The 51,649-nt window shown below is 68.3% G+C and carries 39 protein-coding genes, 1 pseudogene and 1 riboswitch (1 of these 41 running past the window's edge); of the genes and pseudogenes, 19 read left to right on the forward strand and 21 right to left on the reverse strand.

The features are described from left to right. Positions 1–377, reverse strand: partial view of a glycosyltransferase family 2 protein gene (locus tag B116_RS0114690; protein ID WP_027660515.1) — the beginning only. The gene continues 724 nt to the left of window position 1, outside the view; only the first 377 of its 1,101 coding nucleotides appear in the window; the start codon lies at positions 375–377; its stop codon lies beyond the left edge, outside the window. 620 nt (positions 378–997) lie between these two features. Next, positions 998–1,288, reverse strand: a pseudogene (locus B116_RS25160) (transposase family protein); the annotation flags it as partial. A gap of 589 nt (positions 1,289–1,877) precedes the next feature. Continuing rightward, positions 1,878–2,011: riboswitch (cyclic di-AMP (ydaO/yuaA leader) on the forward strand. Between the two features lie 234 nt (positions 2,012–2,245). On the opposite strand from B116_RS25160, the gene B116_RS0114705 reads away from it, so the two are divergent. Then, positions 2,246–3,094 carry a C39 family peptidase gene (locus tag B116_RS0114705; protein WP_033667636.1) on the forward strand — a complete coding sequence of 283 codons (849 nt, stop codon included), beginning with the start codon at positions 2,246–2,248 and terminating at the stop codon, positions 3,092–3,094. A 648-nt stretch (positions 3,095–3,742) separates the two neighbouring features. Here B116_RS0114705 and B116_RS0114710 read toward each other — a convergent pair. Together B116_RS0114710 and B116_RS0114715 are read right to left on the reverse strand one after the other, a co-directional pair. Continuing rightward, positions 3,743–4,546: an ABC transporter ATP-binding protein gene (locus B116_RS0114710; RefSeq protein WP_018723533.1), complete on the reverse strand. Its 804-nt coding sequence runs from the start codon at positions 4,544–4,546 to the stop codon at positions 3,743–3,745. Further along, complete coding sequence (locus tag B116_RS0114715; RefSeq protein WP_027660518.1) at positions 4,533–5,435, reverse strand: ABC transporter permease; 903 nt, start codon at positions 5,433–5,435, stop codon at positions 4,533–4,535. The genes B116_RS0114710 and B116_RS0114715 overlap by 14 nt, the downstream gene beginning before the upstream one ends. Positions 5,436–5,594: 159 nt before the next feature. On the opposite strand from B116_RS0114715, the gene B116_RS0114720 reads away from it, so the two are divergent. The 3 genes from B116_RS0114720 to B116_RS0114730 all read left to right on the forward strand — a co-directional run bounded on the left by B116_RS0114720 (position 5,595) and on the right by B116_RS0114730 (position 8,421). Next, positions 5,595–6,227 (forward strand): TetR/AcrR family transcriptional regulator, encoded by a 633-nt coding sequence (locus B116_RS0114720; RefSeq protein ID WP_018723535.1) that lies wholly within the window; start codon positions 5,595–5,597, stop codon positions 6,225–6,227. Positions 6,228–6,333: 106 nt separating this feature from the next. After that, positions 6,334–6,990 carry a response regulator transcription factor gene (locus B116_RS0114725; RefSeq protein ID WP_018723536.1) on the forward strand — a complete coding sequence of 219 codons (657 nt, stop codon included), beginning with the start codon at positions 6,334–6,336 and terminating at the stop codon, positions 6,988–6,990. A 6-nt stretch (positions 6,991–6,996) separates the two neighbouring features. After that, entirely contained in the window at positions 6,997–8,421 is a 1,425-nt protein-coding gene (locus B116_RS0114730; protein WP_027660519.1) for a sensor histidine kinase, read from the forward strand. Positions 8,422–8,428: 7 nt separating this feature from the next. Here the strand turns inward: B116_RS0114730 and B116_RS0114735 are convergent, their stop codons facing one another. From B116_RS0114735 to B116_RS0114745, 3 genes are all read right to left on the reverse strand, one after another. Further along, positions 8,429–9,385 (reverse strand): TAXI family TRAP transporter solute-binding subunit, encoded by a 957-nt coding sequence (locus B116_RS0114735; protein WP_027660520.1) that lies wholly within the window; start codon positions 9,383–9,385, stop codon positions 8,429–8,431. Between the two features lie 84 nt (positions 9,386–9,469). Continuing rightward, positions 9,470–10,144, reverse strand: a complete 675-nt coding sequence (locus tag B116_RS0114740) for a hypothetical protein (protein ID WP_027660521.1) — start codon at positions 10,142–10,144, stop codon at positions 9,470–9,472. 112 nt (positions 10,145–10,256) lie between these two features. After that, on the reverse strand, positions 10,257–11,870 hold the full coding sequence (locus B116_RS0114745) for a hypothetical protein (protein WP_027660522.1): 1,614 nt from the start codon (positions 11,868–11,870) through the stop codon (positions 10,257–10,259). A gap of 181 nt (positions 11,871–12,051) precedes the next feature. Between B116_RS0114745 and B116_RS0114750 the strand changes: the two genes are divergently transcribed. Continuing rightward, complete coding sequence (locus tag B116_RS0114750; RefSeq protein WP_188116032.1) at positions 12,052–13,038, forward strand: App1 family protein; 987 nt, start codon at positions 12,052–12,054, stop codon at positions 13,036–13,038. A gap of 65 nt (positions 13,039–13,103) precedes the next feature. After that, positions 13,104–14,759 (forward strand): phosphoglucomutase (alpha-D-glucose-1,6-bisphosphate-dependent), encoded by a 1,656-nt coding sequence (gene pgm / locus B116_RS0114755; protein ID WP_033667637.1) that lies wholly within the window; start codon positions 13,104–13,106, stop codon positions 14,757–14,759. 4 nt (positions 14,760–14,763) lie between these two features. On the opposite strand, the gene B116_RS0114760 is transcribed toward pgm, so the two are convergent. The 3 genes from B116_RS0114760 to B116_RS0114770 all read right to left on the reverse strand — a co-directional run bounded on the left by B116_RS0114760 (position 14,764) and on the right by B116_RS0114770 (position 19,541). Next, positions 14,764–15,696, reverse strand: coding sequence for an NAD(+)/NADH kinase (locus B116_RS0114760; protein WP_018723543.1), 933 nt, complete (start codon positions 15,694–15,696; stop codon positions 14,764–14,766). A 159-nt stretch (positions 15,697–15,855) separates the two neighbouring features. Beyond that, positions 15,856–18,960 carry a M14 family metallopeptidase gene (locus B116_RS0114765; RefSeq protein WP_027660524.1) on the reverse strand — a complete coding sequence of 1,035 codons (3,105 nt, stop codon included), beginning with the start codon at positions 18,958–18,960 and terminating at the stop codon, positions 15,856–15,858. A gap of 155 nt (positions 18,961–19,115) precedes the next feature. Beyond that, complete coding sequence (locus tag B116_RS0114770) at positions 19,116–19,541, reverse strand: hypothetical protein (protein ID WP_026321956.1); 426 nt, start codon at positions 19,539–19,541, stop codon at positions 19,116–19,118. A gap of 150 nt (positions 19,542–19,691) precedes the next feature. Here B116_RS0114770 and B116_RS0114775 point away from each other — a divergent pair, with 150 nt between their 5' ends. Next, a complete protein-coding gene (locus tag B116_RS0114775) occupies positions 19,692–20,249 on the forward strand; it encodes a dihydrofolate reductase family protein (RefSeq protein WP_027660525.1) in 558 nt (185 codons plus the stop codon). Between the two features lie 102 nt (positions 20,250–20,351). On the opposite strand, the gene B116_RS0114780 is transcribed toward B116_RS0114775, so the two are convergent. From B116_RS0114780 to B116_RS0114800, 5 genes are all read right to left on the reverse strand, one after another. After that, positions 20,352–22,784, reverse strand: a complete 2,433-nt coding sequence (locus B116_RS0114780; protein WP_027660526.1) for a Tex family protein — start codon at positions 22,782–22,784, stop codon at positions 20,352–20,354. Between the two features lie 104 nt (positions 22,785–22,888). After that, positions 22,889–24,046, reverse strand: coding sequence for an MBL fold metallo-hydrolase (locus B116_RS0114785; RefSeq protein ID WP_026321957.1), 1,158 nt, complete (start codon positions 24,044–24,046; stop codon positions 22,889–22,891). A 252-nt stretch (positions 24,047–24,298) separates the two neighbouring features. Continuing rightward, positions 24,299–25,054, reverse strand: a complete 756-nt coding sequence (locus B116_RS0114790; RefSeq protein WP_018723550.1) for a succinate dehydrogenase/fumarate reductase iron-sulfur subunit — start codon at positions 25,052–25,054, stop codon at positions 24,299–24,301. Beyond that, positions 25,051–26,982 (reverse strand): fumarate reductase/succinate dehydrogenase flavoprotein subunit, encoded by a 1,932-nt coding sequence (locus B116_RS0114795; protein ID WP_027660527.1) that lies wholly within the window; start codon positions 26,980–26,982, stop codon positions 25,051–25,053. Before B116_RS0114795 ends, B116_RS0114790 begins: the two co-directional genes overlap by 4 nt. A gap of 2 nt (positions 26,983–26,984) precedes the next feature. Then, on the reverse strand, positions 26,985–27,668 hold the full coding sequence (locus tag B116_RS0114800; protein ID WP_082312814.1) for a succinate dehydrogenase cytochrome b subunit: 684 nt from the start codon (positions 27,666–27,668) through the stop codon (positions 26,985–26,987). A gap of 80 nt (positions 27,669–27,748) precedes the next feature. On the opposite strand from B116_RS0114800, the gene B116_RS0114805 reads away from it, so the two are divergent. Then, on the forward strand, positions 27,749–28,684 hold the full coding sequence (locus tag B116_RS0114805; protein ID WP_018723553.1) for a LysR family transcriptional regulator: 936 nt from the start codon (positions 27,749–27,751) through the stop codon (positions 28,682–28,684). Here the strand turns inward: B116_RS0114805 and hrpA are convergent. Next, a complete protein-coding gene (gene hrpA, locus B116_RS0114810; RefSeq protein WP_027660528.1) occupies positions 28,681–32,700 on the reverse strand; it encodes an ATP-dependent RNA helicase HrpA in 4,020 nt (1,339 codons plus the stop codon). The genes B116_RS0114805 and hrpA overlap by 4 nt on opposite strands. 192 nt (positions 32,701–32,892) lie before the next feature. On the opposite strand from hrpA, the gene B116_RS0114815 reads away from it, so the two are divergent. From B116_RS0114815 to B116_RS0114835, 4 genes are all read left to right on the forward strand, one after another. Continuing rightward, a complete protein-coding gene (locus tag B116_RS0114815) occupies positions 32,893–33,588 on the forward strand; it encodes a type 1 glutamine amidotransferase domain-containing protein (RefSeq protein ID WP_018723555.1) in 696 nt (231 codons plus the stop codon). Position 33,589: 1 nt separating this feature from the next. Further along, positions 33,590–34,162: a TetR/AcrR family transcriptional regulator gene (locus tag B116_RS0114820; protein WP_027660529.1), complete on the forward strand. Its 573-nt coding sequence runs from the start codon at positions 33,590–33,592 to the stop codon at positions 34,160–34,162. Positions 34,163–34,590: 428 nt separating this feature from the next. Continuing rightward, positions 34,591–35,133: an RNA polymerase sigma factor gene (locus B116_RS0114830; RefSeq protein WP_027660531.1), complete on the forward strand. Its 543-nt coding sequence runs from the start codon at positions 34,591–34,593 to the stop codon at positions 35,131–35,133. Next, on the forward strand, positions 35,133–36,146 hold the full coding sequence (locus tag B116_RS0114835) for a CU044_5270 family protein (protein ID WP_223874584.1): 1,014 nt from the start codon (positions 35,133–35,135) through the stop codon (positions 36,144–36,146). The genes B116_RS0114830 and B116_RS0114835 overlap by 1 nt, the downstream gene beginning before the upstream one ends. Positions 36,147–36,338: 192 nt before the next feature. On the opposite strand, the gene B116_RS0114840 is transcribed toward B116_RS0114835, so the two are convergent. Beyond that, positions 36,339–37,493 (reverse strand): inosamine-phosphate amidinotransferase, encoded by a 1,155-nt coding sequence (locus B116_RS0114840; protein ID WP_018723559.1) that lies wholly within the window; start codon positions 37,491–37,493, stop codon positions 36,339–36,341. 520 nt (positions 37,494–38,013) lie between these two features. Here B116_RS0114840 and B116_RS0114850 point away from each other — a divergent pair. The 5 genes from B116_RS0114850 to B116_RS0114870 all read left to right on the forward strand — a co-directional run bounded on the left by B116_RS0114850 (position 38,014) and on the right by B116_RS0114870 (position 43,146). Then, a complete protein-coding gene (locus B116_RS0114850; protein ID WP_027660533.1) occupies positions 38,014–39,348 on the forward strand; it encodes a preATP grasp domain-containing protein in 1,335 nt (444 codons plus the stop codon). A 100-nt stretch (positions 39,349–39,448) separates the two neighbouring features. Further along, on the forward strand, positions 39,449–40,471 hold the full coding sequence (locus tag B116_RS0114855) for a quinone oxidoreductase family protein (protein ID WP_027660534.1): 1,023 nt from the start codon (positions 39,449–39,451) through the stop codon (positions 40,469–40,471). Further along, a complete protein-coding gene (locus tag B116_RS0114860) occupies positions 40,471–41,313 on the forward strand; it encodes an HpcH/HpaI aldolase/citrate lyase family protein (protein ID WP_027660535.1) in 843 nt (280 codons plus the stop codon). The genes B116_RS0114855 and B116_RS0114860 overlap by 1 nt, the downstream gene beginning before the upstream one ends. 47 nt (positions 41,314–41,360) lie before the next feature. Further along, complete coding sequence (locus tag B116_RS0114865) at positions 41,361–42,602, forward strand: 8-amino-7-oxononanoate synthase family protein (protein WP_018723564.1); 1,242 nt, start codon at positions 41,361–41,363, stop codon at positions 42,600–42,602. Beyond that, positions 42,592–43,146 (forward strand): MaoC family dehydratase, encoded by a 555-nt coding sequence (locus B116_RS0114870; RefSeq protein ID WP_018723565.1) that lies wholly within the window; start codon positions 42,592–42,594, stop codon positions 43,144–43,146. Before B116_RS0114865 ends, B116_RS0114870 begins: the two co-directional genes overlap by 11 nt. Positions 43,147–43,167: 21 nt before the next feature. Here B116_RS0114870 and B116_RS0114875 read toward each other — a convergent pair whose 3' ends face one another. Then, the gene (locus B116_RS0114875) at positions 43,168–43,815 is read right to left on the reverse strand and encodes a hypothetical protein (RefSeq protein ID WP_027660536.1); all 648 of its coding nucleotides are present in this window, start codon (positions 43,813–43,815) and stop codon (positions 43,168–43,170) included. 258 nt (positions 43,816–44,073) lie between these two features. Then, positions 44,074–45,912, reverse strand: coding sequence for an RCC1 domain-containing protein (locus B116_RS0114880; RefSeq protein ID WP_033667640.1), 1,839 nt, complete (start codon positions 45,910–45,912; stop codon positions 44,074–44,076). A gap of 533 nt (positions 45,913–46,445) precedes the next feature. Here B116_RS0114880 and B116_RS0114885 point away from each other — a divergent pair. After that, entirely contained in the window at positions 46,446–47,048 is a 603-nt protein-coding gene (locus B116_RS0114885) for a hypothetical protein (RefSeq protein WP_018723568.1), read from the forward strand. Positions 47,049–47,299: 251 nt separating this feature from the next. On the opposite strand, the gene B116_RS0114890 is transcribed toward B116_RS0114885, so the two are convergent. Both B116_RS0114890 and B116_RS0114895 read right to left on the reverse strand, forming a co-directional pair. Then, positions 47,300–48,844 carry an aminotransferase class I/II-fold pyridoxal phosphate-dependent enzyme gene (locus B116_RS0114890; RefSeq protein WP_027660538.1) on the reverse strand — a complete coding sequence of 515 codons (1,545 nt, stop codon included), beginning with the start codon at positions 48,842–48,844 and terminating at the stop codon, positions 47,300–47,302. A gap of 25 nt (positions 48,845–48,869) precedes the next feature. Further along, the gene (locus B116_RS0114895; RefSeq protein ID WP_027660539.1) at positions 48,870–50,198 is read right to left on the reverse strand and encodes an NAD(P)/FAD-dependent oxidoreductase; all 1,329 of its coding nucleotides are present in this window, start codon (positions 50,196–50,198) and stop codon (positions 48,870–48,872) included. Positions 50,199–50,491: 293 nt separating this feature from the next. Between B116_RS0114895 and B116_RS0114900 the strand changes: the two genes are divergently transcribed. Continuing rightward, on the forward strand, positions 50,492–51,649 hold a 1,158-nt coding region (locus B116_RS0114900; RefSeq protein ID WP_033667641.1), incomplete at its 3' end, for an RCC1 domain-containing protein.

A 51,649-nucleotide genomic window follows, 5' to 3' on the forward strand; every position in this document is an offset into this window, starting at 1 on the left:
AACAGCAACACATCCGGCCGATCTGCGCGTAGCCGCCCCAACACTGCCGTCACTGAGCCTGTTGGCAGCCAGTCGTCGCTGTCCACGAACCAGACGTGCTGGCCTGTCACCACATCCAGCCCGGCGTTCCGGGCTAGGCCGAGCCCCACGTTGCGGGACAGCGTGAGGGTGCGTACCGCCGGCCGCTGGGCGGCGTACGCCTGTAGTAACTCGCCGCACCGGTCCGGTGAGGCATCGTTGACCGCGACCACTTCCATGTCGGCGGCATTGGCTTCGTTGAGACCATCGAAGAGTGAGTCGAGGCACTGATGCAGCTGTTCCTCTACGCCATACACAGGTACGACCACGCTCAGTAGTGGTTGCGGGTTGGTGACCACCCGGACATGATAAAGGTGCGAAAGGGGCGCTGGGGAACCAGGAGGTGAACGGCCTGGAACCATCTGCTGCGGGAAGTGTGGCCCCCGGTCCAGGTGCCTTCTACCGTAACGGTGATGACTGCGGACAGTGCTGGGATCAAACATGTACTGGGTTCGAGTGCTTTCCGGCAGGCAGTCTTCCAGGGCGTTTCGTGTCGGATAGGCGATGGTGATGGGGTCGTGTGGGCGGCGGTTGGCTTGGTAGGTGGCGCAGGCGTTGCTGGCCTCGCTGCCGTAGCCGATTGAGTCGTTGCGCAGGGGGCGGGACGCCGGGTTCGATGCCGGTGCGGGTTGGGTGGAGCCGGGGACGAAGCCCAGCCAAACCGAAGCGTCACGGAAAGTGATATCCCGGAGGTGTGCGTCGTGAGGGACGCTATTGGCTTCACATGGAGGTGAGGGACTGTCGTTGCAGGTTTCTCAATCCGGAGCCAATTCCGGGGCGCGGCTTACGTACGGCGTGGTCAGGGGATCTGTGGGTCACCGGGAGTGTTCCGGTGTGGTGTCGCACGTCGTTGCGGCGTTGCTGCGTGATCGGGCCGGCCTGACCGCGCAGCTGACGCTGTTCGAGCACTGAGCCGTGTTCATCCTGTGTAGCGGTTGGATTCGACGTGGTGCAGGACGAGGATGGCCTGCACGATCGTGGTCGCTCGCCGTGGGTAGCAGCGCAGCTTGGTCAGGATCCTCCAGGTCTTGAGTGTGGCGATCGCGCATTCGCCGCGGGCGCGGTTCACGGTCTTCTGCCGGCGTGACAGCTTCGGCCGGAAGCGGCGTCGCTTGAACGGCGTGCGCACACTGCCGTGGGCTCCTTGGTAGTCCTTGTCCGCGAAGGTCATCACGTCTGCGCTGGTCAGTGCGTCGCTGATGCTGCCCGGGCGGTTGGTGGCCGTCCCGCGTCGACATGACGCTGTTCAACCCGGCGCGGACGCGGACGACCAGTTGTCGCTGCCGGAGTGCGACAATCACGACACAGCGGGCGAGCGTGACTTGATCGGCGTACTGCGCAACGAGCGTGTGGAGAGCCTGGACGCCTGGACCGCCAGGATGGACGCGTCGCCATTGGCGACTACATCCGCTGGCGAGCCAACGAGCCGCCGAACAACCGGATTCGCGGCTACTCCAAGATCCGCCACTCAGATTACCCGTTCTAGGTTGCGGGACGAGGTGCTAGGCAGGATGCACGTGGCTGATTTTATGAGGCCGATCATAGTTAGGCTGAACCGGTCAAGCGTCTCAGATTGGCCGATTCTCCCAGTAGGTCTGTAAGCGAATGTCAGCAAGCCGTCCTGTTCCTGACCAGGCGTACCGTGACCGCCCGCCGTCCCATTGATTCAGGGCAGGGGGCGCTGTCCGAAAATTCCTTCCATGATCGATGTTTAGGCAGGTCAGATCGGGTTGGCGGTGTTCTGGATGGCCAGTAGTGTCGGCGAGTCCGGTGCGGTCAACGATCGCAAAAGGCGACGCCGTGCCGACCCGCTCAATTGCCGAAAGGTGAACCGGGGGCCCGTTCTACCTGGGGTGAATCCGCAACTTTGCGGTAGGGCGCACTTCCCGTCCGAATCCGTCAGCTAACCCGGTCAGCGGTATTGGAAGGAGTCCGATTTCGTGCAGCGTTATTCCGCCCAGCGGGCGATCCGCCGCCTTCACGGCGCTGCTGTGTCCGTGCCCGTCCGGCCTGCCGCCGGGCGCTGACCCATCCCGCATAGCCCGGCGGTAGGCCGGGTGATCCCCCGTGGCCACCAGCGCGCGGATTTCAGTTCCGTGCGGCCCGCCTCTGCCTGTCCGCCCAACGGCGCGGTGCGCCACAGCCCCAACAGCCTGTGGAGGAACCCGTGAAGAATCGCCTTAAACGACAGCTCCGCCAGCTGACTGCGGAGCGCCCGTACCAGCTGGCCGCTACGTCGGCTGCCGCGCTCGTGCTGGCCATCGGTGCCGGCGCCCTCGCCGTTGGCAGCGACGAGGAGTCCCCGTCGCCGCAGCCCGTCAACGCCACCGCCGCGGCCGGCAGTGATATCGCCGACGCTACTCCCGAGGCGGCCCCGGTCAAGGCCGAGTCGTCGAGCGCCGAGCCGTCGATTGCCGCTCCGTTGAGTGCTGAGCCGTCGGCCGCTGAGCCATCGAGTACGCCTACGGCGGACCCCGACCTGACTGAGCCGGCAGCACCGGAACCAGCTGCCTCCGCGATGCTGGAGTACGACTACCAGGCGCAGATCAACTTCTACTACTGCGGCCCGGCCGCCGTCCGGAACGCCCTCAGCGCCACCGGCATCGAGCGGACGCAGAACGAACTCGCCGGCCCGCTCGGCACCGATCAGTTCGGCACCGACTCTGCCGAGGACACCACGCGGGTACTCAACGCCGAGGTGGAGGGCGCGCCCTACCAGACCCGGACGATCCCTGGTGGCTCGGCCACCCCGGTGCAGATGGACCAGCTCCAGGCCGATGTGGTCAAGGCCATCACCGACGGGCGGAGCGTGGTGGTAAACGTTGCGGGCTCTGCCACTGACACCGCCGGTGGTTGGCACTCGTTCCCGGGCGGCCACTACATCGCCGTGGTCGGGTACGACGACGGTGGGCGTCTGGTGCAGATCGCCGACTCGGCGAACGCCGCAGCTGGCTCGTACTGGATGACCACGATCGCCCTGGCGAACTGGGCCGCGACCCGCGGCTACTCCGCCTGACCGGCCTTGACTGGCGGGCACCGGACCTCATCCTAGATTCGGTGCCCGCCGTCTTGCCGTATCCGGTACGGCCGCCGGCCTGCGTTCCGCGGGTTTCGGTCGATCTAGTCCATGAATCTGGTTTTGAACTGGGTGAACTTGTCAGGCCTGGTGATGTGGCGGGCCACCCCTGCGCCCCGCAGGAGCCTTGAGTGCTCCGTTGAGGCGAAGCCACGATCAGCTACCCCGACGACTCAGTCAGCACCACACCCGCGCCGGGCTACCGGTGCGAGAGCTGGCTACACCCACCACGAACTGCGGCTACCCGTCGTGGGAGTCCTTGCTCGTGCCTACAGCGCGAACCCGGCCTGCTTGACCGTCGGGTCGCGCCTATTCCAAACGGCGGGTACACCGGACGCGCGCGGCTGATCGGGTGCAGGGTTGATCGACCTTGCCGGCAACTGTGCCGGTGGGGGCTAAGCGGCAGCCGGGGACTGAACGTAGGAACTAGTAGTAGGTGACGTTCCAGTGCTCGCTGCCCGCCCGTCGGTGGCCAGGGGTAATGCCGGCCGGTCACCCAGAAAGTTAGCCCGGAGGTGAGATCTCTCCGGGCTCTCCGACTCTGGCCGATGAGCTGATCTGGTTAGCGCAATCCGCCATGGAGTGTGGTTACCTGCCTTCGTATGCCCTGCAAACCTCGTCGGTCGGGCCGTCCATCTTCAGAACGCCGCCCTCCAGCCAGATGGTTCGCTCACAGGTGTCCCTAATTGAGTCGAGTGAATGGCTAACCAGAAAGACCGTGCCCGCACTTGCCCGTAGCTCGCGGACGCGCTGTTCGCTGCGGATACGGAACTTTCGGTCTCCAGTGGCCAACGCCTCATCGATGAGCAGTACGTCGTGCTCCTTCGCAGCGGCAATGGCGAAGCGCAGCCGCGCCCCCATCCCGGAGGAGTAGGTGCGCATCGGCAGGGATGCGAAGTCGCCCCGCTCGTTGATGCCGGAGAATTCGATGATCTCTGGAGTAATGCGCTTGACCTGCTCCGGGGACATTCCCATCGCCAGGCAGCCGAGCGCCACGTTTCGTTCGCCGGAGAGGTCGTTGAGCAGAGCCGCGTTCACGCCGAGCAGTGAGGGCTGTCCCAGCGTGTAGACCGCACCCCGGGCCGGCGGGAGTAGTCCGGCGATGGTCCGCAGCAGGCTCGACTTGCCGGATCCGTTGCTGCCGATCAGACCGATGGCCTCGCCCTGGTGAGCGGTGAAGCTGACTCCCTTGATCGCGTGGACTTCGCGAACGTTCGGGGTGCTGGTGCGGGACACGATGCGTTTGAGAGCGGCGGTGGCGCCGGTGTTGGCCACAGCGCCCTTGTGAATCCGATAGATCACATGGACGTCATCCGCGATGACGGTTGGAACGCGCTGAGAGTCCGCCGCGCTGGTGTTCGTTGAGGTCTGGGTCTGCTCAGCCACGTCCATACTCCTTCTCCCCGCGCCAGAAGTAGACGAATCCGCCAATACCGACGACGAGTGTCCAGGCTATGGCCGTCCCCCAGAGCTGCATGGGTGTGGCGACCAGGTTCTCTCGGTTCGACTCCAGTAGGGCGTACCGGGCCAGCTCGATGTAGATCAGTGCCGGGTTGGCCTCCAGCAGGGTCGCGGCCCAGCCCGGTAGGTGATCGCGGAGCAGCGATACCGGGTAGAGCACACCGGAGGCGTAGAGCCAGGTGCGGAGCACGAACGGCATGATTTGCTTGAGGTCGGCGACCTTGGAGCCGAATCGTGCCATCACCATGGTGAGGCCGATGTTGAAGATTGTCTGCAGGAACAGAATCGGAGCGAGGAGTAGCCAACGGAGGGTGATCGGCTCGCCGGTGAACAGCACGATGGCGGCCAGGACCACCATCGACATGAGTAGTTGCTGGAGCTGCACCAGGGTGACCGTGATGGGTAGGACAGCTCGCGGGAAGTGCAGGGCCCGGATCAGTCCGAGATTGGCGTTGATCGCACTGGTGCCGTTCGCCACCGCGGTTTGGGTGAACATGAAGACGAACACACCGGTGCAGAGGTAGGCGATGAAGTTGTCTATGTCGCGGTCCTGGGACAGGATCACGCCGAAAATCAGGTAGTAGACCGCCGCGTTGGTGATTGGGGTCAGTACCTGCCACAGTTGGCCAAGCCGGGTGTTGCTGAGCGACGAGGTTACCTTCGCGCGGGAATACGCGGTGATGAAGTGCCGGTATGCCCAAACCTGGCGGGTGTACTCGCGCAGGGGCGGTCTGTCGTTCGCGACCTTTAGCCCGTGCTGCTGCGCGAGTTCGGCGGGGGTCAGCCTGGGGTGGAGGTTGGCCACCGCGGTGTTGGCCATGGTCGAGTGCTCCGATCTTCTGTGCCATTGGGGAGCAGGTGGTCCGCAGCACAGCGGCAGGCGGGCGTTGTTGGTCTGGGAGGCGCCGTGCTGCTGCCTGGAAGTTAGTGCACGACGCGTCGCGACGCAACCGTACCGTCGTTACGGTACCTTGTTGACGTGGTGACCGAGAAGAAGCGCTCCCCGGTAGGTGCCGCGGTGCTGCGTGATGACATCACCTTGGCCATCCGTGGTGCGGTCATGGCGGAGCTGGCCGAGGTAGGGTATGGGCGTCTCTCAATCGAAGCGGTAGCCCGCCGGGCTGGGGTGAGCAAGGCCGCTATCTATCGCCGTTGGCGCTCGAAGCTCGATTTGGTGCTGGATTTGGTCTCGGCGACGGCCGGACGCAACCTGCCGCTGCTCGATACCGGTAGCCTTCTGGGTGACCTGGAGATTCTGCTTCATGTAATGGCTCGTGCGCTGCAGCACCGGATGGCCCTGCAGATCATCCCGGACCTGCTCGCCGAGGCGGCGCGCACTCCACAGATCGCCGAGAAGCTCCATCAGACGCTTGAGGACTATCAGCGGACGATAGGTCTCGTCGTGATCGGCCGGGCTGTCGAGCGCGGCGAGCTGTCGGCCGCCACCGACCAGCGTCTCGCGGTGGACCTGATCGTCGGGCCGATCTATTGGCGGCTGGCGATCTCCCGGACCCCGTTGGGAACCGCGGAGGTGCGCCGGGTAGCGGAGATGATCGTGGCAGCCCTGCAGGTGGCAGGCGGGGGGCCCGACGCCCCCGAGGCGGCGGTATGAGGCCGGCATCCCAGCGCGGGCACGTCAACTACGGCTGCGCTCTCCCTTAAACCGTGGCCATCTGCGACCATTCGTGGTCAACGAAGGCGAGAGTTGGGGGCACTGGGTGCGGATCCTGCTTGTCGAGGACGACCGCCGGGTTGCCGCCGCGCTTACTGCGGCCCTGACCCGGCGCGGCTACCAGGTGGAGCACGCGGCGACGGTCGCCGCCGCGCTCTGTGCCGCCCCGTGCGACCTGGCCCTGCTGGATCTCACCCTGCCCGACGGGGACGGCACCGACCTGTGTCGGGAGCTACGGCGGCGCAGCAGCCAACTCGGGATCATCGCGGTGACCGCGCGGGGGGAGGAGCGCGACCGGGTGCTGGGGCTGCGGATCGGCGCGGACGACTACGTGGTCAAGCCGTTCTCGATGGTGGAGCTGCAGGCCCGGATCGAGGCGGTGCTGCGCCGTGCCGCCCACGCCGCGCCTGAGCGCAACGTGATCGAGGTCGGTCCGGTCCAGATCGACGTAGCGGCTCGTACGGTCCGCATCCATGCCCAGGAGGTGGCGCTGACCCGCAAGGAGTTTGACGTACTTCTCTCCCTGGCCCGCCAGCCCGGGTCCGCCGTGCCCCGCGATCGGATTCTGCTCGACGCCTGGGGCACCACCTTCGCCGACCGGCACACCGTCGAGGTGCATGTCGGCTCCCTGCGTGGCAAGCTGGGCGACCCACGCCTGGTGGAGACCGTACGCGGAATCGGCTACCGCCTGCGGAACGGGTGAGGTGCGGTGCGTCGCCGCCTGGTGATCAGTTATCTGCTGCTTATGGTGCTGGTCCTGGTCGCCCTGGAGACCCCGCTCGCGGCCACCCTGGCCAGCCGGGAGACCGAGCGGGTCCGCGCCGACCGGCTCGCCGACGCCACCCGCTTCGCGTCGCTGGCCGATACGGCGCTGCGCGGCGGCAGCACCGGCCCGATCGGCAGTGAGCTGGACCGCTATGACGAGCTGTACGGCATCGGCGCCGCGGTCGTTGACCGGGACCGGCAGACGGTGATCGCGTCGCCGAGCTGGCAACCCGCTTCGGGCACCCGGGGGGCGCTCGACGTGGCCCTCTCCGGGCAGCAGGCCAGCGGGCCCGACTCGGTGCTGCCCTGGGTGGCTGGGCCGATCGTCGTCGCGGTGCCGATCAACGACGGCGGCGAAGTGCTTGGCGCGGTGGTCACCATCACCCCCACCAATCGGATCCGGGAGGCCATCACCACCTGGTGGCTGCTGCTCGCCGGCGCCGGCCTGCTCGCGGTGCTGGCCTGTGTTCTGACCGCGTTCACCCTGGCCGGGTGGGTGCTGCGACCGGTCACCGAGCTGGACGCAGTCACCCACGAGATCGCCGAGGGTGACCGGAACGCCCGCGTGCAGCATCGGCAGGGCCCACCCGAACTGCGCCGCCTGGCGGAGAGCTTCAATCACATGGCCGACGCCGTCTCCGACGTCATGGATCGGCAGCGGGCCTTCGTGGCGCACGCCAGCCACCAACTCCGCAATCCGTTGACGGCGCTGCGGCTGCGGGTCGAGGAACTGGGGCCAAGTCTGGGTGACCCGCAGGGCCAGGCCGAGCATCAGCTTGCCCTGGCCGAGACCGACCGGCTGGCGCTCGTGCTGGATGCTCTGCTCACCCTGGCTCGGGCCGAGCGGACGGAGAACTTGCGCTTGACCGTTGACGCGGCGGCGGTCGCTGCGAGCCGGGTGGCGGCGTGGGAGCCGCTGGCGCGCCACCGGTCGATCACGTTGCGCCTGGATGTCGATGCTGCTCCAGCCTACGCGAGGACCGTGCCGACCGCCGTTGACCAGGCGCTCGACGCGTTGATCGACAACGCGGTGAAGTTCAGTAGCGCGGGGGGTGAGGTGACTGTGGCGGTTCGGGGTCGGGGCGACGGGACGACGCTGCAGGTACGCGACACCGGCCCGGGTATGACGGCCAGCCAGCTCGACCAGGCGACCGAACGGTTCTGGCGGGCGCCGGAGGCACAGAATATTGACGGCGCCGGGCTGGGTTTGGCCATCGTGGCGGTCCTGGTGGATGCCTCCGCGGGGCGGCTCAGTATGCGTCCGAACCTGCCCCACGGCCTGATCGCGGCCCTCTGGTTTCCCGCGTCGTTGCCCACCCCCGCCGACGACGGGGAGCAGAACGCGCCCAGCCCTTCTGCTCGGGGCTGAGCGGTGGCTACGGTTTGACCGCGTTGTACCAGGCCACCGCCCCGGGGTGCAGTGGTAGGGGGGTGGTGTTGATGGCCGAGCGCTGACTCATCTGGCCGGCTGCGGGGTGTGCCGACGCCAACTCCTCGCGCCGCTCCATGAGCAGCCGGGTCAGCTCCCGGACCAGTGGCTCCGGCAGGTCGGCGCGGACGATCAGGTAGTTCGGGTTGGCGACGGTGGTCACCGGATCCACCCCGTACACCGAGCGGGGAATGTCCCGGGAGACGTAGAAGCCGGGGTGCTGGGCGCGCAGCGGCGTGCTCCACGCGCCCAGGTCGACCAGTTGGACGCGCCGTTGTGCGGCCAGTGTCGCTACCGCCCCCACCGGTAGGCCGCCGGAGAAGAAGAACGCGTCGATCTGGCCCGCGTGCAGCGCCTCGACCGAGTCGTCTAGGCCGAGCCGTTCCCGGTGGACCTCGTTCCCGCCGAGTCGGGCCACGTCGAGCAGCCGGGACGTGGTGATTTCGGTGCCGGAGCCGGGTGCCCCCACTGAGACCCGGCGGTCCCGCACATCGGCGAGGGTGCGGATGCCGCTGGTCGGGGTGGTGACGAGGTGTAGGAGGTCGTCGTAGACACGGGCCACAGCGGCCGTCGTCGGCGGCATGGCCGAGACGGTGGGGAGCACGTCGGCCTGGGTGAAGCCGAGTTCCGCTTCGCCAGCGCCGACGAGTTGGATGTTCTCCGCCGAAGCGGCGGTCACTAGCACTTCCGCCTCAACGTTCGGTAGCTCCCGATTGAGGATGGTAGCCAGTGACTGTCCGAAGGCGTAGTAGACGGCGGTGGGACTACCGGTGGCGATTCGGATCTTCACTGCTGGCGGAGGACCGTGCTGGCAGCCGGTGAGACCTGGCAGCGCCATCGCAAGGAGCAGCACCAGCAGCACCGCGTCGCGTCGGCGACCTGGGATTCTGATCACGCGCTGCACTGTGCGCTGTGCGGGCGGTCGGGCGCAACCCCGATCGTCCGTGAATGCGGCCGCAGCGCTCGGCTCGCCGGCCCACCGAGGAGATCAGATGACCATTGTTTCGGGGGGCGGTGGCCCTAGCTCGGTGGCCTGCATGATCCGTTCGCAGGCCGGGCCTTGTGGCACGCTCACCAGATAGCAGCCGGTGCCAGGGCGCAGTATCGCCGGCGCGTCCAACAAGGCGGCGCTTCGGACGAGGATTGCCGCCAGGTCCCGGTCGGTCACCCGGATTCCGAGGATGTGTCGTCGGATGTGTCGGCCGCCAGCCAGCAGCGCGGCCCGCCAGGCCGCTGCGGCTAGCCGGGTCCGCCCCATTCGTCGAGCGCCGGACGCGCCGCGTACCGGCGCACCGATGAGTTCCCCGCGTCCACGGCGCCAGCTGGCATCCAGTACGGCGGCGTACTCGGGTTGGTGGGTCGGGGCGATGGTCAGCCGGTGCAACTCGTAGCGGCGGCGCAGCCCGCCGACGGCGCGTTCATGCGTGACCGGAACCTCGAGTTGGTAGAGCAGATGGCGGAGCCGCTGTGCCGCGTCCTCGCGGTTGAACTCCACCCTCTCAGGTGGGTGGACGGGGGCGCCACGCTGGCGTCGGGCCGTCGTCGTCGGCGCGGTCACGCAGCGCAGGAGACAGGCGGCCTCGAACGCGGCGGTCAGGGTCAGCCAGTCCAGCGGATGCGGGGTCGACGCTGACCGGGGGTGGTCCAGCAGGGTCTGGTTCACCTTGGGACTCCTTATCGGCGTCGGACTACCCCTACGGTGACGGCTGTCACAAGCGTAGGGAACCGATTGGGCCAAGCCTTGAGGAAATCTTGCGGGTGCGATGACAGGCGCCCTACCGCCCAGGACGAAGCGGTGTCTCTGGGTGATATATCCGATACTCATCAAGGTCGGCGATGAGGGAAGCGTCGGCTCGCTCGCCTAGCAGTTGGCGCAGCCGCTGTTCCTGGGGCGACCCGGTCTCCACCACATATCCGGGCCGGCTCGCCGCCGCCACCCGCGTCCAGTAGACGGGGTAGCGGTTTTGTCCCGGGACGAGCCCGTCGTCAAGGACTCCACAGGCCACCGCCTCGTCCGTATTGAAGATCAAGCGGTTGCAGGTCCAGTAGCTTCCGTAGACCTCGTAAGGGCCGGACGCGCGCAGCGTGTCCGCCAGATTTCGGGCGGCACGCTCGTCCGCCCGCGGGGCGACGGTGCCGGTGGCGACGAAGAGCACCGTGACCAGCGAAGCGGTGGCGACGAGGGTGGCGAGGAGCGCTGCGGCGAGCGTGCCGGCCAGCCGAGTAAGCACGCCTGCGGTGCCCCGCAGGGCCGCGACCGCCGCCTGCCAGAGGGGCCACAGCACCGCGGGTAGGGAAAGCTGCAGCAGCGCCAGGTAGCGGGCATTGGCCAGAGGATCCGTGGCGGCGAGTGGGCTTCGCGCGTACGACAGGAGAGTCAACGCCGCGCCGACGACCAGCGCGAGGTGCACGACCGGGGCGACCCGCGCGGCACGTCCGGTAGCCCGCCGATACGCGATGATCGCGACCACGGTCGCGATCATCAGCAGCGCCGGGTAGAGCAGGCCGAACGACTGCGGCCAGCGGCCACACCCGTCGATTGGGCAGAGTCCCGTGGCCAGCGGCACCCCCTCCAATACGGCACCGGAAAACCGTTGGGTCAACGCCGGGCCCGGACCGTCGTCGGTGTTGACCTCGCCGAGCACCGACAGCGGGTCCGTGCCTGGGCCGGCGGTGAGGTAGTACGCAAGCATCGGTGTGACGCCGAGGATGAACCCGGCCACCAACAGTGCGCCCGCCCAGCCGAGCAGGTCGCGGCGGACTGCCCAGAGCAGCGCGAGAGCGGCAGCGCCGACGTAGGGCAGGATCAGCCAGTCAGACCAGACGGCGACCCCGGCGAGCAGACCGAACAGGCCAACAGCCAGCCGGCGGTGCCGGAGCGTCCCCCGGGCCAGCCCCACCACGACCAGCAGCATCAGCAGCACCGCCACCTTCCCCTCCGGGCGCCCGCCCACCACGGTCAGTTGGTCCCGGACCACTCGCTGCGAACCGAGCGCGAGCAGGCCGACGACCAGGGTGGCGAACCAGGGGGAGCCGATCCGGCGGGTCAGTCGATAGATCAGCCAGAGGAAGAGCGCGTAGAGGGCCAGCAGCGGCAGCCGCAGCACCGGCCAGCTTGGTCCGAAAAGCGCAAGCAGGGGCGCGGCGAGGTACGACTCCAGCACCCCCATGTAGTGCTGCCCGTACAGGAACACGGGCCGCTCCTGGCCAGCGGCGATGTGTAGGGCGGCGAGTCCGAACGTCGCCTCGTCGCTGTTTGACGGCGGGACCGTGGAGAGCGTGAGGAGCAGCCGGTACCCGACGCCGCCCACCCCGAGCAGCAGCGCGACGAGGGCCGGCGGGTCCAGCCCTGGGCGCCACCGTCCACGGCGCGGTAGCGGTTGCGACACGACCCGGCCCCCGTCATCCTCCTCACCGGAGTCTGTCACAGGCGTTCGGTGGGGCGGAGCGGTTCGGTGCTCCGGCCGTTCGGCTGCCGTGGCCGGGGCAAATCGGTTGTGGCAGGGTGGCCGTGTGTCACCGACTTCCGCCGGCCAACTGGCCGTACCCCAACTACACCGGGCCGCGCGGATGGAGGACGCCGTACACCGTCTGGTCGAGCGGCGGCTCCGGCGCACCGGTTGGCGGATCCACACCGTGGCCTACCCGGGCTACGGGGCCCCGGGCTGGGTCCGGGTGATGTGTCGGGTGCTGTTGGGGCGGCCGGACAACCGGCAGCGGGGCCGGCCGGAGAAGGTTCGGGGCTGGCGTAGCTTCGCCACCCTGCCGGCCAAGCACGTCCGGGTGGACATTGAGTCGGGGGGAGAGCGGCACGAGACGCGAACCGACCGCAGCGGCTTCGTGGACACGATTGTGCCGGTGGACCTGCCCCCGGGTTGGGGGTCGGTACAGATCCAAGTCCCGGAGGCCGAGCCGGTCCAGGCGCCGGTACGGATTCTTGACCCCCGGGTGCGCTTCGGGGTGATCTCCGACGTGGACGACACGGTCATGGTCACCACGCTGCCCCGGCCCCTGCTGGCCGCCTGGAACACGTTCGTCCTGGACGAGCACGCCCGGGCCGCGGTGCCCGGGATGGCCGTGCTGTACGAGCGGCTGGTCACCGCCCACCCCGGCGCCCCGGTGCTCTACCTGTCCACCGGCGCCTGGAATGTGGCGCCCACCCTCACCCGGTTTCTGTCTCGGCATCTCTATCCGGCTGGGCCGCTGCTGCTCACCGACTGGGGCCCGACGGCGGACCGGTGGTTCCGCAGCGGCCGGGAACACAAGCGGGCCACCCTGATCCGGCTCGCCACGGAGTTCCCGGACGTGCGGTGGTTGCTGGTCGGCGACGATGGTCAGCACGACCAGGAGATCTACCGGGAGTTTGCGGTGTCCCACCCGGACAACGTCGCTGGGATCGCGATTCGCCGGCTCTCCCCTACCCAGGCGATGCTCGCCGGCGCGCTGCCGTACTCCGCCAGCGACAGCGCCTCCACTCCGCCGGTGGGACAGGAGTGGCTGTCTGCGCCGGACGGGGCCGGCCTGTGGCAATTGCTGCGGGAGGCGGGTCTGGTCTGAGCCGTGGCCACGAGACCTTGATAGCGTCGGGACATGGCTGATGTGGGCCGGGACCAGGAGGTCACGTGGTGAGCACGCACCCCCGCGCGGGCCAGCCCGCCCAGCCATCCGACCTGGTGGACGTGGCGATGCTGGTCACCGCGTACTACGCGGAGCACCCCGACCCGGCGGACCCGGAACAGCAGGTCTCCTTCGGCACCTCCGGGCATCGGGGGTCCTCGCTGCGGAACGCGTTCAACTCCGATCACATCCTCGCGATCACCCAGGCGCTCTGTGACTACCGGCGCAAGTGTGGTCTTGACGGCCCGCTCTTCTTCGGCCGGGACACCCACGCGCTCTCCGCCCCGGCGGCGGTGGACGCGCTGGAGGTGCTCGCCGCCAACGAGGTCTCGGTCCTGTTGGACAGCCGGGACGGATACGTTCCGACGCCGGCCCTCTCCCACGCCATCCTGGCCCACAATCGGGGGCGGAGCAGCGGGCTCGCCGACGGCATCGTGATCACCCCGTCGCACAATCCGCCGGCGGACGGCGGGTTCAAGTACAACCCTACCCACGGCGGCCCGGCGGACACCGATGCCACGACGTGGATTCAGGAGCGTGCGAACGCGATCCTCGCCGCCGGGCTCAAGGAGGTGCGCCGCATCCCGTACGCGCGGGCGCGCACCGCCGACACCACCGGCCGGTACGACTTCCTCGGCCACTACGTGACCGACCTGCCGTCCGTGCTCGACCTGGACGCGGTCCGGTCAGCCGGCGTCCGGATCGGGGCTGATCCGCTCGGTGGGGCCAGTGTCGCCTACTGGGGCGAGATCGCGGACCGGCATCGGCTGGACCTCACCGTGGTCAACCCGACCGTCGATCCGACGTGGCGCTTTATGACGCTGGACGGGGACGGCCAGATCCGAATGGACTGCTCGTCTCCGAACGCGATGGCGTCGCTGATCGCCGCCCGGGACCGGTTCGCGGTCTCCACCGGTAACGACGCCGATGCCGACCGGCACGGCATCGTCACCCCGGACGGCGGTCTGCTGAACCCGAACCACTACCTGACGGTGGCCATCGCCCACCTGTTCCGCACCCGGACGCGGTGGGCGCCGGACGCCGCCATCGGCAAGACCCTGGTCTCCTCGTCCATGATTGACCGGGTGGCCGCCGACCTGGGGCGCCCGCTGCTGGAGGTGCCGGTTGGCTTCAAATGGTTCGTGCCGGGCCTGCTCGACGGCGCGGTCGGCTTCGGCGGTGAGGAGAGCGCGGGTGCCTCCTTCCTGCGTCACGACGGCAGCACCTGGACCACCGACAAGGACGGCATCCTGCTCTGTCTGCTGGCGTCCGAGATCATCGCCACCACTGGCCGTACCCCGAGTGAGCACTGGGCGGAGCTGGCTGGGCGGTTCGGCGCACCCGCGTACGCCCGGATCGACGCTCCGGCCAGTCGGGCGGAGAAGGCGGTGCTCGGTCGGCTCTCGCCGGAGCAGGTGACGGCTACCGAGTTGGCCGGTGAACCGATTGCGGCCACGCTTACCCGTGCACCAGGCAACGGGGCCCCGATCGGTGGCCTGAAGGTCACCACCGAGAGCGGTTGGTTCGCTGCCCGTCCTTCCGGCACGGAGGATGTCTACAAGATCTACGCCGAGTCGTTCCAGGGCCCCGAGCATCTGGCGCGAATCCAGGCGGAGGCGAAGGATTTGGTCTCGTCAGTGTTGGCGGCTTCGGACGGCTGAGTCGTCAACGGTGCGGGGGGAGTCGCCGTCGGCTCATCAGTTCCTTGCGGAGGCCTTCGGGGAGGAGCTCGCGGAGTTGCTCGGGCAGGAGCGGCAGGTCCAGCAAGCTCAGCTTGAGCTGGTTGCGTTCTCGGTAGCGGCGTGGGTCGAGGCGGACCACCAGGCCGGCGTCGCGCTGGTAGGTCACCTCCACCGCGCCTTCGGTCGCCGCGTCCTGGACCACCTGCCCGTCCATCTCCACTGCCATCGGCGCGGAGTCGGGGGCGAGCTCCAGCCGGATCCGTTCGTCGGGGGAGAGGATCACCGAGCGGGAGATCCCCGCCATCGGGGCGGACGGGGTCACCACCACCACGTCGCTCGCCGGGGAGACCAGCGGCCCACCGGCGGCGTAGCCGTACGCCGTTGACCCGGTCGGCGTGCTCACCACCAGCGCGTCGCACCGGTAGTAGCCGTACTGCTGCCCATCCACGGCGAGGGTGACGGTGACGAAGCCCGCGCCGGGCCGGCGAACTAACGCGACATCGTTGAACGCGACCACATCATCACCGCATACCGCACAGGCCAGGCAGCTGTGCCGCTCCACGGTGAAGTCCCGGTTGGCCAGCCGGGCCAACGCGGTCGGCAGGTCCGGCGGCTCGACCTCGACCAGGAAGCCGAGCTGGCCCAGGTGCACCCCGAGCACCGGTTTCGGGTCGCGGACCGCCGAGCGCAACGCGCCGAGCATGGTGCCGTCACCGCCGATGCTGATCAGCACGTCGCTGGTCGGGGCCACCTGCTCGGTGGGAAGCGGTTCCACCGTCGCCGGCACCCGGTGCCGGTCCGGCCCCCGCACTGCCAGCGCTATCCGCTGCCTAGTTGCCCAATCGACGATGAGGTCGACCACCTCGGACACGTCCCGGGTCGGGTGCAGCACCAGTCCGAGCCGGATCTGATCCATCTGCCCAGCTCACCACATTCAGGCTGGTTCGGCGGGACTTCGCCGAGGGCCGACGGTGCGGATGCGCCCCCACCCGAACCGTCGGCACGCGGGGCCTGCGCCCCATCCGTCAGCACGCGGGCGCCGGCGGCCTCCGCAGACCGCCGGCGTCGCGAGCCGTTAGCGGCGATCTGCCGCGAACAGGTGGTCTATCGTCCGCTGGACCAGATCAGCCCGGGTCTCTGGATCCAGTCCTTCCAGGCCGAAGCCGAGGTAGACGGTGTCCGCGGTGACCACCGCCGACCCCTCTGCGAAGGCCTGCTGGCTGCGCCCCCAGTTTTCCGTGGTCTCGGTCGAGCCGGGCGGCGGGCCGGCCAGCGCCCAATCACCCAGGTCCGTTTCGAACGAGGTGTCGCCGACCGTGGACCCGTCCACGATCACCCGGGCATCGTCCAGGAAGACACCCAGGCCCTGGGTGCTCCAGTCCGAGATGTAGGAGATCGACAGCTCGACCTCCTTACCGGCGTACCCGGAGAGGTCGACCACGAGTTCCTGCCAGCCGTTGGAGGCGCCGGTGAGGGCGTTCCAACTGCCGGTGGTGCCCGTCGGCGAGCAGTCCTCGCCCTGGTACCGGGCGAGCCATGGGTGCAGCGCCTCGACCCAGCCCGACTCGCAGCTAGCCCCGGTGTCGGTGCTGGTCCGGCCGTTGGCGTCCGGCAGGGTCGTCCAGTTGTCGCTGCCCACCTCGTGCGCCTCGACGATCAGGTAATCCCAGTTCGCCTCGATGTCATACGAGGTGAAGAAGCGCAGCTCAGCGGCGTTGGCATCAGTGAGGTCAACGGTCTGGGTGAGCCGCTTGTACGAATCGTTGGTCTGGCCGCTCCACAGGTACCAATCACCGGTATGCGGGTCGAACGGCGCGCCCCCCGGGCGCTCCCAGCCGAGCGGCGCCGCGCTGTCGAACTGCGGGAACTGCTCTGGCGGCAGGAAGCCCGACGTGGTCAGGAACGATGCCGTGTGCTCCTGGTTCTCCGCCGAGCCCGGTGCGTTGAGCGCGCCGGCGAAGCCGGTGAACCGGTCGTCGGTGCCGGTCACCGGGTACGGCCCGGTCTCGCCGGTACCGCCGTCACTGACATAGGTGAAGGCCCCCAGCCAGTACTGCTGGAAGTCGTTGAGCACCGGCAGGCACGTCTCGTCGTTCGCGTCGGTGCACTCCGCCGGCCCGTTCGGCTGGTAGCTGTAGCCGCCGTTGGCGGCCTGGGCGTAGAGCGCGTACTCACCGCTGAGCAGGAGCTTGCCGCCCTCGTTCAGGTAGTCCCGGACGGCAAACTCGGTCTCCACCGCCGCCCGGGCGATGGTGCCCGGCACCTGTCCCGGAGAACGCGGGATGATGTCGTCACCGGTCTCCCAGAGCACCATCTGGTAATGCGACAGCACGCCCAGGTGGTGCGGGGCCTGACGGCCCATCGTGTCGAAGTCGTACACATCGCTGGTGTGCCCGGCCGCGGTCAGCGCGTCGGCCATCTCATCGGCGTACTTCGCGCTGGTGGCGTCCTGGTCCGGGACCGGCCCGTTGACATCCTCCATTGCCAGCACCAGGACATCGCCGCCGACGTCGTCGTGCACCTGGTAGGTGAAGCGTTCGCTGGTCACCTTCCCCGTTTTGGGTTTCTTGCCGCTGAACCAGACTTCGACCTCGTCGCCGGGTTTGGCGCCCTGCACCGTGCCCCGCAGCTCGGCGTAGTAGTCGTCGTGGGTGTCGCCGTAGCGCTCACCGCCCTGCCACTCGCGGACGCTGACCGTCTTGGTCCGGCCGTCGTTGATCGTGTAGTGCATCCGGACGTTGCGCAGCGCCCGTCGGGTGATCGAGGCGACCTGCTGGTTGCGGCCGTACGACGTGTCGAAGGTGTCCACCACGAAGTCCGCGGTGCTGCGGCCGACGACCGACACCGGCTCGTCCGGGTCGTGTGCCGACTGCGCCACGGCCAGGGCGAACGGCAGGTTCTTCGCCACCTCGGCGGAGATCAGCTTTTCGTCGTCGGGGAAGATGAAGCCGCTGACGCAGTCCTCCGGTAGCCACTCGTCGTCCGGGTCGGAGGCCGCCGCGGCCTGGCAGGTCGACATCTCCGGGGTGAAGCCGAGGGTGCCGTAGCGGACCGTGGCGTGGGTGTCGGTGTCGCCGTTGGTGGTGTACAGCTCGGCGGAGATGTCCGGGTCGTAGCCGGGCACGGCCGGGTTATCGTCGTCACCGACCATCGCCTCGTAGATGATGTCGTCCGGGGTGGGGGTGGCGACCTGCCAGCCCACGCCGTAGAGCAGCAGCTGGGCGGCGGAGTGGTAGTTCATGAAGAACTCGAAGCCGACCCGGCGGAACAGCTGGTCCAGCGCCTTGGTCTCGGGCTCCGAGTGCGGGCTGGGCCCCCGGTAGGTGTTGCTGTTCGGGTCGGGGGAGGAGCCTTCGTTGTCGTACCCCCACTTGAAGCCCCAGTTGCGGTTCAGGTCGACGCCGTCGGCGGTGGTGATCTGCCCGTCGCCGTCGTTGTCCCGCAGGTTCTTGCGCCAGAGCCGGTTGCCGGGCGTGAAGGTGTGGTCGTAGCCGTCCGGGTTGGCGACGGGCAGGAACCACAGCTCGGTGGTGTTCACCAACCGGGTGATCTCCCGGTCCGTACCGTAGTTGTCGAGGACGTGGTGCATCAGTCGCCGGGTCATCTCCGGCGTGATCCACTCACGGGCGTGCTGCGCGCTGGCGTACAACACCGCCGGCCGTTTGCCGTCGCGGGTCCGGTCCGCGTTCTTGGTTACCTTGACGGCGAGGATCGGTTGGCCCTGGTGGCTATGGCCGATCGTCATCACCTTCGTCAGGTCCGGGTAGCGGGCGGCGGTGGCGGTGATCTCGTCTCGGATGCCGCCCGGCTCGCTGTAGGACCGGAATGCGGACCAACCGGTGGCGGCCTGCTCCCGCAGCGCCTCGCTGGCCGGCTTGCCCCGTACCTTCTTGACCTCCAGCTGCACGCCCTGGCTGGCCAACCGGGCCGCCTGCCGTTTACTCAGAACCGTCTCGACGCGGACGTCGCCGGACCGGTCGGTCTCGGTGTGCTCGTGGCCGAGGTCTACCCCGGACTGCCGCAGCTTCTCCAGCTGCGCCGGGTCAACCGTGCCGACGTACACTTCCAGACTGTCCCGGCTGCCCGGTTCGGACGCCGGTTGTGCGGTGGCCGGTGCGGTCAGCGCCAATGCGCCGACCAGGGTAAACACGCCGGCAATCGCCAGCCGTGTGCGCCTCATCGCGCCTCCTGCGGTGAAAGGGCCTGTGCCGCGAGCTTTCGCCATCCGTCAACGGCTGTCAATCAAACGTCTGGGTAGCTCTTCGCGATGGAGGGGAACACTGAGGTACGTCGTCGCCCGTACGGCGCGGTTGCTGCTCGCTCGTCCAGGGCTGGTCAGTCGGCGTCGCCCAGCCGTCGGCGCAGCAGTGTCCGCAGCGGCACTGACTCACCGTCGCGCCCACCCGCGCCGATGACCAGCGGCGCCGGGCTGGGCTGCGGATCCGCGCCGAAGAGCCGGGCGCGAAGGCCGCCGGGTACGACCAGGAGGTGGAATCGGCCGGCCACGTCCACGGCCCGGCTGCGGGCCCGGTCCACGTACCAGCCCCGCAGTCGGGTCCGGTAGCGCCCTCGGCCCCCGTGTCCGGTCGCCGTGAGCCGTTCGGGTGGCAGGCCGCGGCGACGGGCTTCGGCCACGAAATCCGCGACCAACTCGGCGGCCTCTGCCTGCTCGGCCCGCCGCCGGTGCTCATCGGCCGCGGCGTGCGCCGCCACCGCCCGTCGTCGCTGTTCTTGCCAGTCTCGGCTCTCCTGCGCACCCACGGCTGTGACGCTACGCCGCACCCGGCTGGCTGGTGGGAGACGGGAGCGCGGACACCTCGAGTTCGCTGCCCGCGACGCTCGCCTGGGGCCGCGACGCGCCGTAACTTTCAAGGCCTGGCCGGCTGGGTGCAGGCCCTAGACTCGCTGGCCATGGGACTGCTCACCTTCAGTTTCAACCTGACCCTGGACGGGTGCGTCGACCACCAGGAGGGGATCGCGGACGACGAGACGCACGCCCTCTTCACCGATCTCATGGACGCAGCCGGGGCAATGCTCTGGGGTCGTGTCACCTACGAGATGTTGGAGGGTTACTGGCCGGCCGTTGCCCGTGGCGAGGTGGAGGCGCCGTCGGCCACGCGTGAGTGGGCGGTCAAGCTGGAGGCCAAACCCAAGTATGTGGTGTCGTCGACGCGCACGGACTTTCCGTGGACCAACAGTCACCACATCGCCGGCGGTCTGCGCGAGGGCGTGCAGAGGCTCAAGGACGCGACCCCTGCCGGAGTCCTGCTCGGAAGCGGCAAGCTCGCGACCGAGCTCGACCAGCTGGACCTGATCGACGAGTACAGGTTGCTCGTCCATCCCCGGATCGCCGGCCACAGCCCGAGGCTGTACGAGGGCGGCCTGCCCGGCACGCGCCAGCTCGAGCTGCTCTCGGCGCAGCCGTTGCGCAACGGCGTGGTGGCCATGCACTACCGCCGCGCGCGCTAAGTCGCAGGAGTCCATCGCCGCGCAGCGCCGAACGGCTCCTCGAAGGCGAGGAAGCCTTCGAGGAGCCGTTCGCGGGATCCCTGGATGTCGCCGCAGGTGAGCTCAGGCGAGACCGGCGCGGCGTAGGGCATCCGCCATCGCATCGTTGGCCGGGGCCCCGCCCCCACGTCCCGATCGTGGCTGCCCGCCCCGACCTTGGGAGCGACCGCCCTGGCCGCCGCGACCTTGGGAGCGATCGCCCTGGCCGCCCCGATCGCCCTGCCCGCCGCGACCTTGGGAACGGCCACCGGTTTCCCGGTCGCCGCCGCGGCCCCGCTGCTGCCCCCGCCCGCCGCCGCGGGCGGCCTCGGTGTCGTCGTCCAGGCGCAGGGTCAGCGAGATGCGCTTGCGCGGCACATCCACGTCAAGGACCTTGACCTTCACCACGTCACCGGACTTCACCACCTCGTGCGGGTCCCGGACGAAGGCGCGGGACATCGCTGAGACGTGCACCAGGCCGTCCTGGTGCACGCCGATGTCCACGAATGCGCCGAAGGCGGCCACGTTGGTGACCACTCCCTCCAGGATCAGGCCGGGCACCAGATCGGCGATCGTCTCCACGCCCTCGGCGAAGGTGGCGGTGCGGAACTCCGGCCGCGGGTCCCGGCCGGGCTTCTCCAACTCGGCGAGGATGTCGGTGACCGTCGGCAGCCCGAAGGTGTCATCGACGAAGTCGGTGGCCCGCAGCCCGCGCAGGATCGCACTCCGGCCGATCACCGCCGGTAGCTCTTGCTGGACAGCGGCGAGGATCCGCCGCACCACCGGGTACGCCTCGGGATGCACGCTGGAGGAGTCCAGCGGGTCGTCGCCACCGGGGATGCGCAGGAAGCCGGCGCACTGCTCGAACGCCTTCGGGCCGAGCCGGGGGACCTGCCGCAGGTCGCTGCGGTTCCGGAACGGCCCGTTGGCGTCCCGGTGCAGCACGATGTTCTCCGCCAACCCGGCGCCGATGCCGGAGACTCGGGTCAGCAGCGGGGCGGAGGCGGTGTTGACATCGACCCCGACCGCGTTGACGCAGTCCTCGACGACGGCATCGAGGGACCGGGACAAGGTCACCTCGGACAGGTCGTGTTGGTACTGCCCAACTCCGATCGAGCGCGGGTCGATCTTGACCAGCTCGGCGAGCGGGTCCTGGAGCCGGCGGGCGATCGATGCTGCTCCCCGCAGTGACACGTCCAGGCCCGGCAGCTCCTGCGCCGCGTAAGCGGATGCTGAATAGACCGAGGCCCCAGCCTCGGAGACGACGAGCTTGGTGAGGTTCAGCTGGGGGTGGCGCCGGATCAGCTCTCCGGCGAGCCGGTCGGTCTCCCGGCTCGCGGTGCCGTTACCGATCGCCACCAATTCCACCTGGTGCGCGGCGGCCAGCCGGGCGAGGGTTTCGATCGAGGCGTCCCACTGCCGGCGCGGTTCGTGCGGGTAGATGGTGTCGGTGGCGACCACCTTGCCGGTGGCGTCAACGACGGCGACCTTCACCCCGGTGCGCAGGCCGGGATCCAGCCCCATCGTCGCCCGGGTGCCGGCTGGGGCGGCCAGCAGCAGGTCTCGCAGGTTCGTGGCGAAGACTCGCACCGCCTCCGCCTCGGCCGCCTGCCACAACCGCAGGCGCAGGTCCGCGCCGAGGTGGATAAGGATTCGGGTACGCCAGGACCAGCGAACCGTGTCCGAGAGCCAGCGGTCGGCCGGCCGCCCCTGGTCGCTGACCCCGAACCGGGCGGCGATGGCTGTCTCATACCGGGTCGGGCCGGTGGTCGCCGAATCCGCGGCCTCCGCCGGCTCCGGTTCCATCGTCAGGTCGAGCACGCCCTCCTTCTCCCCGCGGAACATGGCGAGGACCCGGTGCGAGGGCAGTTTCGGGTACGGCTCGGCGAAGTCGAAGTAGTCGGCGAACTTGGTGCCCGTCGTCGCCTGGCCGTCGCGTACCCGGGACACCAGTCGGCCCCGGGACCACATCTGCTCGCGCAGCGTGCCAATCAGGTCGGCGTCCTCGGCGAACCGTTCGACCAGGATGGCTCGGGCGCCGTCGAGCGCGGCCGCGGCGTCGGCGACACCCCGGTCCGGGTCGACGAACCCGGCGGCCGTCGCCCGCGGCTCCTGGGCTGGCTCGTCGAGCAGGGTGTCGGCGAGGGGTTCCAGGCCGGCCTCGCGGGCGATCTGTGCGCGGGTTCGCCGCTTGGGCTTGTACGGCAGGTAGATGTCTTCCAGCCGGGACTTCGAGTCAGCGGCCATGAGCTGTGCCGTCAGGGCTTCGTCGAGCTTGCCCTGGCTGCGGATCGACTCCAGGATGGCGGCCCGCCGCTGGTCCAACTCGCGCAGGTAGCGCAGTCGTTCTTCGAGGGTGCGCAGTTGGGTGTCGTCGAGCAGGCCGGTGGCCTCCTTGCGGTACCGGGCGATGAACGGCACGGTCGCGCCGCCATCAAGTAGTTCCACGGCTGCGTGTACCTGGCGCTCGGCGACGCCGAGCTCCTCGGCGATCCGCTGAGAAACAGAGAGGGTCACGATCTCGATCCGCCTTCGGGAGTGGTTTCCCGTGCATTCTGCCGGGCCACCGCAGCGGTGGTGGAATCACCGTCCCGTACGGCGGTTCGGGCTGTCCTTTTCGTTCAGGCGACCGCCTGCCACCAGCCGTCTACCGGCGGCGGGTCGTCAACCACCACCCGCTGTCCCGGTCGGGGCACCGCCAGCCGCACGTCCCGGGCCTTCGTCTCGGCCCAGAGCCGGTCCACCGGCTCCGACCAGTCATGCACGGCGAGGTTGAAGGTCGCCCAGTGCACCGGGATAAGCAGCCCGCCGCGCAGGTCGAGGTGGGCGGTGACCGCCTCCTCCGGGAACATGTGAATATCGCGCCAGGCGCGATCATAGGCGCCGATCTGCATCAACGTCGCATCAAAAGGCCCATACCCAGCACCAATGGCAGCGTAGCCGGCGAAGTACCCGGAATCGCCGGTGTAGAAGACGCTGCGGTGCGCCCCGGCGATCACCCAGGAGCTCCAGAGCGTGGCGTCCCGGCGCAGGCCACGTCCGGAGAAGTGCTGAGCCGGGGTGGCGGTGAGCCGTAACCCGGCGACGTCGTGACTCTCCGACCAGTCCAGCTCCACGATCCGGTGCTCCGGAACCCCCCACCGCTGAAGGTGGGCGCCGATCCCGAGGGGCACCACGAACGGTGCGTCCTGTCCCGCCACCAGCCCCCGTACGGTCGCGAGATCGAGATGGTCGTAGTGGTCGTGGGAGATCAGGATCGCGTCGACCGCGGGCAACTCATCGAGGCCGACGGGTGGCGGGTGGAGCCGCTTGGGCCCGACCCGGGCCGAGGGGGAGCAGCGCTGACTCCACACCGGATCGATCAACACCCGGTGGGCCTCGATCTCGACCAGCGTGGAGGCGTGGCCGTACCAGACCACGTTCAGCTCGGGCGAGTGCGTCGGCGGCTCCGGCGCACCTAGCGGGCGTACCAACGGCACTGGCAGACGCGGGTGGCGCTGCTGTTTGCCGAAGAAGAGCTCGCGGAGCAGGTTCCGGTCCGTGGAGCCGGTCGTGGGGCTGGCGGCGGGACGGCTGCTGGCCGGGTTCCGAAAGGCGCCGGCCCGAAACTGCGGCGAGTGGAGGGCGCGCTCGGCCCGTGCGCCGGTCAGCCGGCCGCCGAGGGCCAGCGGGACATCCCGTACGGCCCAGGCGAGGCCGGCCAGTGCGGCCATCCCGACCGCCGCGCCGAGCCGCCGACCCGTCCTGCGCTGACGGCCCCGCTCCGTTGGTGCCCCCATCGCCGTCCCTCCGACTGGATTCCGCCGTACCCGCCGGCCCGGCGAGATCATCGCCGGTGCGACCCGAGCCGCACCGGTGCAGGCGCGGGTCGTTGCCGGCGGCGGCGGGCCGGGTTCCGACCACCTCGGTCGGGCACTCGACCCGTTCGCGCCGTCGGCCCTACCGGATCAGCGCCGTCGGTTCCTCTCCCCCTTCTCGCTTTCGAGAAGGGGGCTACCCGCAACGGAGAGGTTGAACCGACGGCGCCGCAGTCAGGAGCGCCCGGTGTGTTTGGCGGTGGCCGCGAGGTAGTCGCGGTTGAGCCGACCGATGGTGTGCAGCGGGATGCCCTTGGGGCAGACCACGGTGCACTCCCCGGCGTTGGTGCAGCCGCCGAAGCCGGCGTCGTCGTGCGAGTCGACCATGCCGATCACCCGGGTGTACCGCTCCGGCTGGCCCTGCGGCAGCAGCGAGAGCTGGGTGACCTTGGCGGCGGTGAAGAGCATGCCAGAGCCGTTCGGGCAGGCCGCGACGCAGGCACCGCAGCCGATGCAGGCAGCCGACTCGAAGGCGGCGTCCGCGTCGGCCTTCGCCACGGGCGCCGCGTGCGCCTCCGGTGCACTGCCGGTCGGGGCGGTGACGAAGCCACCCCCCGCGATGATCTGGTCGAAGGCGTTGCGGTTGACCACCAGGTCTTTGACGACCGGGAACGCCCGGGCCCGCCACGGCTCGATGTCGATCGTGTCGCCGTCGGCGAACTGCCGCATGTGCAGCTGGCAGGCGGTGGTGCCGCGCTGTGGTCCGTGCGCGTTGCCGTTGATCATCATGCCGCACATGCCGCAGATGCCCTCACGGCAGTCGTGGTCGAACGCCACCGGCTCCTCACCGGCGAGGGTCAGACGCTCGTTGAGTACGTCAAGCATCTCCAGGAACGACATGTCCGGAGAAACATCTTCGACCTGGTAGGTCACCATCCGACCCTTGTCCTCGGGGCCCGTTTGGCGCCAGATGCGTAGGGTCAGGTTCACTTGTAACTCCGCTGCGTGGGGTGGACGTACTCGAACTTGAGGTCTTCCTTGTGTAGCACCGGCTGCTCGGTGCCGTACTCCCAGGCCGCCACGTACGCGAACCGCTCATCGTCGCGCTGGGCCTCGCCGTCTGGGCTCTGGTGCTCGGCGCGGAAGTGGCCACCGCAGGACTCCTCGCGGTGCAGGGCGTCGATGCACATCAGCTCGGCCAGCTCGAAGAAGTCGGCCACCCGGCCGGCCTTCTCCAACGACTGGTTGAGCCCGTCGGCGTCGCCGACAATCCGGACCCGTTGCCAGAACTCCTCCCGCAGCGCGCGGATCTCGTCAACCGCCTTGCGTAGGCCGGCGGCGGAGCGCTCCATGCCGCAGTACTCCCACATGATCTGGCCCAGTTCCCGGTGGAACGAGTCCACCGTCCGGTCGCCGTTCACGGAGAGGAGTCGGTTGATCCGATCCTCGACGGTGCGCCGGGCATCGACCGCCGCCGGGTGGCTGGATTCGAGCTTGTCGAACGGGCCGGCCGCGAGGTAGTTGGCGATGGTGTTCGGCAGCACGAAGTAGCCGTCCGCGAGCCCCTGCATGAGCGCGGAGGCGCCCAGCCGGTTCGCGCCATGGTCGGAGAAGTTCGCCTCGCCGATCACGAAGAGGCCGGGGATGGTCGCCTGGAGGTCGTAGTCGACCCAGAGCCCACCCATCGTGTAGTGCACGGCCGGGTAGATCCGCATCGGAACCTCGTACGGGTCCTCGCCGGTGATCCGCTCGTACATCTCGAAGAGGTTGCCGTACTTGGCCTCGATGGACTTGCGGCCCAGCCGCTGGATCGCGTCGGCGAAGTCCAGGTAGACGCCGAGCCGGGTCGGGCCGACGCCGCGCCCCTCGTCGCAGACGTTCTTGGCGGCGCGGGAGGCGATGTCCCGGGGCACCAGGTTGCCGAACGAGGGGTAGATCCGCTCCAGGTAGTAGTCCCGCTCGTCCTCGGGGATCTCGCGCGGATCGCGGTCGTCACCCTCGGTCTTGGGCACCCAGACCCGGCCGTCGTTGCGCAGCGACTCGCTCATCAGCGTCAGCTTCGACTGATGGTCGCCGGAGACCGGAATGCAGGTCGGGTGGATCTGCGTGTAGCAGGGGTTGGCGAAGTACGCCCCCTGGCGGTGCGCCCGCCAGGTGGCGGTGACGTTGCAGCCCTTGGCATTGGTGGAGAGGTAGAAGACGTTGCCGTAGCCGCCGGAGGCGAGCACGACCGCGTCGGCGAACTCGGTAGTGATCTCGCCGGTGACCAGGTCCCGGACGACGATCCCCCGGGCCCGGCCGTCAACGACGATCAGCTCCAGCATCTCGTGCCGGGTGTTCATCTCCACGTTGCCGAGGCCGACCTGACGTTCCAGCGCCTGGTACGCCCCGAGCAGCAGCTGCTGACCCGTCTGGCCCCGGGCGTAGAAGGTGCGCTGTACCTGCGCGCCGCCGAAGGAGCGGGTGTCGAGCAGGCCGCCGTACTCGCGGGCGAACGGGACGCCCTGGGCGACGCACTGGTCAATGATGTTGACCGATACCTCGGCCAGTCGGTGCACGTTCGACTCGCGGGAGCGGAAGTCGCCGCCCTTGACGGTGTCGTAGAAGAGGCGGTGCACCGAGTCGCCGTCGTTGCGGTAGTTCTTCGCCGCGTTGATGCCGCCCTGCGCGGCGATCGAGTGGGCCCGGCGCGGGCTGTCCTGGTAGCAGTAGGACCGGACCCGGTAGCCCTGCTCGGCGAGGGTGGCGGCGGCCGAACCACCGGCCAGGCCGGTGCCGACGACGATCACCGTCAGCTTGCGACGGTTGGCCGGGTTGACCAGCTTGGCGGCGAACCGGCGACTGTCCCAGCGGCCCTCGATCGGTCCGTCCGGGGCCCGGGTGTCGGTGACCGGGTTACCTTCGGTGTAGAGATCCATGGTCAACGCACCAATCCGAGGAGTACGGCGAACGGGACCACCAGGTAGCCGACGCTGAGCGCGACGGCGAAGAGCAGCGCGAGGCTCCGGGCCCGTCGTTCGCCCTGCGGCGTCTGCTGGCCGAGGCTGCGGAGCGCGCTGTAGGCGCCGTGCCGCAGGTGGAAGCCGAGGGCGACGACCGCGAGCGTGTAGAACAGCGTCACGTACCAGCGTTCGGGGGCGAAGTCGGCGACCACGTTGGCCTGCGGCCGGCTCGGGTCGCCGATCGGGTTCAGGTGCCCGGTGGTCAGGTCCAGGATGTGGTAAATCACGAAGAGGGCGATGATCACGCCACCCCAGCGCATGGTGCGGGCGGCGTAGCTGCCCTGAACCTTCTTGCGGTGGGCGTACCGGACCGGGCGGGCGGAGCGGGCGCGCAGCGCCAGCATGGTCGCGGCCCAGATGTGGCCGGCCAGCGCGACCAGGAGGACGCCCCGCTGCAACCACAGGTACCAGCCGTAGGGGAGGAGCGGCGTGCCGAGATCACGCAGCCAGTGCGCGTAGTGGTCGAAATCCTCGGCACCGGTGAAGATCTTCAGGTTGCCGAGCATGTGTGCGACGAGGAACAGCACCAAGACAAGGCCCGTCACCGCCATGACGGCTTTGAGGCCGACAGTGGAGCGGATGGGCGACCGAGTTCGTGACATGACTACCACACGGCTGACGCTAGGAGCAGTCGGATCAGTCGTCCAATGCATCGACTCCGCAGTCTTCATAGCCATAGGCTATGAAGATGCAACTCCATCAGCTTCGGTACTTCGCGGCGGTCGCAGAAGTACGACATTTCACCCAAGCTGCCGACCTTGTTGGTATAACGCAGCCCTCGTTGAGTAAGCAAATTCACGCTCTGGAGACGGAACTCGGCACCCCGCTCTTCGAACGGGTAAGGGGAAAGATCGCGCTCACCGCCGCCGGTGAGGTGCTGCTGCCGTTCGCCAAACGGATCCTCACCGATGTGGAGATCGCCACCCGGGAGGTGCAGGAACTGGTCGGCCTGCGGCGGGGCCGGGTACGCCTCGGTGCGACCCCCAGCCTGGCCACCTCACTGGCCCCGCCCGTGCTGCGCCGCTTCCGCGACGCTTACCCGACCGTTGACCTGTGGGTCGAGGAGGGCGGCTCCCAAGATCTGGTCCGGCACCTACTCCGCGGCGACCTGGACCTGGCGTTGATCATCGCACCGGCCCAGGGCATCGACCCCGGACTGCGCACCGACGCGATCCTCACCGAGAGCCTGGTGGTCGCCAGCGTCGAGCCCCTGCCGGACACCCTGCCGGCGTACCCGATGCGCGTCGCCGACCTGCGCGGCCAGCCGTTGGTGATGTTCCGGGAGGGGTACGACCTGCGGGACGCCACCCTGCAGGCGTGCCGAGAGGCCGGCTTCGAGCCCTGGATCTCGGTGGACGGCGGGGAGATGGACTCCGTGCTCAGCTTCGTCGCAGCCGGGCTGGGGGTCGCCCTGGTGCCCGGCAGCGTCGTCGCCAGCCGGCCCGGAATCCACGTCACCCGACTCGCCGCACCCGGCGTGCGCCGGACCATCGCGGTCGCCCGCCGCCGGGATGTCGTCCCCACCCATGCCGGCCGGGAGCTGCGTCGCATCCTGCTCGAGTACGTGGACGACGCGGTCGCCACCGCCGCCCTGCCGTCCGGTCTCGAACCCCGCTAGGCCACCTCGGCGGCGTCCATGGCCTTGTAGATGCGCTGTTCGCTGACCGGGTACCGGGTCCCCAGCGCCTGAGCGAAGACGTTCACCCGCAGCTCCTCGATCATCCACCGGATCTGCCGGACGGCCGCCGTCCGCCGCTTCGCGGGCGACAGCGCGGCGAGGAGGTCCGCGTACTCCCGCTGCACGACCGCGATCCGGTCCTGCTGTTGCTTGTCCCGGGCCGGGTTGCCGGAGAGCCGGTCCAACCGGCGCTCGATCGCGGTCAGGTAGCGCCGTAGATCGGGTAGGCGGGCGTAGCCGGCCTCGGTGATGAAGCCCGGGTGGATCAGGCCGGTGAGCTGGCTGCGGACATCGGCGAGCGCGGCCACCACCGCCAGGTTTCGGGTCGCGCCGAGGCGTTGCTCGATCGCGTAGCCGGCGGCGAGCACCCCGCGGACGCGCTCCATCACCTCGACGACGGTCTCCACCAGACCGGCGCGGACCGTACCGCGCAGCGCGGCGAAACCGTCGGCGTCCCAAGCCGGGCCGCCCGCGTCGGCGATCAGTTTGTCGAGCGCCGCGCCGGCCGCGTCCTCGATCAGCGCCGGCACGCCCCCGTGCGGATTGCGGCTGAGCGCCAGCTTCGCCTCGTTGGAGAGCCGCCCCTGGAGAAACTTCGCCGGGGACGGCGCGGTCAACCGGAGCAGGCGTCGGGTCCCCGCCCAGTGGGCGGCCTCCTGCTCGGCAGGAGAGTCGAAGACCCGTACCCCGACCGTGGCGCCCTCGTCCACCAGCGCCGGGTACGCGGTGACCGCGTACCCGGCCCGGACCTGCTCGACCGTGCGGGGCAGGGCGCCGATCTCCCAGTCGGTCAGCCCGGTGCGGGCCACGTCCGGGGCGGCGGCGGCCACCACCTGACGTACCTCCGCGGTGAGCTGGCGTTGCAGCGCCGGCAGGTCCTTGCTCTCGGCGACCGGGTGGTCGTCCTCGCCGAGTACCCGGAAGGTGACACGCAGGTGCGGCGGCAGCTTCGCCGGGTCCCAGGCATCCCGGGGAACGGTGACCCCGGTCATTCGGCGCAGCTGCCGGGTGAGGGCATCCAGCAGGTCGTCCTCGCAGGCCGGTAGCTCGGCGAGCACGGCCCGGGCATAGTCGGGCACCGGGACGAAGTTGCGCCGGACCGCCTTGGGTAGCGAGCGGATCAGCGCGATGACCAGCTCCTCGCGGAGCCCCGGCACCTGCCACTGGAAGCTCTCCGCCGGCACCTGGTTGAGCAGCGGCAGCGGGATGTCCACCGTGACCCCGTCGCTGGACGTGCCGGGGTCGAAGCGGTAGGTCAGTGGCAGGCGTACCCCTTCGGTGCGCCACTCGTCGGGGTAGCCCTCCCCGTCCACGCCACCGCGACCGGCGTTGACCAGCAGCTCCCGGGTGAAGGTCAGCAGCTCCGGTCGCTGCCGGCGCTCCCGCTTCCACCAGGCGTCGAAGTGCCGACCGGAGACCACCTCGGCCGGGATCCGCTCGTCGTAGAACTGGAAGATCGTCTCGTCGTCGACCAGGATGTCCCGGCGTCGGACCCGGTTCTCCAGCTCGGTCACCTCGTTGAGCAGCCGCTGGTTGTCCCGCCAGAACTGATGGTGGGTCTGCCAGTCTCCCTCGACCAGCGCATGGCGGATGAACAGTTCGCGGCTGACCACCGGGTCGATCCGGCCGAAATTGACCTTGCGGGAGGTGACGATCGGGACGCCGTACAGCGTCACCTTCTCGACGGCCATGACCGCCGCCTGCCGCTTCTCCCAGTGCGGCTCGCTGTAGCTGCGCTTCACCAGATGCTGGGCGAGCGGCTCGACCCACTCCGGCTCGATCCGACCGTTCACCCGGCCCCAGAGCCGGCTGGTCTCCACCAGCTCGGCGGCCATCACCCAGCGCGGCGGCTTCTTCGCCAGGGCGGAGCCGGGGAAGAGACCGAACTTCGCCCCCCGCGCACCCAGGTACTCGTACCGCTGGGTGTCCTTCAGGCCGATGTGGGAGAGGAGGCCGGCGAGCAGGGACTGGTGCACCTTCGGGGTGTTGATCTCCTCCGGCAGGTCCGCCCCGCCGCCGCGTCGTCCACCGCCGTCAGCGGCCGGCTCGCCCCGCCGCCGGCTCCGCTCCGGGGTCCGTAGTACCTGCCGGAGCTGGCTCACGATGTCCTGCCACTCCCGCACCCGCAGGTAGTTCAGGTACTCCGACCGGCACATCCGCCGGAATCCACTGGACGACCGGTCCCGCTGCTGCTCGCGCAGGTAGCGCCACAGGTTGAGGTACGCCACGAAGTCCGACTCCTGGTCGGCGAAGCGGGCGTGCGCCTGGTCGGCCTGGGCCTGCTTGTCGACCGGCCGTTCGCGGGGGTCCTGGATCGACAGCGCCGCCGCGATCACGACCACCTCGGTGGCGCATCCGTTGCGCTCCCCCTCGAGCACCATCCGGGCCAGCCGGGGGTCGACCGGCAGCTGGGCGAGTCGTCGGCCGAGCGGGGTGAGCCGTTTTGCCGGGTCGGTCTCGGCCGGGTTCAGCGCACCCAGTTCGTGCAGCAGGTTGACGCCGTCGGTGATGGTGCGCCGGTCCGGTGGGTCGATGAAGGGGAACGCGGCGATGTCGCCGAGCCCGATCGCGGTCATCTGGAGGATGACCGAGGCGAGGTTGGTCCGCAGGATCTCCGGGTCGGTGAACTCGGGTCGGGACTGGAAGTCCGGCTCGTCGTAGAGGCGGATGCAGATGCCGTCCGAGGTGCGTCCGCACCGGCCCTTGCGCTGGTTGGCCGAGGCCTGCGAGACCGGCTCGATGGGCAGCCGCTGCACCTTGAGCCGGTTCGAGTAGCGGGAGATACGCGCCGTTCCGGGGTCCACCACGTACCGGATGCCGGGCACGGTGAGCGACGTCTCCGCAACGTTGGTGGCCAGCACCACCCGCCGGCCGGCGTGCGGGGCGAAGACGCGGTGCTGCTCGGCGGTGCTCAGGCGGGCGTACAGCGGCAGGATCTCGGTGTTGCGCAGTGCTGGTCGGTGTGTGACGAGCTTGCCGAGCGCGTCGGCGGTGTCTCGGATCTCCCGCTCTCCGGAGAGGAAGACCAAGATGTCGCCGGGGCCTTCGGCGGCCAGCTCCTGCACCGCGTCCCCGATGGCCTGGACCTGGTCGCGAACCTGCTCCTCGTCGGTGTCGTCCTCATCCTCGCTCACCTCGACCAGCGGTCGGTACCGCACCTCGACGGGGTAGGTCCGCCCAGACACTTCGACGACCGGCGCCGGGTTGCCGTCGGCGTCGGCGAAGTGTCGCGCGAACCGATCGGTCTCGATAGTGGCCGAGGTGATGATCACCTTGAGGTCCCGGCGGCGCGGGAGGAGCTGCCGCAGGTAGCCGAGGATGAAGTCGATGTTGAGGCTTCGCTCGTGCGCCTCGTCAACGATGATCGTGTCGTACTGGCGAAGCATCCGGTCGTGCTGTAGCTCGGCGAGCAGGATGCCGTCGGTCATCAACTTGACCAGGCTTCGGTCGCTGACCTGGTCGGCGAAGCGCACCTGGTAGCCGACCACCCCGCCCAGTTCGGTGCCGAGCTCTTCGGCGATGCGGTCGGCGACCGTCCGGGCGGCGAGCCGGCGGGGCTGGGTGTGCCCGATTAGACCGGTGACGCCGCGGCCCAGTTCCAGGCAGATCTTGGGTAGCTGGGTGGTCTTGCCGGAGCCGGTCTCGCCAGCGACGATCACGACCTGGTGGTCGCGGATCGCCGCGGCGATCTCGTCCCGGCGCTCGCTGACCGGCAGCATCGCCGGGTAGGTGATCTTGGGTACGGCGGCTTGCCGGCTCGCCAGCCGTGCCTCGGCCCGGACCACATCCGTCGTGATCTCGGCCAGGGTCGTTTCCCGACGTTGCGGGTCGGGTATCCGGCGTGCGCCGTCCAGCCGCCGTCGAAGACGGTGCTGGTCACGGAGCATCAGCGGGCGTAGCCGGCGGTGCAGCTCGCGGGTGGGGTCGGGCGGGGTGGAGGCGACTTCGTTCTGCATGTCGTCGCCAAGGATAGGCAGCCGGGTGATCGTCTGCCCGGAGTTATCCCCCGCTGGGCCGTTGCTGCCCGGCATCACCCGCGAGCTGGCACGACAAAAGTCGAACTGTCATTTTGTATACAGAACGTCAGTCTGTACGGTGGGTCTCGAGGCGGACTGCTGGGGCCCGCCCAGCTACGGAGGGCTTGATCAATGGCAAAGATCCTGTTCGTGGTGACCGGCGCGGACCACTGGGAGCTCGCTGACGGCACCCGGCATCCCACCGGTGTCTGGGCCGAGGAGATCGTGGTTCCGCACGAGATGTTGACCAGCGCCGGCCACGAGGTCGTGATCGCTACCCCGGGCGGAGTGGTGCCGCGGGTGGACCGCAGTAGCCTGCTGCCGGAGTTCACCGGCGGCCCGGCGGGGGCGGTCCGGATGACCGAGGCCGTGGAGGGCCTCGAGGGCCTGCGCAAGCCGATCCGCCTGGCGGAGGTCAACCTCGACGACTACCAGGCTGTCTTCTACCCGGGTGGTCACGGACCGATGGAGGACCTGGCTGTCGACCAGGACTCCGGTCGGCTGCTGGTGGCCGCCCTGCAGGCGCAGAAGCCGCTCGGCATCGTCTGTCACGGGCCGGCGGCGCTGCTCGCCGCGGTGACCGCCGATGGCGGCAACGCCTTCGCCGGTCGCCGGGTGGCGGCCTTCACCAACGTGGAGGAGGCCCAGGCCGGCTTGGCCGACAAGGCCAAGTGGCTGCTCCAGGACCGACTGACCGAGATCGGCGTGCAGGTCCAGGAGGGCGAGGCGTGGGCACCGAACGTGGTCCTCGACGGCAACCTGATCACTGGGCAGAACCCGGCCTCCTCCGAGCAGGTCGCCACGGAGCTGCTGGCTAAACTGAGCTGACATGGACAGTGGCCGGCTCTCCGACGTCCTCGACGCCACCTACACCTGCCTGACCAGATACGGCGTACGGCGGACGACGATGGATGACATCGCCGCCGCGATGGGCGTCTCCCGGTCCGCCGTCTACCAGTACGTTCGGGGCAAGGACGACGCGTTCCGGCAACTCGCCGGGCGCCTGCACACCCAGGCGCTGGCCAGTGCGCAGCAGGCCGCCGGTCAGGACGCCCCCTATGCCCAGCGCATCCGGGGCGTCCTGGCCGCCAAGCTTGACCTGTCTCTGCACCTGATCGGGGACTCGCCGCACACCGCTGAACTCATGGACAGCAAGGCCCGGCTCTTCGGTGAGATCTGCACCGAGTTCACCGCGGAGCTGCGGAAGCTGTTGGCGGGTCTTTTCGCCGAGGCGGGCGCGGCGGACGCGGACGCGGCAGCCGAGATCTGCGTGGCCCTGGTCTCCGGCCTGGAGACGGCCCCGGACGGTCAGCGTCTGCTGGGGCGTGCCGTGGGCGCGCTCGTCCCCGGTTTGTTACACCCGGCCGAGCAGGTCGGTCACGTCAGTAGCACCACTGGTTAGGCGCACCCCGTTGGCCCCGTCGCCCGGGACAACGACGGCCTCCTGCCCGAGCGGTGGCTGATCACCCCAAGGCCGACGATCAAGCCGAACCGGTCAAGTACCGGCCGTCCAGCCTGCCCGCCATCAACAGCCGTACCGACCTGGTCCGCTAGGGCGAGATCCGCTGGCGGATCGAACACGACTACCGCGAACTGCGGCTGCGCCGGCCTGCCCCTGACAAGGTCATCGGCGAGCTCCAACGACTCCTCGCGACCGAACGGCACCTGTCCCAGCTGCCACCAACCGGTGAAATTTCTATATCTCAACAAACGCCACAAAACCTAACAAAGCACTACTAGTGGTGACCAAACCAAAAAGTCAGTGCCTTACCTGTAATCCTTGTGCGTCTCACGCCACGAGTAGTTAGTGAGACTGAGGAGGTCGGTTGGGTGGATGTTGATCAGGACGAGCACGCCGCTTTCGCGCGGGTGTACTCGGCGAACTATCCCTTGGTGCTGCGCTACTGCTATCGGCGCATCGGTGACATGGAGTCCGCGCGGGAGTTGGCGCAGGAGACATTTGTCGTGGCATGGCGCCGGCATCGGGACGCACCGGAGTCGGTGCTGCCTTGGCTGTACGGGATCGCCCGTCGAGTCTTGGCCGATCATTGGCGTGCGCGGCGGGTTCGGCCGGTCACCGTACCGATGGCCGAGAGCGTCGATGTGGTGGACGACGGGGATTTTGCGGCTGTCACCTTGGCACAGGATTTGCGGCGAGCGTTCGCCGGGCTGTCGGAGTCCGACCGTGAGGTGCTGCGTCTGGTGACGTGGGAGGAACTCGATCTCTCGGCGGCGGCTCAGGTCTTGGGGTGCAGTAAAACCGCGGTGGCGGTTCGAGTGTTCCGGGCTCGGCGGCGGCTGGCTCGGCTATTGGACAATCCGCCGGCGGTGCGGGCGCAAAAGGTTTCGGCAACAGTGCGGGAAGGCGTGTGATGAAGATAAATAAGGGTGTGCTTAAGCAGCTTGATCCGGCGCGGGAAGTCGATGACTGGCCGGCAGCAGCACCTGTTAACTGGTCAACTGTGGTGGGTGGCTCGTCGCCGGCTTCCGTTCGGCCGCGGTGGACGCGTCGGGCGGTGTTGGGTGCGGTGACCGCGGGGGCCGTAGTGGTTGCCGGAGCTATGGTCGTGCAAGTCGCTGGCCCGGACCAACCGGTGTTCGCCGCGACTCCCCCACCGCTTCACCTGCAGTATGAAAATGGCGCGCCGGGGGCCCGCGATGCCCTGTTGAAGCTGGCTTCCGTCGTGGAGGCGGAGGCGGCCGGTGACGAGCTGCGGAGCGGCCGGTTCAACTTCGTGCGCGTCGGCCAGTGGTCGCTGGACCTGTCGTCCTCGGCCAAGGAGGGCACCACGGTGGCGGTGGCGCCGCAGGTGATCTCGACCTGGCGTGCTGCAGATGGTTCCGGCAAGGTGGCTACCACCACCCTGCGCAGCTCCGATGTCGGAGCGGAGCCGGATGCACCGGGACTGGTGGCGGCGGCAGCGCGGGGTGACACCCAGGTCCGTACCTACGATGCTGGGCAACTAACGGCGGTTTTTCCCGATCCGATTCCACACGATGTCGATGCTCTGTCCAAGGCGCTGTATGCCCATCAACCGCGGGAAAACGGTGCTGAGTCAGCGGTGCGAGCGATCGCGGATCTCTACCGCGCGGCGGCGGTCGACCGGGATGTACGGATTGCGGCGTTGAGGTTCCTTGCCCAATCCGACGGAGTGCTTCTTCGCGGTGAGGTCACCGACCGACTCGGTCGCCATGGCCTCGCCGTGAGTGTGGACTCGAACAGGGACGGCACCCGTGACCTACTGGTCTTCGACCAGCAAACTGGTGGGCTCCTAGCCTATGAATCCGTATTGCTGAAAAAACCCGAGAAACTGCCGGTGCAGGTGCCGGCGGTCTTCGCCTACGTGCTCTACCTGGAACAGGATCGGCGGTCCAATACGGCCTGATTCCAGAATGCAAGGTGGGGCACCCCCATGTGGTGCCCCACCTTAGCCTGCGGCGCAGGCGGAGGGTTCGGCTGCTTGCGTCGGCGATGCCACGCCGATCGCCAGCGTCAGGCTGGCCGTCAGGCCAGAGCGACGCACTCTCTTCTTGAGAAGATCAAATCTCCTGCCGGCCGGTTGGTGCGACAACCTCCATCAGGAGAAGTAGTTCTCAAGTTTGCCGTCGCGAACGGTGTCCAGGGTGAAGCAGTGGAGGCCGCCGCCGAACAGTCGCCGATGGCGATGACGTACTGGCACGACATCGAAGCCGTGCTGTTCCAGTGCACGGCTCAGCTCCGGGCAGGAGTCGTTGACCATGATGGTGCGCTCGTCAATCGACAATACGTTCAGGTCGATGAACGGGCTGGTGAGGATAACGTCATCGTCGTCGTACTGAGGGAAGTTCTGTGCTTTCGGCTCCGGCGCCTCGATGACATCCCACTTCTGGAGGGCTTTGGGCAAGTAATCGAGGAACCGTCGGGAGCGGATTAACAACGTGCCCGGTCGCAGGGGGAGTACCATGCTGTCGATATGGCTGTCGGTTAGTCGGTCGATCCGGTGGATGGTGTAGCGGCCCTCCAGGTGGCGCTCCAACCACTCGCACGCGAGGAGATGATTCGCCGTCGCGATGTTGACCAGGATATCTCGACCGAATCGTAGGCACTGTGCAGCGTCGAAAAGCATCTCGATGCCCACGTCATAGGGGGAGTCGTTGATGGTGGTCACCGTCTCCATCGTGACGAGTTGTTCGGCCTGGGTGAGGTCGAAGGAGCGGTCGGTCATCCATGGCCGGGGCATGACCGTCCACCGGGCGCCGTGCGTGAAGTACTCCATGAAAACGGGCTTCAGGAACTGTGTCTCGAAGTAGCGCGAGCGCATCATTGGTGGCGTTTCGATGATCTCGTCACCCAGGATCAACGTGTTGTCCCGGACGTTCAGGGGCGGCAGCGCGGTGGCGGACCACGCGGGTGTGGCGAAGTGAGCCGCGCCCTCGTGGAGGTTCATCGGTCGGTGAACGCGTACGCCTAGGGATTCGAGTGTTCCAGCTATCCCTTCCACGTCTTCGTGTAGCTCGTCGACATAGCGCTGCTTGATATCCAGGGTTTTCGAGGTTAATGATCCCGGCGTCGGCTGGCCGTGCGTCATGAACCGTGGATAGTAGATGGGGTGCATTTTTGAGTTGTCGTGGATGAGGTTGTCGTAAAAAAATAGGTCGAAGGAGAGGTCGCGGGCCTGTCGTCGGTAGCCCGAGGCTGAACCCACGACGATTTCGCGCAACGGCGACCATTCATCGAAACTGTGCAGCTTCATGTGGCCCCCAGGACACGTACGTGCGGCCGCCCACCCGCAATCGCGAGGAGCCTGACGTTGCTGTTACCTGCAGTGGCACCTTGGATCTAGGTCCATCACTCATACAACCAGTGATCGATACTTCCAGCAATGATGATCTTGGTTGACGACGCGACGGGGGTGGGTCGGCAGGCCCGGACGGGTCGACTGTGATCAGCCGTGATCGCCTCCTTAACGTACCGCTCCGATCTTATGTGGACGAATGGCGCGACAGGACGCAGATGGGGGTGGCGGTGCTGATGATCTCTCGCGGCGTGATCTCCGGGGTCGGTTGTTGCTGACGCTGGGTACTAGCAAGATCACTCCTTGCTATCGATGGTGCCGATTGATAGCGTGTCGATCAGCAAATCGGAGATCTCTTCATGTGTTGACGCATGGTTCGTAACGGTGCCCCGGTCTGCCTCCTGTCGCAGCTCAACAGTCGGTTGATCCGGCTGAGCGGTGCCGTGTCCGAGAATCCCGCCGACGTGATGGGGCGGTCATGACAACGTTGATTATCGGCAATAGCCGAACCTGGGAGATGGTCGGCGATCTGGCGGCACTGACCTCCGACCAACTGCGCGACGGTGGCTGTGCCGCGCAGCGCCTGCTCTGGTTCGCCCGGGACGGCGACGTACTGGTGTTGCCGTTCGCTCCGCCAGCGGACTACCTGAGCTACATCACTCACCTGACCGGCACCCGCGCCTCGTCACTGACCACTGTGATCCCTCCACCGGGCAGTCTTGGCTCGGACATCCTCACCCCAGACCGGCTCGCCGATCCGAGCTTCCTGAACGATCTACGCGGTGCTCTCGGCAACCGACCTCCGGTCAAGATCTTGGCCGTCTACAAGGATTTCTCCATCACCAGGATCGCCCGGACACTCGGCGCCGAGACGGCCCTCCCCGGCTATCCGTTCAGCGCCCAGGCCGGTGACGCGCTGGTGAACAGCAAGGCCGGGTTTCGGGCCCTGGCTGCCGGAGCCGGGGTTCCGATCGCCCCGGGCACCGTGGTCACCCGGCCGGAACAGGCGCTGGAGGCGATAGCTGACCTCTTCGATCAGGGACACAGCGCGGTCGTGAAGATGGAGTTCAACGGAGGGGGGCTCGGCAACGAGGTTCTCAGCCGTACTGACGGCGTCGTGCCGACCGGCGCGGCCCAGGCGGTGGTGTTGCCGGACCGTCCCGCGCTGCTGTCATACGTACAGCGGCGGTGGGAACGGCTCACCGCAGGCCACGCACACCGGCTGGTGGTGGAGCAGTTCTTCCCCAGGTCCACCACCAGCTACGCGGAGTTCATCGTTACCGACGAGGCAGCGCAGCTGATCGGGGTGGGTGATCTGCTGATGGAGCCGAGGGCGATTGGCGGGGTGCTGCCGGCGCAGACGATCGACGCGGAGACCAGAACGGAGCTGCTTGACGGTGCTCACCAGCTGGTCGAGTCCCTACGTGTACTCGGTTACCGGGGCGTGGTCTGTGCCGACGCTATCGTCACTCCGGACAAGCAGGTGCTCTTCACTGAGACCAACTGTCGCCTAACCGGCTCAACCCACCTACACCTGGCCCTCTACGGTCGGCTGGTTGATCCCGAGTACCGAGAAAAGCGGATCTTCCTGGAACACTTCGGTTGGGCCGTACCGTCGTTCACCGAGGCTGTCGAGCGGCTTGCGATGGCCGGCTTGGCTTACGACCCCACCAGCCGTACCGGAGTCGTGATCACCTCCAACAACGTGGATGCGGACGGTACCGTCGCCTGTTGCGCCATCGCGGAGGAACTGCAGGCCGCGGAGGAGCTGCACCGCCGGCGGGGGGAGCTCTTTGTGGACCAGTCGGCATGACCTGCTCCGCATCGTCGGGACGCAACCGTAGCGGTGGCCGGGGACCGGTACTCGTCGGTTCGTGTCGCATCGGTCGCCGGTGGCCGCGATGACCCGGCCCATGCGTGCGGTGGTTCTGCGCCGACCCGGTGGTCCGAAAGCACTACGTGTCGAGTGGATACCCGAGCCATCGCCGGGGGTGGGGGAGAGCCTTATCGACGTGACGTTGACCGGAGTCAACTTCGATGATCTGGAGCGCTGTGCCGGTGCTCAACCCGAGCTACCGCTGCCGGCAGTGCTCGGCGTGGAGGCAGCCGGGCGTCGACGGGCCGATGGACGGCGGGTGGTCGCGCTACTACGCCAAGGCGGTGGGTACGCCGAAGTGGTGGCGGCCCGGGAGGCACACACCGTGGAGATTCCGGCGGGCATCGATGACCCGCAGGCGCTCGGCCTGTTCGAGCAGGGCAGCACCGCGTACGGGGCGTTGTTGTTGGCCGGTCGGCTGCGGGCCGGGGAGAGCGTCGCGGTCTCCGCCGCGGCTGGCGGGGTTGGACACCTCGCGGTGCAGCTCGCGGTGGCGCTTGGCGCCTCGCCGGTGATTGGCCTGGCGTCGACTCCGGCGAAGCGACAGTTCGTCACCGGGCTCGGCGCAGATGTGGTGCTGGACCCGGCAGACCCAGAGCTGGCCGACCGGGTGCGGGAGGCGGCCGGCGGAACTGGCGTGGATCTGTTCGTCGACTCAGTGGGCGGTGCGGTGGCGCGGGCCGCGCTGGTCGGCCTGGCGCCGTTCGGGCGGCTGGTCTGCCTCGGCTGGCGGCCCGGCAACTCGAGCGATCCCGGAATCGGCGGAGCTGGTGACGTGCCCGTCGGTCCGGAGGACCCGGCTGGTGTCGTCGCGGTGACCACCGCGCAGCTGGCCCAGCGTTCCATCGGTTGTGCCGGCTTCTGGATGCGGCACGTGGTGGACGACCGGGAGCTGTTGTGCGGAATCGTCGGTCGGCTCTTCGAACTGGCGACCCAAGGCCAGCTCACGGTCCACATCGACCGGACGGTCGCGCTGCACGAGGTCGGCGCCGCCCACGCGGCGGTCGCCGCCCGTGCCACTTCGGGCAAGGTTCTCATCGACGTACGCCGGGAGGTGTGATGTACGCCCGGTACTGCCGTTCCATGCTGTGCACGCCGGCGACCGCGGTCGGCAGGTACGCAACCTGCCACCGTTCGGGAGCCGACATTTGCCTGGTCGACCTGGAAGACTCGGTGTCGCCGCAGGACAAGGCCGAGGCCCGGGACCGGGGGAGCGCGTTCTTCAGTGCGGAGAGCGCGTCCGGTCGCCGTTGCGCCGTTCGGATGAACACGCTTACCGAACCGGAAGGCATGCGGGATCTGCTCGCTTTGCGCGAGTATCCGATCCGGCCCTCCATCGTGTTGGTGCCCAAGGTCGAATCGCCACGCGACATCGAGATAGTGGCGCGACTACTCCGGCCGGTCCGTCCGGACCTCGAGCTGTGCGCGGTCATCGAGACACCACGAGGGGTGGAGGCCGCCGCGGCGATCGCGGCGACGTCACCCCACCTGCGCGCGCTGATTTTCGGGTCGGCGGACTACGCGTCCGCTCTCGGTGCCCAACTGCGCTGGGAGCCGCTGGCACAGGCCCGGACCCGGGTGGTGAACGCCGCCAGGGCGGCCGAGGTGGAGGCGATCGACTCGCCGACCTTCCACGTGCAGGACCTGACCGCGTTACGGCGGGAGGCAGTTCTGGCCCGGGACCTCGGGTTCAGCGGCAAGATCGCCCTGCATCCGCGCCAAGTGGCGGTCATCAATCAGGTCTTCTCACCCGACGCGGCATCCCTGGAGGCGGCCCGGCGAGTGGTGGCCGCTGGCCAGCGCAGCGGCCAGGGCATTACCACCGTTGACGGGGTGATGGTCGGCCGCCCCTTCTTCGAGGCGTCCCAGCGGCTGCTCGACGAGTTCGACTCATCCGGTTGACCCATGGCCGGGACAACAGCGGTCAGTCTCACTGGCAGGGAGAGAAAATGACGAGCACAGCGGAACACCAGAGCTTCGTCGGTCCGCACCGGTACCGTCACGCGGAGAAGATGATCCGGACCGCCGACCCGGTCTGGCAGGCAGCAGCCGATCATGGTCTGACCGGGATCAGTGTCGACACGCCCTCGGGCGATTCGAACAACCGGCTCGTTGACCGGGCGACCGGCCATGAGTTCGTCAACATGTGCTCCTGCGCCTACCTCGGCCTCAACCACCATCCGGCAGTGATTGAGGGGGCGGTGTCGGCGCTACGCGAGGCCGGCACCACCTGGCTGGTTACCTCCACGACCCGCATCCGGCACCAACTGCTGGCCCGGTTGGAGGAGGAACTGGGAGAACTGTTCGGCGCCCAGATCCTCCCCGGCACCACTTGTAGCGCGCTTACCGCCGGCATCTTGCCCCTGGTGGCCTCCGGGCACCTTGCCCCGGGCGGCCCCAGAGTGATGGTCTTCGACCGGCACTGCCACTTCTGCATGTCGTACGTGAAGCCCATCTGCGCAGAGGAGAGTATGGTCCTCACCTGCGACCACAACGACCTGAACTACCTGGAGGACATCTGCCGGCGGTATCCCAGCGTGGCCTACGTCGCCGACGGCGCGTACTCGATGGGCGGCGCCGCTGCCCTGGACGGTCTGCTGGAACTCCAGGACCGGTACGGTCTGTTTCTCTTCATCGACGACTCACACTCGTTGTCACTGGTTGGCGAGCGAGGTGAGGGCTTCGTACGATCCCGACTGGCCATGAACCCGCTCACCGTCATCGTCACCAGCCTGGGCAAGGGCTTCGGTACCGGCGGTGGTGTAGCCATGCTCGGCGATCCGGCGATGTCCCGCTTCCTGGCCCGGCACGCCGGGCCGGTGGGATGGTCGCAGAACATGGCCCTGCCGCTGGTCGGGGCCTCATTGGCGAGCGCCGCCATTCACCGTTCACCGGAACTGGGCCAGTTGCAGCGCCGACTGAACGAGAACGTGGCGTACTTCGACGAGCTGCTACCCACCTCCTTTGCGGGTAACGGACTGCCGGTACGTCGAATCACCGTGGGCGACACCGACCGGGCGGTCCGACTCTCCGCGGAGTTGTACCGGCGGGGCTTCTACAGCTCGGCGGTGTTCTTTCCCATCGTGCCGCAGGGCCAGGCCGGGCTGCGGATCATGATCCGCGCCGACATTGACCAGTCGGTCCTGGCCACCTTCGCCGACCACGTACGGGAGCTTACTGATGCGGCCTGAGCAGGCCGGGAAGCCGACCGGATCCGGTCCGGTCGGCTTCCGGAGGGTAGGCGAGAACCGATACCGCGAACAGGTCGGCTTCTACTACGACGAGATCGTCGTCGGCACGGTGATCGAGCATCGGCCCGGCCGCACCGTGACCGAGATGGACAACGTACTGATGAGCATGTTGAGCATGAACGCGTCACCGCTGCACATCGACGGCGCCTACGCCGAGGCGGGCCGGTGGGGCCAGCCCCTCGTCTCCAGTCTGGTGACCCTGAGCATCGTCGGCGGGATGACCGCCCGCAGCACCAGTGGCCGGGCCATCGCGAACCTTGGCTGGGAACGGATCCACCTTCCCCAGCCGGTCTTCGTGGGCGACACGCTATATGCCGAGAGCGAAGTGACCGCGAAACGGCTCTCCGCCAGCCGGCCGGGAGAGGGCATCGTGAGCTGCCGCACCATCGGCCACAAAGCCACCGGCGAGGTGGTCCTCACCTTCGAGCGGAGCTTCCTGGTGCCGACCGCGCAATCCAGCATCGACGACACGACAGGCTACTGACCCTCCACCCACCCCGCGCGGTCAGGCCGCAGTGCTCCACAGTGCTTGAAAGGCGACGGCCTCGCCGGTCAGCCAGCGCTCGATCTCCGCGGGTTTCGCGGTCGCTGGCGTGCGGTGCGTCCGGCCGCGCCGGACATCGACCAGGACGGGTTCGGCGTGCGGCAGGATCGCCTCCATCTGTCGGCCCATCAGGTGCAGCACGGCCAGGGTTGCCTCGTCGCTCGGCGGGGCCTCGTCGAAGTGCAGGCGAATGGCCTCGGCCCGCCCGTCGGCGTATCGGATTCCGAAGTGTGGGTTGATCTTCACAGGTAGGTCGCCCAGCAGGGCGAGTGCGTCGCGGGTCTGGGCCAGGTCGACCGACCGGGGTGCGCCGAGGGAAAGCAGCCAGGCCATCGCCCCCGGCACCAGCGCCTGGTAGAGCGGACGCCACCGGGGCTTGACGGCGGCGACCACCCGGTCGAGGTGGGTGCCGCTGGTGTGGAAGGCGATGTCGGCCTTGAGGGCCTTGACGAACTGGCCATGTGGATTGAAGCCGGAGCGGCTGGCCCGCTGCCGGCGCAGGCCGCCAACGAAGGTGGCCTTGGCCGGGCCGGTGCGGTCGACGTAACGGGTGAAGCCAAGGAGCGTGGTGTAGGGGGCGAGGGGAGTGACGGGGGTGGGCGCAGTCACGGGCATCCTCCCAGCTCAGCAGCGAGATTAGTACATACATTCTAATCGACTGAGCTGATCTCGCCTAGGACAAATCACCCACGCACGTTGTCCGGTCCGCCGCACGTTGGCGCCGTCCGTGGACCTTCCTCAGCGCCCCCACCGCGTCCGGCAGTCGGCGCGACTGTGTCGCAGCGGGTGCGCGGTCGGCAGTCGGGCGCTGGCCAGCGTTGCCGTTGTTTCGGCCGACTACTACGGCCAGGCCGACATGGACGGTCCTCAGGCCTCGTGTGTTGGTCGGCGTCGGTGGGTGGCAAGGGTCAGGGCCGCGCCGGTGAGGGTGAGTAGGAATCCGGCGGCGAGGATGGTGGGCAGACTGGTGCCGGTTACGGGGATGGTGGGCTTTGGGACGGTGACCGTCGTGGGGCTAGATGTTGAGGCTGGGCAGTTGCTGTCGCCGTTGTAGCGCGCCTGGATGTGGTGTGTGCCGGGTGCCAGACGTGTGATCGTGAGGGTTGCGGTGGTGGTGGGGTTGCCGGACAGGGGTTCCGTGTCCAGGGTTGTCGTGTCGTCGTGGAAGGTCACGGTCCCGGTGGGAGTGCTGCCGGTGCAGGTCACGGTAGCGGTGAGTGTGACGGGTTGATCCGGTTTCGGGCTCGGTGGGGACGCCTGCAGGGTCGTGGTTGATGTCGATGGGGCGATAGCCAGACTGTGGCGGTTGCCGGCGGCGGCGGCGGTGATCGTGGTGCCGGCTGGCAGGTCCACCGCGACGGGGGTCCTTCTGCGGGTAGCGGTGGTCCCGTCGCCTACCTGGCCGAGGGCGTTGTAGCCCCAGGCCAGCATGGTGCCGGTGGAGGTCACCGCCAGAGTGTGGAAGGCGCCGGCGGCCACGGTGGTGATCGTGGTGCCGGTTGGCAGGTTCACCGCGACGGGGGTGTTGCTGTCCGTGGTGCTGCCATCGCCCAGCTGGCCGAAGTTGTTGTGCCCCCAGGCCAGCAGGGTGTCGGCGGAGGTCACCGCCAGAGTGTGGCGGGCACCGCCGGAGACGGTGGTGATCGTGGTGCCGGCCGGCAGGTCCACCGCGACGGGGGTGCTTTTGTCCGTGGTGGTGCCATCACCCAACTGGCCGAAGATGTTGTAGCCCCAGGCCAGCAGGGTGTCGGCGGAGGTCAGCGCCAGACTGTGGTAGGCGCCGGCGGCCACGGTGGTGATCGTGGTGCCGGCTGGCAGGTCCACCGCAACAGGGGTGCTGCTGTCCGTGAGGGTCCCATCTCCTAACTGGCCGGCACTGTTGTCGCCCCAGGCCAGGACGGTGCCGGTGGAGGTCAACGCCAGACTGTGACGGTCACCGGCGGCCACGGCGGTGATCGTGGTGCCGGTTGGCAGGTTCACCGCGACGGGGGTGCTTCTGCGGGTGGTGGTGCCATCTCCCAGCTGGCCGATGAAATTTTCGCCCCAGGCCAGCATGGTGCCGGTGGAGGTCAACGCCAGACTGTGACGGTCACCGGCGGCCACGGCGGTGATCGTGGTGCCGGTTGGCAGGTTCACCGCGACGGGGGTGCTTCTGCGGGTGGTGGTGCCATCTCCCAGCTGGCCGATGAAATTTTCGCCCCAGGCCAGCATGGTGCCGGTGGAGGTCAACGCCAGACTGTGACGGTCACCGGCGGCCACGGCGGTGATCGTGGTGCCGGCTGGCAGGTCCACCGCAACAGGGGTGCTGCTGTCCGTGGTGGTCCCATCTCCCAGCTGGCCGGCACTGTTGTCGCCCCAGGCCAGGACGGTGCCGGCGGAGGTCAACGCCAGACCGTAGGCGGTGCCGGCGGCGATAGCGGTGATCGTGGTATCGGCTGGCAGGTCCACCGCAACGGGGGTGCTGCTGTCCGTGGTGGTCCCATCACCCAACTCGCCGTCACTGTTGTTTCCCCAGGCCAGGCCGGTACCAGGAGGGCCCGCTGCCGCCGACGGCACGCTCTGCGCGAGCACGCGCGTCGCACCGACCGAGGCTATGCCCAGCACGATCGCCACCATCAACGGCACCGCGAACAGCCCCCGCAGACGCGCCGGCCGTACCCAGCTCTTTCTCACGTCCGCGACCGTGCCGGTCCAGAAACCCGCCACCTACCCCTACCCCTCTGTCTCCCCCGCCACCGGTCTGTGTCCGACCACGGTCTGTACAACGACTCCAGCCGGCCGCAGGCTGCGTCGGTAGGTTGGCGCGGTAGGGGCCGACCAGGGCGGTTCACTCCTGGACGCGCGCGCAGCGGCGCGAGGGTGCTGCGGATTTGGGTCCCTGCAGGTTGGGTATGGGTGGGTGTGGTACCTGATTAGGCGATCATCACTGATATCCATATGATGCCCGTGTGGGGTGTGGTCGGGGGCACGGTGGTGGCGGAATCCCGGCCGGCGTCGGGGCGTTACACCATGCGTACGACCGAGGAAGCGACCCGCCCGTGGGGTGGGTGAGGCCCGGAATGACGCGGGCCCGCCGGTCGTTACACATGGACCCGGCACCGTGCGTGTCCCCCGGACCGCGGTAGCCGAGGATCTTCTTTCCCTGTTTCTGTTGAGCGCCGGACGGTGCTTGCACCCCTGCCGCCTGATCCCCCCTTTCGGGCGCGTATGGGGTGTCGACCCCCGAATGGAGCATTCTCATGAACACGATTCTGCGTCGTAGTGTGCTGGCCCTGGCTGCGTCCGCGTCTCTAGGCGGAGCGTTCGCGGTGGGTGCCACGCCCGCAACCGCTGCTAGCAACCCGCATCCGGACAAGGTGGCCGAGGCTTCGTCGTGGCTGCAGGAGGAGCTGCTGAAGTTGCAGCCCGGCACGGCCGACGGCGGTATCTACACCGACAAGCCCGGCTATCACAACACCCGCGCGGCCAACGGCCCCACCGACTACTCCGTCCTTGACGACAACGACCAGGGCGGACCCTCGGACAAGGCCGCTGCCTACGACTGGACCTTCTCGGAGGCCACCAACATCGCGGAGTACTCCAGCCGCCTGCTCGCCTCCGGCCAGGATCCCGATGATCCTCGACTGGACGGCTGGCGTGAGTTCTTCGGGCAGGCCGACAGCGACAACGAGGTGGAAGGCTGGGACTTCCGCACGGACGAAGCCGCCACTTCCGACCCATCGCACCTGTGGCACATCCACCTGAGCGAGGACCGGGACAAGGTCACCAGCTTCGAGAACAAAGAGGCACTGCTCAGCGTTCTTCGAGGCGAGACCGTAGACCAGTGGCGGCTCAACAAGTGAGCCGACCGGGTCGCTGACCACGCCGCCGGGCTGGTCACCGAGTACGGGACCAGCTGAACCACCAAGATCACACCCCACCAGGGGAGAGCACGCTGTTGGCCGGCACCGGATTCGGGTGCCGGCCAACAGCCGTATCTCGGGGCGGACCGGATCACGTGCTCGTCCCACCCTGATCGAGGGTCCCCTTCGGCGTCGCCGTCCAACTGAACGAAACGCCCCAGCCGGGATCGCCTGATGGGACGTGGCGATGGCTACCGCTCTGTGCTCCCGAAGGCACTGGACAGGTACGTGCGGGCGTCGGCGATTGCATCCGCGATGATCTTTGCTGCGGCGCGGGCCTCATCTGGCTCATGGTTTGCCTGCACCTGAAGCCGAAACCGGGACGAGCCCGTCGGAGTCACCGGGAACTCCACCATGAACGCGAGCACCCCGCGGTCGAACAGCAGGCGGTTGGCGATCCGCGCCAGCTTCTCGTTTCCGATCAGGAGCGGCACGATCGGCGACGGCTCACCCATACAGGTCAACCCGTACCCGATCAGCTCCTCGCGAAGCGCGGTGACGGCGGTGTGCAGCCGGGAACGGAGGAGATCTCCCTCCGTGGAGCGGATGATCTTCGAGGCTTCCAGGACCACGGCGGTCTGCACGGGGGAGAGCGCGTTGGAGAACATGTGCGACCCGCCGAACATCTTGAGGTACTGCTTGAGCGCGGGAGAGGCCGAGGCGACGAAGCCGCCGTTGGAGCAGAACGTCTTGGAGAAGGCGCCCATCACGATGTCGATGTCACCGAGCACGTCCTGCATCCCGAGCACGCCGGTACCACCCGGGCCCATCGAACCCAGGTCGTGCGCCACATCCACGAGCAGGGTCGCGTCATGCTCCCGGCACACCCGCTGCAGGGTCACCAGATCCGGCCAGTCAGCATCCACCGAGAAGAGGCCGTCCGTGACAACGAGGATGCCGTTGCGGCTGTCTCGCCGACGGATGTCGACCAGGTGGCGACGGACCGCCTCCACGTTGAGATGTTCGTAGCGCACGACGTTGCGGGTGGTCGCCCGGGCCCCCTGCTGGAGGCAGGAGTGCGCCAGCCGGTCGATCAGAACATGATCCTCTTGGCGGACCAGGCCCGCCATTGCGCCGAAGCCGGCGGCCCACCCGGTCGGGAAGAGCGTCACCTGCTCGGCGCGTACCAACTCGCCGAGCGACGCCTCCAGTTCGTCGGAGATCCGGGTGTTCCCGAGCACCATTGGTGACCCGGCACTGTGCGGACCGTAGTTACGCATGGCCTTAGCCGCCGCCTCCCGGATCGCCGGGTGCGTGTTGAACGACAGATAGTCCTGCGAGTTGAAGTTGATCCCGCGGGTACGCCGGCCGATGTCGTTGGTGATCTGGGCGACGCTGTTCGGTGCGGCCTCCAGCGTTCTGGAGTACTGCCACGTCTCGGTCCGCCGCCGCGCCTCGACCCACCCATAAAATTCCTCGGTACGGGTCATCAGGTTACGGCCGGCCGGCCGGTAGAAGTCGTAGGCGTTCTTGTCGAGCGCGTACTCCTCGTCGGCGTCAACCTGCAGGTCGGCGGGTTCCCACATCTGGGTCAGGTCGGCGACCACCTCGTCGAGGGTGCTCTCGTCCAACGAGCCGAACTCGTCCCACGGGATGTGGGTGGCCCAGTTCCGGGTCATCTCGGAGACCTCGGCCGCGGCTACCGCCATGGCCTCCAGATCGCGCCGGGCGGCGGCCGCGAGGATGGTCTCGATCAGTTCGTCGTCGTCGCGTTGGTCAAGCTCAGGCAGGGACACAGTCGATCTCCTGGCGGGGTACGGGTCAGGCGAACAGGTTCTGCTGGTACATCCGAGCGGTCGCGGGGAAGTCCTCGAACACCGGGTAGCCGGCCGAGGTCTCCTTCGCGGCATCGTTGAGGAGGAGGAGGTTCGACGCCTGGAAGAACTCCGAAACCGGCGCGACGTCGGCGTGGGTGGCGACGAACCGGTCGATCTCCTGCTGGTTTCCGCGCAACGCCACGAACAACTGCAGTTCGTCGTGGCGGTACGGTCGCATCTCCGCGAGCGTGCAGACGTAGTCGTAGTAGGCGGCGGCGTTCTGGCTGCGGCGGCGGCCCTCATAGCTGGCCATTGCCTCGTGGAGCGACACGTCCCCGGAGAGCCACTGGCCGAGCGCGGCGGCCACCAGCTCCGCACCCCGGAAGGCATGGGTCATCCCGATCGCGGTGCACTGGTCCTTGGCCGACTCGGCATCCCCGACAAGCACCCAGCCCGGTCCGGCCAGCGGCCGGAGGAACGCGGACTGGTCCAACGTGCCGTAGATGCGCTCCGCCCGTACGCCCTGCGTCCGGACCACCTCGCCCAGCTCCGGGCTGACAAAATCCAGCGCCCGCTGGAGGTTGCCGGGCACATCACGACGGAACTCGCGGGACCACTCGCTCGGACCCCAGACCAGGACCATGTTCTGGTCGTGGTTGGTGGGTGCCACGGCGCAGGCCAGCCGACCGCGCCGGTGTAGCTGCGCCGGGCCGAGGTCAAAGCCGGAATAGTAGCTCCAGTAGGCGAAGGTGCATCGGGGCCGCTCGTCGAACTTCGGCAGGCCGAGGGAGCGGGCGACGAACGAGTTGCGACCGTCGGCGCCGATCACGATCCGGGCGCGCTCTTCGACCAACTGCCCGTCGCAGTCGCGTCCCCGTACCCCGACGACCTGGTCACCCTCGGTGATGAGTTCTCGTACCGTGAAGTTCGTCCGCACCTCGGCACCGGCCTTGCTCGCCGCCTCGACCAGTAGCTGGTCGAGCACGTGCCGACGGATCGAGGCGTACGAGCGCACCACGCCCGAGTCGTCGCCATGCCAGTCGCGGAAGTAGGCGCGCAGAAGTTCGTCCGGCACCGAGCCGGTGAGCGGAATTCCGTCGTTGACGAACGTGACCTCGGTGTGTGCCGGGGTGACCGCCAGCACCTGGTCCAGCAGGCCCCACCGGTTCAGGTAGGACGTCCCGTGCGGCCAGAGGAAGTGGGTCGAGATGACGTCGCTGGGAAAGCTTGATCGGTCTACGACCAGTACCCGATATCCCTGTCGGGCCAGAAGCATGCCGGTGGACGCGCCCGCGCAGCGGCCCCCGATGACAATCGCGTCGTACCTGGGCATGCGGATTCCCTTCCGAGGAGTGGATAGCTCAGCGATCTCGGCGGATCCAGTGTGCTCACTACAACCGCGTCTGTCTAACTAGGTCGGTACCACCAGCGCAACGGCACTGACCAGACAGGGGCCACCGGCGCCGCCGGACGCAGCACCGTCGGCAAAGCGATGACGCAGAGTTGCCGACCGGTGGCGTCAGCTGGATATCGCCGTGAGGGCGTTTCTCCGCATATACCGGTACTAATTGGTGCAAAATCGGGCCTGTTCTATTGGCGGTATTTGCCGGCATGGAGGTAGGAGCAATGGGGAGACTCTGCCGCTGGGCAGGCGGTGGCGCGGGCCGGGCCATCACCGGTTGGCTTCTTCTGGTGCTGGCGGTGATGGTCACGCAGGCGGTCGCAGTGTGGCCAGCGGCTGCGCAGGACACGCCATCACTGTCCGTCGCGTCGGACACCGTCCTTGCCTGGGGTCAGAACGACCAGGGTGAGTTGGGCGACGGGACCATGACCGACCGCACCGCGCCGGTGGCCGTCAACCTGCCTGCGGGAACCACCATCACGGCCATCTCCGCCGTCGGTGACTTCAGTCTGGCGTTGACGTCCACCGGCGGCGTCCTTGCCTGGGGCTCCAATTTGAGTGGTCAGCTGGGCGACGGGACCACCACCGACCGCAGCACGCCGGTGGCCGTCAACCTGCCTGCGGACGCCGAGGTCACTGCCATCGCCGCCGGCGACGATCACTGTCTGGCGTTGACGTCCACCGGCGCAGTCCTTGCCTGGGGCCGGAACGACCAGGGTGAGTTGGGCGACGGGACCATGACCAACCGCACCACGCCGGTCGACGTAAACCTGCCTGTGGGCATCGAGGTCACTGCCATCGCCGCCGGCAACCATCACAGCCTGGCGATCACCTCCACCGGCACCGTCCTCGCGTGGGGCTCCAATTTCGGGGGCCAACTGGGCGACGGGACCATCATCGACCGCAACACACCCGTCGAGGTCAACCTGCCCGTAGGCGTCACCATCACGGCCATCGCTGCTCACGGCGACCACAGTTTGGCGTTGACGTCCACCGGCGCGGTCCTTGCCTGGGGCGACAATTCGAGTGGTCAGCTGGGCGACGGGACCACCACCGACCGCACCACGCCCGTGGCCGTCAACCTGCCTGTGGGCACCGAGGTCACTGCCATCGCCGGCGGCAGCGATCACAGTTTGGCGTTGACGTCCACCGGCGCAGTCCTTGCCTGGGGCGAGAACGACCAGGGTGAGTTGGGCGACGGGACCATGATCGACCGCACCACGTCGGTGGCCGTCAGCCTGCCCGCAGGCGTCACCATCACGGCCATCACCGGCGGCAACCATCACAGCCTGGCGATCACCTCCACCGGCACCGTCCTCGCCTGGGGCAGAAACGTGGCCGGCCAATTGGGCGACGGGACCACCACCGACAGCAGCACACCC

The organism is Salinispora fenicalii (genome assembly GCF_000514815.1).
Lineage (GTDB): Bacteria > Actinomycetota > Actinomycetes > Mycobacteriales > Micromonosporaceae > Micromonospora > Micromonospora fenicalii.

Excerpts from the sequence above, each read along its gene's own strand:
- B116_RS0114710 (WP_018723533.1), bottom strand. The coding sequence starts at position 4,546 with ATGGACGTGGCTGAGCAGACCCAGACCTCAACGAACACCAGCGCGGCG.
- B116_RS0114715 (WP_027660518.1), bottom strand. The coding sequence starts at position 5,435 with ATGGCCAACACCGCGGTGGCCAACCTCCACCCCAGGCTGACCCCCGCC.
- B116_RS0114750 (WP_188116032.1), top strand. The coding sequence starts at position 12,052 with ATGGAGGACGCCGTACACCGTCTGGTCGAGCGGCGGCTCCGGCGCACC.
- B116_RS0114760 (WP_018723543.1), bottom strand. The coding sequence starts at position 15,696 with ATGGATCAGATCCGGCTCGGACTGGTGCTGCACCCGACCCGGGACGTG.
- B116_RS0114765 (WP_027660524.1), bottom strand. The coding sequence starts at position 18,960 with ATGAGGCGCACACGGCTGGCGATTGCCGGCGTGTTTACCCTGGTCGGC.
- B116_RS0114775 (WP_027660525.1), top strand. The coding sequence starts at position 19,692 with ATGGGACTGCTCACCTTCAGTTTCAACCTGACCCTGGACGGGTGCGTC.
- B116_RS0114785 (WP_026321957.1), bottom strand. The coding sequence starts at position 24,046 with ATGGGGGCACCAACGGAGCGGGGCCGTCAGCGCAGGACGGGTCGGCGG.
- B116_RS0114795 (WP_027660527.1), bottom strand. The coding sequence starts at position 26,982 with ATGGATCTCTACACCGAAGGTAACCCGGTCACCGACACCCGGGCCCCG.
- B116_RS0114800 (WP_082312814.1), bottom strand. The coding sequence starts at position 27,668 with ATGTCACGAACTCGGTCGCCCATCCGCTCCACTGTCGGCCTCAAAGCC.
- B116_RS0114805 (WP_018723553.1), top strand. The coding sequence starts at position 27,749 with ATGAAGATGCAACTCCATCAGCTTCGGTACTTCGCGGCGGTCGCAGAA.
- hrpA (WP_027660528.1), bottom strand. The coding sequence starts at position 32,700 with ATGCAGAACGAAGTCGCCTCCACCCCGCCCGACCCCACCCGCGAGCTG.
- B116_RS0114815 (WP_018723555.1), top strand. The coding sequence starts at position 32,893 with ATGGCAAAGATCCTGTTCGTGGTGACCGGCGCGGACCACTGGGAGCTC.
- B116_RS0114820 (WP_027660529.1), top strand. The coding sequence starts at position 33,590 with ATGGACAGTGGCCGGCTCTCCGACGTCCTCGACGCCACCTACACCTGC.
- B116_RS0114835 (WP_223874584.1), top strand. The coding sequence starts at position 35,133 with ATGAAGATAAATAAGGGTGTGCTTAAGCAGCTTGATCCGGCGCGGGAA.
- B116_RS0114840 (WP_018723559.1), bottom strand. The coding sequence starts at position 37,493 with ATGAAGCTGCACAGTTTCGATGAATGGTCGCCGTTGCGCGAAATCGTC.
- B116_RS0114850 (WP_027660533.1), top strand. The coding sequence starts at position 38,014 with ATGACAACGTTGATTATCGGCAATAGCCGAACCTGGGAGATGGTCGGC.
- B116_RS0114855 (WP_027660534.1), top strand. The coding sequence starts at position 39,449 with ATGCGTGCGGTGGTTCTGCGCCGACCCGGTGGTCCGAAAGCACTACGT.
- B116_RS0114860 (WP_027660535.1), top strand. The coding sequence starts at position 40,471 with ATGTACGCCCGGTACTGCCGTTCCATGCTGTGCACGCCGGCGACCGCG.
- B116_RS0114865 (WP_018723564.1), top strand. The coding sequence starts at position 41,361 with ATGACGAGCACAGCGGAACACCAGAGCTTCGTCGGTCCGCACCGGTAC.
- B116_RS0114870 (WP_018723565.1), top strand. The coding sequence starts at position 42,592 with ATGCGGCCTGAGCAGGCCGGGAAGCCGACCGGATCCGGTCCGGTCGGC.
- B116_RS0114885 (WP_018723568.1), top strand. The coding sequence starts at position 46,446 with ATGAACACGATTCTGCGTCGTAGTGTGCTGGCCCTGGCTGCGTCCGCG.
- B116_RS0114895 (WP_027660539.1), bottom strand. The coding sequence starts at position 50,198 with ATGCCCAGGTACGACGCGATTGTCATCGGGGGCCGCTGCGCGGGCGCG.